The organism is Actinomyces sp. oral taxon 180 str. F0310 (genome assembly GCF_000185285.1).
Lineage (GTDB): Bacteria > Actinomycetota > Actinomycetes > Actinomycetales > Actinomycetaceae > Pauljensenia.
The window spans coordinates 1518572-1576242 of sequence record NZ_GL622194.1 but is presented as its reverse complement, the minus strand read 5'-3'; the positions used below and the strand labels follow the sequence as shown (position 1 = coordinate 1576242).

At 66.0% G+C, this 57671-nt stretch carries 48 protein-coding genes, 2 tRNA genes and 2 pseudogenes (1 of these 52 cut by a window edge); 20 read left to right on the top strand and 32 right to left on the bottom strand.

Annotated features, from left to right (window positions below):
- The 6 genes from rsmG to rpmH form a co-directional block, all read right to left on the bottom strand.
- On the bottom strand, positions 1 to 526 hold the 5' portion of the coding sequence (rsmG, locus tag HMPREF9006_RS06740) for a 16S rRNA (guanine(527)-N(7))-methyltransferase RsmG (protein ID WP_009212826.1). It extends 137 nt beyond the left edge of the window; the window shows 526 of its 663 coding nt (coding positions 1-526); it begins with the start codon at positions 524 to 526; its stop codon lies beyond the left edge, outside the window.
- Positions 527 to 539: 13 nt separating this feature from the next.
- Positions 540 to 1043: a Jag family protein gene (locus HMPREF9006_RS06735; protein ID WP_009212825.1), complete on the bottom strand. Its 504-nt coding sequence runs from the start codon at positions 1041 to 1043 to the stop codon at positions 540 to 542.
- Positions 1044 to 1125: 82 nt separating this feature from the next.
- The gene (yidC, locus tag HMPREF9006_RS06730) at positions 1126 to 2469 is read right to left on the bottom strand and encodes a membrane protein insertase YidC (RefSeq protein ID WP_009212824.1); all 1344 of its coding nucleotides are present in this window, start codon (positions 2467 to 2469) and stop codon (positions 1126 to 1128) included.
- A gap of 50 nt (positions 2470 to 2519) precedes the next feature.
- Positions 2520 to 2885: a membrane protein insertion efficiency factor YidD gene (yidD, locus tag HMPREF9006_RS06725; RefSeq protein ID WP_034232241.1), complete on the bottom strand. Its 366-nt coding sequence runs from the start codon at positions 2883 to 2885 to the stop codon at positions 2520 to 2522.
- Entirely contained in the window at positions 2882 to 3235 is a 354-nt protein-coding gene (gene rnpA / locus HMPREF9006_RS06720) for a ribonuclease P protein component (protein WP_009212822.1), read from the bottom strand. The genes yidD and rnpA overlap by 4 nt, the downstream gene beginning before the upstream one ends.
- 9 nt (positions 3236 to 3244) lie before the next feature.
- Positions 3245 to 3385 (bottom strand): 50S ribosomal protein L34, encoded by a 141-nt coding sequence (rpmH, locus tag HMPREF9006_RS06715; protein ID WP_009212821.1) that lies wholly within the window; start codon positions 3383 to 3385, stop codon positions 3245 to 3247.
- 447 nt (positions 3386 to 3832) lie between these two features.
- Between rpmH and dnaA the strand changes: the two genes are divergently transcribed.
- The 8 genes from dnaA to HMPREF9006_RS06675 all read left to right on the top strand — a co-directional run bounded on the left by dnaA (position 3833) and on the right by HMPREF9006_RS06675 (position 15264).
- Positions 3833 to 5263, top strand: coding sequence for a chromosomal replication initiator protein DnaA (gene dnaA, locus HMPREF9006_RS06710; protein WP_009212820.1), 1431 nt, complete (start codon positions 3833 to 3835; stop codon positions 5261 to 5263).
- A gap of 412 nt (positions 5264 to 5675) precedes the next feature.
- Complete coding sequence (gene dnaN, locus HMPREF9006_RS06705) at positions 5676 to 6812, top strand: DNA polymerase III subunit beta (protein ID WP_009212818.1); 1137 nt, start codon at positions 5676 to 5678, stop codon at positions 6810 to 6812.
- A 1-nt stretch (position 6813) separates the two neighbouring features.
- Positions 6814 to 8010: a DNA replication/repair protein RecF gene (recF, locus tag HMPREF9006_RS06700; protein ID WP_009212817.1), complete on the top strand. Its 1197-nt coding sequence runs from the start codon at positions 6814 to 6816 to the stop codon at positions 8008 to 8010.
- The gene (locus HMPREF9006_RS06695) at positions 8003 to 8770 is read left to right on the top strand and encodes a DUF721 domain-containing protein (RefSeq protein WP_009212816.1); all 768 of its coding nucleotides are present in this window, start codon (positions 8003 to 8005) and stop codon (positions 8768 to 8770) included. The genes recF and HMPREF9006_RS06695 overlap by 8 nt, the downstream gene beginning before the upstream one ends.
- 100 nt (positions 8771 to 8870) lie before the next feature.
- Positions 8871 to 9746, top strand: a complete 876-nt coding sequence (locus tag HMPREF9006_RS06690; protein ID WP_009212815.1) for a DUF5067 domain-containing protein — start codon at positions 8871 to 8873, stop codon at positions 9744 to 9746.
- 296 nt (positions 9747 to 10042) lie between these two features.
- Positions 10043 to 12067, top strand: a complete 2025-nt coding sequence (gyrB, locus tag HMPREF9006_RS06685; protein WP_034231347.1) for a DNA topoisomerase (ATP-hydrolyzing) subunit B — start codon at positions 10043 to 10045, stop codon at positions 12065 to 12067.
- A 75-nt stretch (positions 12068 to 12142) separates the two neighbouring features.
- On the top strand, positions 12143 to 14746 hold the full coding sequence (gene gyrA / locus HMPREF9006_RS06680) for a DNA gyrase subunit A (RefSeq protein WP_009212813.1): 2604 nt from the start codon (positions 12143 to 12145) through the stop codon (positions 14744 to 14746).
- 125 nt (positions 14747 to 14871) lie between these two features.
- On the top strand, positions 14872 to 15264 hold the full coding sequence (locus HMPREF9006_RS06675; protein WP_009212812.1) for a DUF3566 domain-containing protein: 393 nt from the start codon (positions 14872 to 14874) through the stop codon (positions 15262 to 15264).
- Positions 15265 to 15965: 701 nt separating this feature from the next.
- Here the strand turns inward: HMPREF9006_RS06675 and HMPREF9006_RS06670 are convergent.
- Positions 15966 to 16844: an Mbeg1-like protein gene (locus tag HMPREF9006_RS06670; RefSeq protein ID WP_009212811.1), complete on the bottom strand. Its 879-nt coding sequence runs from the start codon at positions 16842 to 16844 to the stop codon at positions 15966 to 15968.
- A gap of 123 nt (positions 16845 to 16967) precedes the next feature.
- Between HMPREF9006_RS06670 and HMPREF9006_RS06665 the strand changes: the two genes are divergently transcribed.
- The 3 genes from HMPREF9006_RS06665 to HMPREF9006_RS06660 all read left to right on the top strand — a co-directional run bounded on the left by HMPREF9006_RS06665 (position 16968) and on the right by HMPREF9006_RS06660 (position 17291).
- A tRNA-Ile gene (locus HMPREF9006_RS06665) sits at positions 16968 to 17044 on the top strand.
- Positions 17045 to 17074: 30 nt separating this feature from the next.
- Positions 17075 to 17209, top strand: a complete 135-nt coding sequence (locus HMPREF9006_RS10880; RefSeq protein WP_009212810.1) for a DLW-39 family protein — start codon at positions 17075 to 17077, stop codon at positions 17207 to 17209.
- A 9-nt stretch (positions 17210 to 17218) separates the two neighbouring features.
- A tRNA-Ala gene (locus HMPREF9006_RS06660) sits at positions 17219 to 17291 on the top strand.
- 245 nt (positions 17292 to 17536) lie between these two features.
- Here HMPREF9006_RS06660 and HMPREF9006_RS06655 read toward each other — a convergent pair.
- A complete protein-coding gene (locus HMPREF9006_RS06655; RefSeq protein ID WP_009212809.1) occupies positions 17537 to 18964 on the bottom strand; it encodes a cryptochrome/photolyase family protein in 1428 nt (475 codons plus the stop codon).
- 185 nt (positions 18965 to 19149) lie between these two features.
- On the opposite strand from HMPREF9006_RS06655, the pseudogene HMPREF9006_RS06650 reads away from it, so the two are divergent.
- Positions 19150 to 19404, top strand: a pseudogene (locus tag HMPREF9006_RS06650) (NAD(P)H-binding protein); the annotation flags it as partial.
- A 114-nt stretch (positions 19405 to 19518) separates the two neighbouring features.
- Positions 19519 to 20052 (top strand): annotated as a pseudogene (locus HMPREF9006_RS11095) (SDR family NAD(P)-dependent oxidoreductase); the annotation flags it as partial.
- Positions 20053 to 20086: 34 nt separating this feature from the next.
- On the opposite strand, the gene HMPREF9006_RS10730 reads toward HMPREF9006_RS11095, so the two are convergent.
- The 7 genes from HMPREF9006_RS10730 to HMPREF9006_RS06610 all read right to left on the bottom strand — a co-directional run bounded on the left by HMPREF9006_RS10730 (position 20087) and on the right by HMPREF9006_RS06610 (position 28892).
- On the bottom strand, positions 20087 to 20590 hold the full coding sequence (locus tag HMPREF9006_RS10730; protein ID WP_232209847.1) for an EXLDI protein: 504 nt from the start codon (positions 20588 to 20590) through the stop codon (positions 20087 to 20089).
- A 353-nt stretch (positions 20591 to 20943) separates the two neighbouring features.
- Positions 20944 to 21585 (bottom strand): phosphatase PAP2 family protein, encoded by a 642-nt coding sequence (locus HMPREF9006_RS06635; protein WP_009212806.1) that lies wholly within the window; start codon positions 21583 to 21585, stop codon positions 20944 to 20946.
- A 21-nt stretch (positions 21586 to 21606) separates the two neighbouring features.
- Entirely contained in the window at positions 21607 to 22038 is a 432-nt protein-coding gene (locus HMPREF9006_RS06630) for a YchJ family protein (protein ID WP_034231338.1), read from the bottom strand.
- Positions 22035 to 23072, bottom strand: coding sequence for a thioredoxin-disulfide reductase (gene trxB, locus HMPREF9006_RS06625; RefSeq protein WP_009212804.1), 1038 nt, complete (start codon positions 23070 to 23072; stop codon positions 22035 to 22037). Before trxB ends, HMPREF9006_RS06630 begins: the two co-directional genes overlap by 4 nt.
- Before the next feature lie 18 nt (positions 23073 to 23090).
- Complete coding sequence (locus tag HMPREF9006_RS06620) at positions 23091 to 26036, bottom strand: lipid II flippase MurJ (protein WP_009212803.1); 2946 nt, start codon at positions 26034 to 26036, stop codon at positions 23091 to 23093.
- Positions 26033 to 28435 (bottom strand): DUF6049 family protein, encoded by a 2403-nt coding sequence (locus tag HMPREF9006_RS06615; protein WP_009212802.1) that lies wholly within the window; start codon positions 28433 to 28435, stop codon positions 26033 to 26035. Before HMPREF9006_RS06615 ends, HMPREF9006_RS06620 begins: the two co-directional genes overlap by 4 nt.
- On the bottom strand, positions 28422 to 28892 hold the full coding sequence (locus HMPREF9006_RS06610) for an NUDIX hydrolase (protein ID WP_009212801.1): 471 nt from the start codon (positions 28890 to 28892) through the stop codon (positions 28422 to 28424). Before HMPREF9006_RS06610 ends, HMPREF9006_RS06615 begins: the two co-directional genes overlap by 14 nt.
- A gap of 210 nt (positions 28893 to 29102) precedes the next feature.
- Here HMPREF9006_RS06610 and HMPREF9006_RS06605 point away from each other — a divergent pair, with 210 nt between their 5' ends.
- The 3 genes from HMPREF9006_RS06605 (at position 29103) to HMPREF9006_RS06595 (ending at position 34700) form a co-directional block, all read left to right on the top strand.
- Entirely contained in the window at positions 29103 to 30626 is a 1524-nt protein-coding gene (locus HMPREF9006_RS06605; RefSeq protein WP_034232237.1) for a CCA tRNA nucleotidyltransferase, read from the top strand.
- Between the two features lie 112 nt (positions 30627 to 30738).
- Positions 30739 to 32205: an NADP-dependent phosphogluconate dehydrogenase gene (gene gndA, locus HMPREF9006_RS06600; protein ID WP_009212799.1), complete on the top strand. Its 1467-nt coding sequence runs from the start codon at positions 30739 to 30741 to the stop codon at positions 32203 to 32205.
- Between the two features lie 143 nt (positions 32206 to 32348).
- Complete coding sequence (locus HMPREF9006_RS06595; RefSeq protein ID WP_009212798.1) at positions 32349 to 34700, top strand: transglycosylase domain-containing protein; 2352 nt, start codon at positions 32349 to 32351, stop codon at positions 34698 to 34700.
- Between the two features lie 167 nt (positions 34701 to 34867).
- Here the strand turns inward: HMPREF9006_RS06595 and HMPREF9006_RS10150 are convergent, their stop codons facing one another.
- From HMPREF9006_RS10150 to HMPREF9006_RS06555, 8 genes are all read right to left on the bottom strand, one after another.
- A complete protein-coding gene (locus HMPREF9006_RS10150) occupies positions 34868 to 38833 on the bottom strand; it encodes an NACHT and WD40 repeat domain-containing protein (protein WP_083806950.1) in 3966 nt (1321 codons plus the stop codon).
- Positions 38833 to 39318 carry a toll/interleukin-1 receptor domain-containing protein gene (locus HMPREF9006_RS06585; protein WP_009212796.1) on the bottom strand — a complete coding sequence of 162 codons (486 nt, stop codon included), beginning with the start codon at positions 39316 to 39318 and terminating at the stop codon, positions 38833 to 38835. Before HMPREF9006_RS06585 ends, HMPREF9006_RS10150 begins: the two co-directional genes overlap by 1 nt.
- Positions 39319 to 39522: 204 nt before the next feature.
- The gene (locus HMPREF9006_RS06580) at positions 39523 to 40008 is read right to left on the bottom strand and encodes a hypothetical protein (protein WP_009212795.1); all 486 of its coding nucleotides are present in this window, start codon (positions 40006 to 40008) and stop codon (positions 39523 to 39525) included.
- 374 nt (positions 40009 to 40382) lie between these two features.
- On the bottom strand, positions 40383 to 40844 hold the full coding sequence (gene rplI / locus HMPREF9006_RS06575; protein WP_009212794.1) for a 50S ribosomal protein L9: 462 nt from the start codon (positions 40842 to 40844) through the stop codon (positions 40383 to 40385).
- Between the two features lie 21 nt (positions 40845 to 40865).
- Positions 40866 to 41108 carry a 30S ribosomal protein S18 gene (gene rpsR / locus HMPREF9006_RS06570; protein ID WP_009212793.1) on the bottom strand — a complete coding sequence of 81 codons (243 nt, stop codon included), beginning with the start codon at positions 41106 to 41108 and terminating at the stop codon, positions 40866 to 40868.
- A 94-nt stretch (positions 41109 to 41202) separates the two neighbouring features.
- On the bottom strand, positions 41203 to 41769 hold the full coding sequence (locus tag HMPREF9006_RS06565; protein WP_009212792.1) for a single-stranded DNA-binding protein: 567 nt from the start codon (positions 41767 to 41769) through the stop codon (positions 41203 to 41205).
- Positions 41770 to 41804: 35 nt separating this feature from the next.
- Positions 41805 to 42095, bottom strand: coding sequence for a 30S ribosomal protein S6 (gene rpsF / locus HMPREF9006_RS06560; protein WP_009212791.1), 291 nt, complete (start codon positions 42093 to 42095; stop codon positions 41805 to 41807).
- Positions 42096 to 42337: 242 nt separating this feature from the next.
- Positions 42338 to 43711, bottom strand: coding sequence for an MATE family efflux transporter (locus HMPREF9006_RS06555; protein ID WP_009212790.1), 1374 nt, complete (start codon positions 43709 to 43711; stop codon positions 42338 to 42340).
- Positions 43712 to 44040: 329 nt separating this feature from the next.
- Here HMPREF9006_RS06555 and dnaB point away from each other — a divergent pair, with 329 nt between their 5' ends.
- A complete protein-coding gene (dnaB, locus tag HMPREF9006_RS06550; protein WP_009212789.1) occupies positions 44041 to 45390 on the top strand; it encodes a replicative DNA helicase in 1350 nt (449 codons plus the stop codon).
- Between the two features lie 6 nt (positions 45391 to 45396).
- On the opposite strand, the gene rarD is transcribed toward dnaB, so the two are convergent.
- The 9 genes from rarD to HMPREF9006_RS06505 form a co-directional block, all read right to left on the bottom strand.
- Entirely contained in the window at positions 45397 to 46347 is a 951-nt protein-coding gene (gene rarD, locus HMPREF9006_RS06545) for an EamA family transporter RarD (RefSeq protein WP_009212788.1), read from the bottom strand.
- A gap of 113 nt (positions 46348 to 46460) precedes the next feature.
- A complete protein-coding gene (locus HMPREF9006_RS06540; RefSeq protein ID WP_009212787.1) occupies positions 46461 to 46940 on the bottom strand; it encodes a hypothetical protein in 480 nt (159 codons plus the stop codon).
- Entirely contained in the window at positions 46937 to 48247 is a 1311-nt protein-coding gene (locus HMPREF9006_RS06535; RefSeq protein ID WP_009212786.1) for a C2 family cysteine protease, read from the bottom strand. Before HMPREF9006_RS06535 ends, HMPREF9006_RS06540 begins: the two co-directional genes overlap by 4 nt.
- Before the next feature lie 13 nt (positions 48248 to 48260).
- Positions 48261 to 48557: a hypothetical protein gene (locus tag HMPREF9006_RS06530; RefSeq protein ID WP_009212785.1), complete on the bottom strand. Its 297-nt coding sequence runs from the start codon at positions 48555 to 48557 to the stop codon at positions 48261 to 48263.
- 200 nt (positions 48558 to 48757) lie between these two features.
- A complete protein-coding gene (locus tag HMPREF9006_RS06525; protein ID WP_009212784.1) occupies positions 48758 to 48976 on the bottom strand; it encodes a hypothetical protein in 219 nt (72 codons plus the stop codon).
- Positions 48977 to 49307: 331 nt separating this feature from the next.
- Positions 49308 to 49517: a cold-shock protein gene (locus HMPREF9006_RS06520; protein ID WP_009212783.1), complete on the bottom strand. Its 210-nt coding sequence runs from the start codon at positions 49515 to 49517 to the stop codon at positions 49308 to 49310.
- A 176-nt stretch (positions 49518 to 49693) separates the two neighbouring features.
- A complete protein-coding gene (locus HMPREF9006_RS06515; protein WP_009212782.1) occupies positions 49694 to 50521 on the bottom strand; it encodes an ABC transporter ATP-binding protein in 828 nt (275 codons plus the stop codon).
- On the bottom strand, positions 50518 to 51546 hold the full coding sequence (locus tag HMPREF9006_RS06510; protein WP_009212781.1) for a FecCD family ABC transporter permease: 1029 nt from the start codon (positions 51544 to 51546) through the stop codon (positions 50518 to 50520). The genes HMPREF9006_RS06515 and HMPREF9006_RS06510 overlap by 4 nt, the downstream gene beginning before the upstream one ends.
- 82 nt (positions 51547 to 51628) lie before the next feature.
- Entirely contained in the window at positions 51629 to 52756 is a 1128-nt protein-coding gene (locus HMPREF9006_RS06505) for an ABC transporter substrate-binding protein (protein ID WP_034231329.1), read from the bottom strand.
- Between the two features lie 177 nt (positions 52757 to 52933).
- On the opposite strand from HMPREF9006_RS06505, the gene HMPREF9006_RS06500 reads away from it, so the two are divergent.
- The 3 genes from HMPREF9006_RS06500 (at position 52934) to HMPREF9006_RS06490 (ending at position 57505) form a co-directional block, all read left to right on the top strand.
- The gene (locus HMPREF9006_RS06500) at positions 52934 to 54220 is read left to right on the top strand and encodes an MFS transporter (RefSeq protein ID WP_083806949.1); all 1287 of its coding nucleotides are present in this window, start codon (positions 52934 to 52936) and stop codon (positions 54218 to 54220) included.
- A 104-nt stretch (positions 54221 to 54324) separates the two neighbouring features.
- On the top strand, positions 54325 to 55257 hold the full coding sequence (locus tag HMPREF9006_RS06495) for a 5'-nucleotidase (protein ID WP_009212778.1): 933 nt from the start codon (positions 54325 to 54327) through the stop codon (positions 55255 to 55257).
- Between the two features lie 121 nt (positions 55258 to 55378).
- Entirely contained in the window at positions 55379 to 57505 is a 2127-nt protein-coding gene (locus HMPREF9006_RS06490; RefSeq protein WP_034232229.1) for an ABC transporter ATP-binding protein, read from the top strand.
- The last annotated feature ends 166 nt before the right edge of the window (positions 57506 to 57671 follow it).

The window sequence follows — 57671 nt, the reverse complement described above, 5'->3', positions numbered from 1 at the left end:
CCTTGAGCGCGACGAGCGCCCCGCCCGGCGCGATCAGCTTGGAGGTCATGCGCACAAGCTTGCTCATGTTGGCCACCGCGCGGGCGGTCACCACGTCGGCCTTACCCTTGCCGCGCAGCTCTTCGGCCCTCGCCTGATGAATCGTGACATTGTCGAGTCCCAGGTCGTCAACCACATCCATGAGCCATTCGACCCGGCGCGCCATCGGCTCGGCCAGGTGCACGTCGAGATCGGGTCGACAGGCGGCGATCACGATGCCCGGCAGTCCCGAACCGGAACCAACGTCGAGCACCTGTCGGCCGCGCTTGCTGGGCATAAACTCCAGGACGGCCGCCGAGTTGACGATATGCCGCGACCAGATGCGTTCCATGTCCCGCGGGCCAAGCAGGCCGCGGATCTCCCCCTCTTCCTCAAGCATCCGCGCATACTCTGCGACGTCGGAGAAGGAGGGGCCAAAGAACGAGCGAACCTCGTCGGTGGGTTCTTCTGGGACGAAGGGGTCGCCCACCTGGCGACCCCTTCCCATCCCGCTTGGCTTCTCACTCACCGTCAGAATCCTCGGGGAGGATGACGACTCGGCGGTGCGGCTCCACGCCTTCGGACTCCGAAGTCAGGCCCTCCGCGGCGACCACGTCGTGGCACACCTTGCGTTCGAAGGGATTCATCACCTCGAGCTTGACGGCATCCCCGCTGGCTCGCACGCGAGCGATAGCCTCGCGCGTGATGTCCTGCAGCTCCTCCTTGCGCTCGGCGCGGAATCCCGCGATGTCCAGCATCAGGCGCGACCGCTCGCCTGTCTCGGTCTGAACGGCCAGGCGGGTCAGCTCCTGGAGCGCGTCGAGCACCTCCCCGTCCTCGCCGACGAGCCGATCGAGCGCGTCGGGATCGTCGGCGACGATCTCGACAGACGCGCGGCCGTTCTCCACGTCGATCTCGATATCTCCGTCGAGGTCGGCGATGTCAAGCAGCTCTTCCAGGTAGTCTGCGGCGAGTTCACCCTCTTCCTCGAGGCGGGTGAGCTTGTCTGCATTGTCGTCACTCATGACGTCTCCTCCGTGGTGGGGAATGGGTCTGTATGGTCTTCAGGTTACCCTCGGGTGCCCGAAGCGGAAAACTGTCTCTGGATCAGCGCTTGTTGCCCGAGCGGCGCCGTGCCTTGCGGCGCTCGACGCGGCGCCGCTCGATCTCCTGGGCGCTGAGCGAGCCGCGGGTTCCGCTGCGCTCGGAATCGGCCTCGGGTGCCTCCCCCGTTGCCGTGGCGGCCTCGCGCTCGGCAACGCGGCGGCCTCGCGCCTTCTTCTGCAGCTCGGCCCTCTGGGCGGAGGCCTCCTTCCTGGCCCGACGCTTCTCGACGGCCAGGCTCAGCCCGCGCATCCACTGCTCGTCGGGCAGGGTCGTCCACGCCTGAGAGGCGAGGTTGCGGTACACCGTCACGATCTCGCCGACCGACATGGAGGCGGGGAAGTCCGAGGCGACGTGCTGTTTCTTGGCCCTGGATCGCAACGTCGCGAGCGTGCGCTCGTTGAGCTCGTCAACGCGCGGGTCGGAGGCGGGTGTGCCGAGCGCGGCCCTCTCCCGGTCGTAGTCCTGGAAAAAGGGCTTGGCCCACGCCTGGTAGGCGGCTTCGCGCGAGGCCAGCAGGTCGGCGTAGGCGGGTGAACCCGGTGTCGGCATGACCTTGATGGTCCAGTACGCCTGCGCGAGCGCCCACACGGACGCGGTGACCGTGTAGATGACGACGCCCATCTGGAAGAAGACACCGGAGAAGATGAACATCAGCGGCATGACGTACATCATGGAGCGCTGCGACTGGGCCATGGGGTTGTCGCCCATGTCGGGCATGTTGCGCGAGAAGGACATGCGCATGGAGACGAACTGGAGAACGACCATCATGACGATTGCGGCCACGAACACCGCGACGGCCATCGGCTGGTCGAAGGAATCGCGCAGCGTGTGCGACAGGGGAACCCCAAAGACGGTCGAGTTGACGATCTCCGATGAAACGGATGCGTTCAGCGGGCCGAGGTGGTCGGTGGATTCGCCCCGGTAGGTGTATGTGCCGTTGGCGATCGACGATACGGCGATGATGGCGCGGTACATGCCGAAGAGGACGGGCATTTGGACCAGCATCGGCAGGCAGGAGGCAAACGGCGAGACCTTGTGCTTGCGCTGGAGGGCCTGGGTCTCCTCCATCATCTTCTGCCGGCTCGCCTGGTCCTTCTTGCCCTTGTACTTCTCCTGGATCTTGCGCATCTCGGGCTGGATGGCCTGCATGGCGCGCGAGGATCGGATCTGCTTGAGGAACAGCGGGATGATGGCGATGCGCACCAGGACGGTGAGCAGGACGATGGACAGGACCCACGCCACACCGGATCCGGAGGAGAATCCCAGGAGCACGAGGAGATCGTGGATCCACACCCACAGGTAGGAGATGGCCCACGCGAAGGGGTGGAGGATTGCGTCGAACATGGACTATTCGCTTTCGCCGTGGCGCGTTGGCGCCGCTGTTTCGTTGTTCCTTAGTGGCCCGAGGCCGTCGTTGAGTCTCCGGAGAGGTCGGTGGGGTCCAGTCCCATCGGTTCGGGACGAACCCAGTTGTCGTGCCCCGCCCAATCATCGGGCGGGACCCAGGGGTCCGGCTTCCACCTGCCACGCTCGGGCACGTGGTCCACCCCGCCGAGGCTCCAGGGGTTGCACCGCAGGAGGCGCCAGGCGCCAAGGACGAATCCCTTGATGGGTCCGTGGACACGAATCGCTTGGAGCGCGTATGTGGAGCAGCTGGGAGCGTATCGGCATCGGGGTCCGAGGGCCGGAGAAATGAAGCGCTGGTAGGCGACGATGGGCGCCGACGCGATCTGGCCGACGAGGCGTCCCAGCCGAGTCATCGTGCGTCCCACTTGCGCCACGCTTTGCTCATGACACGGTCGAGGTGCGCTCCCAGTTCCTTGGAAGAAACCCCCAGGGAGCGGCCGGAGGCACGCACGACGACCCGGCTTCCCTCGGGAAGGTTGTCGATACGCTCGCGCATGAGGTGACGAAGCTGCCGTTTGACTCGGTTGCGACCGTTGGCGCGCTTGATCTCCCGCTTGGGTACGACGAAACCGACGAGGCGGCTGTTGCGTTCCTCGTCGGCTCGGACGTGGACGACGACCAGCGGGTCGCCTGCGCGCGCTCCGTGTCGGATCGCGGCGGTGAAGTCCGCTGGGTCAACCATGCGGTGCGCGCGCGGCAGCACCGGGGTGTCTCAGGCGGACAGCTTGGCGCGGCCCTTGCGGCGGCGGGCAGCCAGAATGGCGCGGCCGGCGCGGGTCGACATGCGCAGGCGGAAGCCGTGCGTCTTGGAACGACGACGGTTGTTGGGCTGGTAGGTCCGCTTGGTGGTCACGGCGATTCTCCTCGGCGGTGAGTGGTCTCCCACTCGTTATCGGTTGGGCTATCGGCCCATCGGGGCGCGATAGCGGGGACGCGCGCCCGAAATGGGCGCAAACAAAAGTCAAGACTAAGCGGATCCGCGCGGCTAGTCAACGGGGCGGAGTTACCCACCTCGTCACACACAGCATCCACAGCTGTGCAAATCACTGTGGAACAGTATCGTCCACAGTTCGTGGATGGGGCGCGTTATCCACAGGCGGGTCGCTCTTTTGGTTTCCGCACGCTGGCGCGGACCCACAGTTGTAACTACAACTCTGTGATTCTGTGATGGTTCTCCACAGCTTCATCCCCAGTCTGTGCATAACATGTGCGCGGGCTACACTGCTCAGGTGCACAGGAGTCACGCGCATGACCACGATGCCGTGATTGAACTCACCGTCTGATCTGTCCGGAGGTTGCCGTGGAGTCGGATTCCCTCACACGTGCCTGGGCTGCGGCCCTCGGCGCTGTCCCCACCGATGAGCTGGGGCCCGTCGCCACGTCCATGCTGCGATCCGCCCGCCCCCTCGGCGATATCGAAGGCACGATCCTGCTGGCCGTCCCCAACGGATTCACCAAACAGTGGATCGAGGACAAGGCTCAGTCCAAGCTCACGGCCGCGCTGTCGGTCAACCTGGGCCGAACCGTGCGAATCGCCATCACCGTTGATCCCTCCCTGGAGGTCGTCGCCGAGGACGAGGAACCCGCCCCCGTCCAGCAGAGGCCCAAGGAGAAGGCGCCTCAACCAGCCAGGAAGGAGGCACACTCCCCCGCCCTGGTGAGTGCGCCCACCGATTCCGGTCCGACCCACCTCAATCCGAAGTTCACCTTCGACACCTTCGTCATCGGCCCCTCCAACCGTTTCGCTCACGCGGCCGCGCTGGCTGCCTCGGAGACACCCGGTACCGCGTTCAACCCGCTGTTCATCTACGGCGACTCGGGGCTGGGCAAGACTCACCTCCTGCAGGCGATCGGCCACAACGCGCTGTCGATGATGCCCCACCTGAAGGTCCGATACGTCAACTCCGAGGAGTTCACGAACGAGTTCATCAACGCGATCCGCCTGAACAAGACGGATAACTCCCAGGTCGAGGCCTTCCACCGCCGCTACCGCGAACTCGACATCCTCCTTATTGACGATATCCAGTTCATCGGCGACAAGGAACAGACCGTCGAGGGCTTCTTCCACACCTTCAATGCCCTGCACAGCGCGAACAAGCAGATCGTCCTGACCTCAGATCTGCCGCCCGCGCAGCTCAAGGGCTTCGAAGACCGCATGCGGTCGCGCTTCTCCTCGGGGCTACTCGTCGACGTTCAGCCGCCGGACCTGGAGACTCGCATCGCCATTCTCCATAAGAAGGCCGACGCGGAGGGCCTCGAGGTCACGCCCGAGGTCTTTGAGTACGTGGCCTCGCGCATCTCCTCGAACATCCGGGAGCTGGAGGGCGCGCTCGTGCGCATCGGCGCGTGGGCTTCCCTCTACCAGGAGCGCATCGACCTGAACCTGGCCCAGATGATGCTCAAGGACTTCGTGTCCAATCCCGACGACAACGAGATCACGGTGAGCCTCATCATGAGCCAGTGCGCCGTCTACTTCGGCGTCACGATTGAGCAGATGGGCTCGTCCGAACGCAGTCACAACGTCGTCGAGGCCCGCCAGATCGCCATGTACCTGTGCCGCGAGCTGACGGACCTATCGCTGCCGAAGATCGGGCAAGCCTTCGGTCGCGACCACACGACGGTCATGCACGCGAACAAGAAGATCTCGAAGCTCATGAAGGAGAAGCGCGAGACCTTCAACCACGTGTCGGAGCTTACAAATCGGATCAAGCAGAAGGCCAGGGAGTCGTAGTAAACGGCGTGGGCGCGCACTTTCGTGCGCTCCCACGCCCCCATTCACAGCGGCTGTTCATAGTCGCGTGGATCAAGGCCTCGGGCCTGTGGAGAAAGGGATGGGTGCTGTGGATCTCCAAGACTTGTAGTTTCTTTCATCCACAGCCCCGCGTGAGGAGTCCACAGAAGCGTCCAGGAATGACATCACAGTAGTTTCCTTGACGTTGCGCGGATAGGGGCGTTTTTCCACAGAACTCACAGCCCTTATGATGGATGGAGAGATCAATGATCGTGGTTTTTTCACAGGCCGCCGCACATCGGCGCCAAGTGCCCTGGTCTTTCCGCCTGCCGACGAGGCCAGTATCGCGCCCCGTGTGGGCACACATGTGGGTAAAGTAGTCTTCGATCCGTTTTGTGTTTTGGAGGCAGCTATGAAGTTCACCGTCGCCCGCGATGTTCTGGCCGAAGCCGTTTCGTGGACCGCCCGCGCGCTCCCCGTGCGTCCAGCCTCGCCGATCCTGGCTGGCGTGCGCATCAAGGCCGACGGCGACGAACTGACACTCTCCTCCTTCGACTACGAGGTCTCTGCTAACTCCCACATTCCCGCAACCGTCGACGAGGCCGGTGAGGTGCTCGTCTCCGGTCGTCTCCTCGCGGACATCTCTAAGTCTCTGCCCTCCAAGCCCGTCTCCGTTGAGCTGGACGGACAGAAGGTCAACCTCGTGTGCGGGTCCTCGCACTTCACGCTGGCGGTCATGCCCCTCGACGAGTATCCCCTGCTCCCGGCCCAGCCCACCGGCATCGGGGCGATCGACTCCTCGACCCTGTCGCAGGCCGTCTCCCAGGTGTCGATCGCTGCCTCCCGCGACGACACGCTCCCCCTCCTGACCGGTGTTCGCATCGAGATCAACGGGCCCTCGATCACGCTCCTGGCGACCGACCGCTACCGCCTGGCGATGCGCGAGCTCGACTGGGAGCCGACGGACACCTCGATCGAGGAGATCGCCCTGGTCAAGGCGCGCATCCTCCAGGATGTCGCCAAGTCGATGACCTCGGGCGCCAAGGTCGAGGTCGGTCTCTCCGGCGAGACCCAGCCGGGCGCGTCCTCGCTCATCGGTTTCACCGCCTCCGGTCGTCGCACGACGTCGACCCTCATGGACGGCGACTACCCCGCCGTGCGACGGCTCTTCCCCGAGTCCACGCCGATCCAGGCGGTCGTTGACCGTCATGCCCTCCTGGAGGCCGTCAAGCGCATGTCCCTGGTTGCCGAGCGCAAGACCTCGGTGCGACTGGCGTTCACCGAGGGCCAGCTGGTCCTCGAAGCCGGCCAGGGAGACAACGCGCAGGCATCGGAGGCCATCGAAGCCTCGCTGCACGGCGACGACATCTCGACCGCGTTCAACCCGCAGTTCCTCATTGATGGCCTGCAGGTTCTGGACACCGACTTCGTCCGTTTCGGCTTTACGCACTCCACCAAGCCGGCCGTCATCACGGGCCAGAGGAAGGTCGACGAGGGCGAGGTCACCCAGTTTCGCTACCTGCTGATGCCCATCCGCTTCGGCATCTGACGTGCGCGTCTCTCACCTGGCCCTCGACGACTTCCGTTCCTGGAAACACGGAGTCGTCGAGCTGCCCGCCGGAACCACGGTCCTGGTGGGCGCGAACGGCCAGGGTAAAACCAACCTCGTTGAGGCGCTGGCCTACCTGTCGGCCTTCTCCTCGCACAGGGTCGGTGCGGAGGGCGCTCTCGTTCGTATCCCCTCGGACGAGGCCGAGAATCCCCCGGGCGGAGCCGTCATCCGCGCACGGATCGTCTCCTCGGGACGCGAACAGGTCGTCGAGCTGGAAATCGTGCGCGGCAAGGCCAATCGCGCGCGCATCAACAGGGCGCAGGTCAGGCCCCGCGACATCCTCGGGCTCGTGCGCACCGTTGTTTTCGCCCCCGAGGACCTCTCGCTCGTGCGCGCCGATCCCTCCGTGAGGCGATCCTTCCTGGACGACCTGGCGACCCAGCTCTCTCCCCTGCACGCTTCGGTGCGTGCCGACTTCGATCGCGTCGCCCGACAGAGGGCGGCCCTCATGAAGGCCGCGCAGGCCTCGTCGCGCAGGGGAAGAACCCCGGATCTGTCCACCCTTCACGTGTGGGATTGCCAGTTCGCCGAGCTCTCGGCACGCATCAGTGCCACCCGCGCCGCCGTCGCGGCAGCCCTCGTGGAGCCGACGAGGCGAGCCTACGACGACGTGGCGGACTCCCCGCGCCGCCTCACGCTCGCCTTCGATGCCTCCGTCGACCGGGTGATCGGCACCGACCCGGAGGATCCGGCCAGCGCCGACCTGACGGACGCGCAGGCCCAGGCAGAGCGGATGCTTGCCGCGCTGGCGCACGTGCGGGACAAGGAAATCGAACGCGGAGTCAACCTGGTGGGCGCACACCGCGACGACCTGTCCCTGAGCCTGGGCTCCATGCCCGTCAAGGGATATGCGTCCCACGGAGAATCCTGGTCGGTCGCTCTCGCCCTGCGCCTGGGGGCCTTCGAGCTGCTCAGCGACGGCGAGGACACCCCCATTCTCATCCTCGACGATGTCTTTGCCGAGCTCGACTCCTCGCGCCGGCAGGGCCTGGCGTCCCTCGCCTCGAGGGCGGAGCAGGTCATCGTGACCTGCGCGGTCGCCGAGGACCTGCCCTCCTCCCTCCCCCACCACGCGCTGCACGTGCGCCTCGACGCCGAGAGGGGAACGGTCATTGACGGGGACGACCATGACTGACCGAGAAGAACGACCCGAGGCTGTGGAACGGGCCGACGACACGGACGAGTTCATTGTGCGAGCCCTGGAACGCGCCCAACGAGTGGCCCGCAACCACGGCTACACGCGATCGACCCTGCCCTCGTGGGGCCTCGATGAAACTCGCCCGCGTCGCTCCCTCGACGGATCCAGCGAGTACGCCGCGATCGAGACAGACGGGCTGGGAAGAATCGGGGACGAGGAGAGGGCTCAGGCACGCGCGGCCGCCCGAGCCGCCGCGTACCGGCACGCCAACGGGGTCGAGGCACCGGCCTCGTTCCCCGAAGAGGACCCGGGCGGTGATCTCGCGGCACTGCGCCGGGCCCTGGAGGGAACCGGCGCCTCGTGGAGCCGCTCGCCCGGCATGGCGGCCATGCGCCCGCGCTACAGGCGAGCAAACTCTCTGGGTGCCATCCTGGCCAGAACGATCAGTTCCCGAGCCTGGGATACCCCCACCAAGATGGGATCCATCATGGCCAAGTGGAGGAAGATCGTCGGTCCCCAGGTCGCCGACCACGCTCGAATCGAGACCTTCGAGGGGCACCGGCTGGTGGTTCGAACCGACTCCACCGCGTGGGCCAAGCAGCTCCAGCTTCTCCTGCCGACGATCGAGAGGCGAATCGTCGAGGAAGTCGGCTCGGGCGTGGTCGAGCAGGTCATCATCCGAGGCCCCGTTGCACCCTCGTGGAGGAAGGGCCCGTACGTGGTGCGGGGTCGAGGACCGCGTGCGGACTACGGGTAGAACAAACGCGTTGAGAAGGCGTGGAAGATCACCGTGTCGACACCGAGAATTTGCTACGCTGGCGCCTGTCGGCCCGCAGTGGGCCCATCGAGGAGACGACATGAGTAATCCGTACGTGCCCCAAGGCGGCAACGCCTGGGGTGGCTATCCGCAGGGTCAATCGGGCGATCCCTATGCTGGTCAGGGTCAGCAGGGTGGCTATGGTGGCTATCCGCAGGGTGCGCCCCAGCAGGGCGGCTACCCGGGTCAGCCTCAGACGGGTTACGGTCAGGGTCAGCCTCAGGCCTTCTACGGTGTGCCGGTCGAGCAGGGTGGCTATGGCGGTTACCCGCAGGGTGCGCCCCAGCAGGGCGGAAAGTCGAAGACTCCGCTCATCATTGGCATCGTCGCCAGCGTCGTCGTTGTCGTCCTTGTCGCCGGCGCAGCCGTGTGGATGTTGTCCAGATCGGGCACATCCGATCCCTCTGCGGGTGCGTCCCCGAGTGGCAATTCTTCCCCGAGCGACAATTCTTCTCCCGCCGCGGGTGCGTCCCCGAGCGCTGGCTCCTCGGCCCCCTCGAATGGAAACAACGGATCGTCCGGCGGCATGTACAAGGCGACGCCGGAGGGTTCCAACTCGACCTATGAGATCACCGACATCTCCCTGGGTCCGACGGACGACCAGAACGGGCAGACGATGAGGGTCGTCTTCCGCGTGACCAACAACGGGACCACCGAGGAGTTCGGGGGCATGTACCCGCACCCCTATCAGAACAATGAGCAGCTGACGGTCCCCAACTTCTTCACCACCAAGAAGCCCTCCGACTTCGAGTACACCCCGGGAAACGTTCAGGTCAAGCCCGGAGAGACGGTCGAATACGTTGGCTACTGGGTCATCAAGGACAAGAAGACCGCCGTCGAATTCAGGGACCCCAACTGGATGATCAACGAGTCCAAGGGAAAGAAGCAGCAGTACTGGACCTGGCAGCCGAAGTGATCCCGTGAGGAATCCGCCGCTTGAATGAGCGCGACACGTTCTCACAGCCGAACCAGACCGGTCGGCTCGCGCCTCACGTTGTCACGCCGAAGGGTGGCCCTCCTAACCGGGAGGGCCACCCTCGTTCGTCGGCGTCCACGCACCGGCGCACATGCGACTGATCACAGTCGACTTTTCGTTGCGATCAAGCAGTTTGTAGAGTAACCCTACGGGCCTGTCGTTCCCCGATGCAACCAGCATTTTTGGTAGAATCTACAAGGTTAAACATCTATTTCGCGCAATGCGAGGGGAGCCACGTGGCTGACAACGAGAACACCGCCGGAGGCGAGCAGTCGTACGGCGCATCGGACATCACCGTCCTCGAGGGCCTGGAAGCCGTGCGCAAGCGCCCGGGCATGTACATCGGATCCACCGGCGAACGTGGCCTGCACCACCTGGTGTACGAGGTTGTCGACAACTCCGTTGACGAGGCGCTGGCCGGCTACGCCGACCACATTGAGGTCACGATTCAGGCCGACGGCGGCATCAAGGTCGTCGACAACGGTCGTGGCATCCCCGTTGACGAACACCCCACGGAGCACAAGCCGACGGTCGAGGTCGTCATGACGATCCTGCACGCCGGTGGCAAGTTCGGTGGCGGCGGATACGCCGTGTCGGGCGGCCTGCACGGCGTCGGCATCTCCGTCGTCAACGCCCTGTCCACCCGCGTGGACACGGAGATCCGCCGACAGGGCTACGTGTGGCGCATGTCGTTTGCCAATGGCGGCAGTCCCATCACCGAACTCGTTCGGGGCGAAGAAACCAACGAAACGGGCACCACGCAGGTCTTCTACCCCGACCCCACGATCTTCGAAACCGTCGAATTCGACTTCGAGACCCTGCGCCAGCGCTTCCAGCAGATGGCCTTCCTCAACAAGGGCCTGCGCATTACCTTGACCGACGAGCGCGAGTTCGCCACCGACGAGGGCGACGAGATCGCCGGGGAAGACAAGGCCTCGGGCAAGGAGGCCGCGACCCACCGCACCGTGTCCTACTGCTACGAGTACGGCCTGCGCGACTACGTCGAGTACCTCGATTCGGCAAAGAAGACCGACACGATCAACAACGAGATCATCGACTTCGAAGCCGAAAACGACGAGGGCACCATGAGCGTCGAGATCGCCATGCAGTGGACCAGCGCCTACTCGTCCTCGGTCCACACCTTCGCCAACACGATCAACACGACCGAGGGAGGCATGCACGAGGAGGGCTTCCGCACAGCGCTGACCTCCCTCGTCAACCGCTACGGCCGCGACAAGGGACTGATCCGCGACAAGGACGACAACCTCACCGGCGACGACGTGCGTGAGGGACTGACCGCCGTCATCTCGATCAAGCTCACCGAACCTCAGTTCGAGGGCCAGACGAAGACCAAGCTCGGCAACACCGAGGCGCGCACCTTCGTGGCCCAGCAGGTCTACTCCAAGCTCACCGACTGGTTCGACGCCCACCCCGCCGACGCCAAGGCCATCATCGCCAAGGGACAGGCCGCGCAGGCGGCCCGCGTCGCCGCCCGCAAGGCGCGCGAAGCGACCCGGCGCAAGGGTGTCCTCGAGTCCGCGTCCATGCCCGGCAAGCTGCGCGACTGCTCCTCCCGCACCCCTTCCGAGTGCGAGATTTTCATCGTCGAGGGAGACTCCGCCGGCGGCTCCGCCGTGGGCGGACGCGACCCCGAACGCCAGGCGATTTTGCCCATCCGCGGCAAGATCCTCAACGTCGAAAAGGCCCGCCTGGATCGCGCCCTGTCCTCCGACACGATCCGCTCCCTCATCACGGCCTTCGGGACGGGCATCGGTGAGGACTTCGACATCTCCAAGCTCCGATACGGCAAGATCGTCATCATGGCCGACGCCGACGTGGACGGCCAGCACATTGCGACACTGCTGCTCACCCTCCTCTTCCGCTACATGCGGCCCCTCATCGAGGGTGGCCACACCTTCATCGCGATGCCTCCGCTCTACCGCATCAAGTGGACCAACGCCGAGCACGAGTTCGCGTACTCCGACAAGGAACGCGATCAGCTGCTCGAGGCGGGCGCCACCGCCGGTCGGCGCCTGCCCAAGGAAGGCGGCATTCAGCGATACAAGGGCCTGGGCGAAATGAACGACCACGAGCTGTGGGAGACCACCATGGATCCGGAGAACAGGATCCTCAAGCAGGTCACCCTGGACGAGGCCGCGGACGCGGACGAGACCTTCACGATCCTCATGGGCGACGACGTCGACCGGCGCCGCACCTTCATCCAGCGCAACGCCACCGACGTGCGCTTCCTCGACATCTGAGACAACCCACCAACCGTCGGCGGCCGCCCGCGCGCCGCTGGCCGTGATTGAGCACAAACAACGTAAGGAACTTTCGTGAGCGACGAGCAGATGACGGACGTGCGGCACATCTCGGACACCGAGCGAATCCGCCAGGTCGACCTGCAGAAAGAGATGCAGCGCTCCTACCTCGACTACGCCATGAGCGTCATCGTCGGACGAGCGCTGCCGGACGTGCGCGACGGCCTCAAGCCCGTCCACCGCCGCGTCCTGTACGCCATGTACGACGGCGGCTACAGGCCCAGCTCCTCCTTCTCCAAGTCCTCCCGCGTCGTCGGTGAGGTCATGGGTAACTACCACCCGCACGGAGACGCGGCGATCTACGACGCCCTGGCTCGCCTCGTTCAGCCCTGGTCTCTGCGCTACCCGCTCGTGGCCGGGCAAGGCAACTTCGGTACCCCGGGTAACCTGGGACCGGCCGCCCCCCGTTACACGGAATGCAAGATGGCCCCGCTGGCCATGGAGATGGTCCGCGACATCGACGAAGAGTGCGTCGACTTCCAGGACAACTACGACGGGCGCAACCAGGAACCCACCATCCTTCCCGCCCGCTTCCCCAACCTCCTGGCCAACGGCTCCGAGGGCATCGCCGTCGGTATGGCCACGCGCATCCCCCCGCACAACCTGCGTGAGCTCGCGCGCGGCGTCGAGTGGGCGCTCGCCCACCCTGAAGCCACCCGCGAGGAACTCCTCGAAGCGCTGCTGACGATCATCCCCGGCCCCGACTTCCCCACGGGAGCCACGATCCTGGGCCGCAAGGGCATCGAAGACGCCTACCGCACGGGACGCGGCTCCATCACGCAGCGCGCCGTCGTGAGCGTCGAGGAGATCCAGGGCCGCCAGTGCCTCGTCGTCACCGAGCTTCCCTACCAGGTCAACCCCGACAACCTCGCCGATAAGATCGCGCAGCTGGTGCGCGACGGAGCGATCGGCGGGATCGCCGACATTCGCGACGAGACCTCGGGCCGCACCGGCCAGCGCCTCGTCATCGTCCTCAAGCGCGACGCAGTGGCCAAGGTGGTCCTCAACAACCTCTACAAGCGCACCAGCCTGCAGGAGAACTTCTCGGCGAACATGCTCGCGCTCGTCGACGGCGTTCCCCGCACCCTGTCCATCGACGGGTTCATCCGCCACTGGATCACCCACCAGATCGACGTCATCGTGCGCCGCACGCGCTTCCGCCTGCGCAAGGCCCTCGAGCGCCTGCACATCCTCGAAGGATACCTGAAGGCCCTCGACGCCCTCGACGAGGTCATCGCCCTCATCCGCCGCTCCCCCACCGTGGACGAGGCGCGCGTCGGCTTGATCGATCTTCTCGACGTGGACGCCGTCCAGGCCGACGCGATCCTGGCCCTCCAGCTGCGCCGCCTGGCCGCCCTCGAGCGCCAGAAGATCATGGACGAGCACGCCGAGCTCAAGGCCCGCGTCGACGACCTCAACGACATCCTGGCCACCCCCGAGCGCCAGCGCGCCATCATCTCCGCCGAGCTGTCCGAAATCGTCGACAAGTTTGGGGACGAGCGCCGCACGCGCATCCTGCCCTTCGATGGGGAGATGTCGATGGAGGACCTGATTCCCGAGGAAGACGTCGTCGTGACGATCACGCGCGACGGCTTCGCCAAGCGGACTCGCACCGACAACTACCGCTCGCAAAAGCGCGGCGGTAAGGGCGTGCGCGGCACTCAGCTGCGCGACGACGACGTGGTCGAACACTTCTTCGTCACGACCACGCACCACTGGCTCCTCTTCTTCACCAACCTTGGACGCGTCTACCGCGCGAAGGCCTACGAGATTCCCGAGGGCGGCCGCGACGCGAAGGGCCAGCACGTCGCCAACCTGCTCGCCTTCCAGCCCGACGAGCACATCGCCCAGGTCCTCGCGATCCGCACCTACGAGGACGCCGACTACCTGGTCCTGGCCACCAAGCGCGGCCTCGTCAAGAAGACCCCGCTGAGCCTGTACAACTCGCCTCGTTCGGGCGGCATCATCGCCATCAACCTTCGGGAGGACGAAGACGGAAAGGCCGACGAGCTCGTCTCCGCGCAGATCATCATGGCGGACGAGGACCTGATCCTGGTCTCTCGCGACGGCCAGGCGGTCCGCTTCACGGCAACCGACGAGCAGCTGCGCTCGATGGGACGCTCGACCTCCGGCGTACGCGGCATGAAGTTCCGCGGCGACGATGAGCTGCTGTCCATGGAGGTCCCCCACGAGGGAACGGACCTCCTGATCGTCACGGAGTCCGGCTATGCCAAGCGCACCCCCGTCGAGGAGTACCCGACGAAGTCGCGCGGCACTCTCGGCGTGCGCGTCGGCAAGCTCGTCGACGAGCGCGGAGGCCTGGTCGGCGCGCTCGTCGTGCGACCCGACGAGGACGTCATGGTGATCACGGAGTCCGGCAAGCTCGTCCAGGTCAATGCCTCCGACGTGCGCCCCACGGCCCGCAACACCATGGGCGTCATCTTCGCTCGCCCGGACGATGGGGATCGCATCATCGCGATCACCCGAAACTCCGACTCCGCGGGCGAGGAGGACGAGGATGATGCATCCGCAGCGGAGCCGCCCGAGGCGGTGGGCGCGCCCGGCGGCGAGGAGACGAGCGGCGCCGCCTCCGACGGCGCCGAAGACTCCGAGGAGTGAGGATTGATCACGGGACGAGACCGGTGTCGTCCCGTGATCAAGCTTCCAATGCTGCCCGGACTGAGCACCGGGGCCGGGCGATGCGGTAGCCTGGCAGATAGGAAGTGCGACCTGGAAGGAACCCCATGAGCGACCACGTCTCGAGCGCCCGCAGCGACGCTCCCCGCCGAGTTGACCTGGCGATTGCGCGCATTGACGCGTGGACCGTCATGAAGGTCTCCTTCCTGCTGTCGGTCGCCCTGGGCATCGCGATGGTTGTCGCAACGATCGTGCTGTGGCTCATGGTGGACGCCATGCACGTCTTCAGCCAGCTCGAAGAGTTCTTGCAGACCGTCGGTGCGGGGCGCTACGCCGCATTCCTCGACTACGCGCGACTCCCGCGAGTCATCTCCTACGCGACCATCGTCGCGGTCATCAACGTCGTGCTCCTCACCGCTCTCTCGACGCTCGGTGCGATGCTCTACAACGTCGTCGCCTCCCTGGTGGGTGGCGTCAAGGTCTCCCTCATGGACGAGTGAGGGAGGGGTCCGCGAGGGGTCGGCTCATGCCGACCCCTCTTGCTATGCCTGGCGACGGTTTTCGCGTTGCTTGTGGTCCCGCCGGTGTTCCGGGCGCCGTTGGGTCCGGCTGCCCGCGAGAGATCGCCACACGCGAGCCTAAAGGCTCAAAGTGGTTGATCTCGAAGCCTGCCCATGCCATCCGGACCCTCCGGCGCCCTCCACACCGGCGGCACCTGGTGTGCTGAAGGGCTTGGCTCATCGTCTTCATGCTCGGCCAGGTACCCCGGTTCCTCAGGTGGTTGCTTTGTCGTTGGTAGTGGGGGTTGTGCAGCATGAGGAGCTGACTGTCGGCGTGTCGCCGGCGTGTCGCACGCCTAATGGCGCACTTCCCCCCGAGCGGTGCTGGTGAGAGCGGGGCATGGGGCGTCGTGGCGGCCAGACTGCGGACCCATTGGGTGAATAACGCTGAAAATGGGCTGTTGTGGGCGAGGTGGTCTGCGTTGTGGGCAAAACTGTGTCGGTGATGGTGTGCGTTCTCGCCTCACTCCTGGCAGCTGGGCCCATATGCTGGCGGCTTTAGCCCACTGATGCGCAGCTAAACCCACCTAGTGGAAGCTGGGCGCAGCCGCCCACGCTCCACGAGGTGGGTTAACGTGCGCGGAGGTGGGTTAACGTGCGCGGAGGTGGGTTTTAGGGAGCCACCAGCGGGGCCGGTTTCGTTAGTTGCTACCAATCCGCGGTGGGCGCACGCGCAAGATGGCGGCGAGCAGGCGTGCGAGCGCCGTACCCGACCGGGAAGGCCTGCGCCGATCGCGCCGCAGGGCCGTGCCCTCCGTGGCCCATGCGTAAGGGTTGTGGCTGAGTGGGCCCGGCCACGAGGAGTCCACGAGCGTCGCGGGAGCGGGTAGGGGGAGGAGAGGACTGACCCACGAACCCGCGGTGACGTAGGTGCTCACACGCCCCTCGAGGCTGGTGAAGAACCCTGAGTGAGCGACACGGGCGGGAAAGCCCACCGGATCAAAGGCGTAAACGCGCTCGAGCGCATCGGGTGCGGCGACGGCTGCGGCGTAGAGCGCGAAGTTGCCGCCCTTCGAGTGCCCCATGACGGCGACGGGGCCCTCGGCGCGCTTTGACGCGTACGCGAGGTAGCGCGCCGCCCACCGCTGGGACTCCGTGGGAAAGTCGAGCCCGAAGCGCGCGTCCTCGGCAACGCCGATGGAGGTCGCATCCGTTCCGCGGAACGCGATGAAACAGCACCCGGAGGAGTCAACGAACGTCGCCGCCCCGAACTGGGCAAGCGGCCGAGGCACGAGCCGCGTGACGGCGTCGCGCACCCGCACCTCGCGAAAACGAGGGCTGGTGCCCGCGGCCTCCAAGAGTGGCCGGTCGGCGTGGGTGGGCAGGGCGTGGCGGTAGAGCGCCGGAATCGACGAGGCGCGGGCAACCTCGCCAAGAACGCATCCCGTGGCAGATCTGGGACCGGCGAGCGCGTGAAAGTCCGTGTAGATCAGCGAGCACAGGGCGAGCGCGTCAGCGGGCGTCAGGTCGCCGGCAAGCGGGGTTCTCGCGCCTCGAACATAGTCGATGATCGTTGCCACGCCGCTCCTTCGCCTCGTCCGTGAACCGCCCCGATGTCCTCGTGTTGGACGTCACCAGCGCTCGATTTTGCCGGATGCCTCTGTGCTGTGTACTATATCCGAGTGCCCGCAAGGGTGCCGGTTGGGCCTATAGCTCAGTAGGTTAGAGCGCAGTCCTGATAAGACTGAGGTCGGTGGTTCGAGCCCACCTAGGCCCACCATCCGCAGGCGAGTGAAAGCGGAGGATCATCATGAAGAAATGGGTCACCTGTTGCGTGGCTGTTGGATCCGTCGTGGCCGTTGGCATCGTCGTCCGACAGATTCTTGTCGATCTCTCCGATAACGCCGACCTGTGGACGTCCGTGACGGACGCCGTGGAGGACTAGGACTCCCACGGGGCTATGGCGCAATTGGTAGCGCACCTGCTTTGCAAGCAGGGGGTTACGGGTTCGAGTCCCGTTAGCTCCACTCTACTAATAAGGCTCGAACCCTTGCCATCTTGGATGGTTTCGGTTCGGGCCTTTTTGCTGTCGTCGGCCCAGGCAAGGGTGTCGGTGAGGTGGGCTCTGGCATCGGCATAGTCGCTGTGTTGGCCGCTTCGGTCAGGGATTCTGCTGATGCGACGAGGCGCTGGACATTCTCAAAGCACATCAGACGGCTGATCTCTGTGGGTGGCCGGGCCTGTTCGAACTCCACAACGAACCGTGTAGACCTCAACCACGTTGAGGCCTGGCATGGGCTGCGGAAGCCGCACGTACTTGCTCGTAAGCGGCGAGAGCCTCGCGTCGCGACTCGGCCAGGTCGACGACGGGCACGACAGGCCGAGCGAGTCCCTCCGGGATCCAGCGCTTGACATAGCTGCTGTGCGGGTCGAAGCGGGTGCGCTGGAGTTCAGGGTTGAAGATGCGGAAGTAGGGCGCAGCGTCCGCTCCGCTGCCGGCCACCCACTGCCAAGAGATAGGATTGTTGGCCTCGTCTGCGTCCACGAGAGTCTCCCAGAACCACTGCTCGCCGTCCTGCCATGGCTGGAGCATGTTCTTGGTGAACAGCGATGCAGCGACCATGCGCACCCGGTTATGCATCCAGCCTGTCTGCCACAGTTGCCACATTCCGCCGTCGACGAGGTCGATGCCGGTGCGGCCCTGACGCCAGGCCCGCACCAGGTGGTCGTCGGGATGATAGGGGAACTCCTCGAAGGCTGGACGCATGGGGGTGTCCTCTAGATGTTCGCGGTGGTGGAGCAGGTGCCAGCAGAACTCGCGCCAGTAGAGTTGCCTGGTCCAAGCGGCGATATCCTCGCCCGCGGCCGTGCTGCTACGGGCTGCGGCCAAGGCTTGGCGCGGCGATAATTCCCCGCACCGCAGCCTCGGAGAGATTCTGCTGGTGGATGTTTCCTCCCCGGGCAGGTCACGGCGTTTGGCATAGCCGGGCAACCAGCCGTCGATGGCGTCCAGTTGCTGCCGGGCTGCCAATTCACCGGGCTCCCAGTGCTGTGCGAGGGTGTCTTCCCACCAGTCGGGGCCATCGTCGAGCAACCCAATATCCTCTAAGTTGTGCAGGACACCGTCCTCCCGCAGCGTGGCGAGGTCTGTGGCCGCACCGTCTGGCTCGTCGACAGGTGAGGGCTCGGGCAGGAGGGGAGTGAGGGGCAGGTCGGCTACGGCGTGGCTGAAGGGTGTGAAGACTTGGTAGTGGGAGCCGCTGGCCGTCCTCATCAGCCAGGGTTCGGCGAGCAGGCTGCCGGGATGGCTGTGTACTTCGGTGCGGGATTTCAACTCTTGCTTGATGGCGGCGTCCAATCGGCAGGCTGCCGGGGCGTAGCGTCGTGTCCAGTGCACGAAGGTAGGTTGTAAGGTGTCCACGACTCGGCGCATGATCCTTGCGGCATCACCGCGGGCGAAGATGAGTGGAATGCCCAGGTCGGCAAGCCGCGGTGCCAGCTGTTGCAGGCTGCGGTGGTACCACCACCGGGTGGCCGCACCGAGCGGGCGCGGGCCGTGCCGATTGTTGTCTTCATCGGTCCTGCGGGTTTCGTGGATCCACAGTGCGACCACGGGTCCATGTGCTCCCGTGCAGGCGGCCGTCAGGGCGGGGTGGTCAGCCAGACGGAGGTCGTCGCGAAGCCAGATCAGTGTGGTCATCGATGGTCCTTGAGAGGGTTCAGTGTAAGAGTTGGCCGGCGATCTTGTTGGCGAGGGGTGGGAGGGTCATCGGCTGCTGCTCACGATCAAGGAAGAGGTCCACCCAAACCCGGGCGCACAGTGTTGTGTTCATGCACTTTATCGTCGTTGGTAATCGTACTTGACAGGCGACTGGTGTCACAAGATCCGTTGGCCCTCTGGTGATGGGGCGCCTGCTGGACGAGGGCTGGTCAATGCGGGTGCTGGTCCGCGACGCGTCGAAGCTGGAGGACTCTGTACGGCAGCGCGTTGAGGTGGTCGAGGGCGGCGCTGAGTCGGACGAGGATCGCACTCGCGCCATGGCGGGGGCCGAGGTGGTCTGGTTTCTGATGCACTCAATGGGCGGCGGAGTTTCGACCGCGGCCATCCAGGCCGTCGCAGCAATCGTGCGGCGAGGTTGAGTCAGAAGGTGCACGCGTGGAACGCAGGTGTGGTACTTTGAACAGATTAGGTCGTGATGATGGCCACATGAGGACCGTCCTGAAAGTCATGGCAAAACAGCGAAGGAACCCCTAATGACCGTCGTGCCCGTTGCGCTTGTTGCTGGCGGTTCGCGTGGCCTCGGACTGGAGATTGCTCGGCAGCTTCATCGACGTGGCCATCACGTCGCCTTGTGCGCTCGTGACGAGGCTGCTCTACAGCGTGCAGCGTCCGAGTTCAAGGAACGTGTATCCATCCATGTCATGGACGTCACTGACCGCGAGGGCGTGCAGGGCGTGGTCAACGAGATTTCGAATGGCTATGGCCCCATCGAGGTGGCGATTCACGTGGCCGGCATCATTCAGGTGGGGCCTGCCGCAGACGTAGAACTGGAGCACTTCGATCAAGCGCTCGACATCATGGCCAAGGGGCCCATCAACGTGGCGTGGAGCGTTCTTCCGTCGATGCGGGAGCGGCGTCGTGGACACATCGGCGTGGTCGCCTCCGTGGGCGGCGTCGTGAGCCCGCCTCATCTCCTGCCATACTCCACAGCTAAGTTCGCAGCTCTGGGTTTCACTGACGGGCTGGCCGCTGAGTTGGTGGGCACCGGCGTGACGGCGACCAGGATCGCGGTGCGCCCACGGGACGGCCGCGCCCGAGCGGTCAGATGTCCAGCACCTCAACGGCAGAGGTTGTCAGGGCGGCTTCCACTCGCTGGGCGAGGACGGAATCCGCCTGCGAGAGGTCCTCAACGTCGGGATAGACGCTCAGGGTCCTGTCTCCGACAACCCAGAAGTCGCGACTCCACGTCTTGGGGTCGGACCACATATCCTCCTGGTTGGACCATTCCGGCAGCGTTCTGTGAACCTTCGTCGCCACCGCCAGCTGGCCTTTCGCTGTGAGGTAGACGGTGTCGATGCGCGTCCCCTCGGGATCGGGTCGCCTCAGGCGCACCACGCGTCGACCAGCGAACGTGACGCGGCGATCCACGCCATCCGTCGACAGCTTGAGTTCAATCTCCTGAAAGCCATCGGTGAGGCGGCGATGCTTGTTCACATAGTCGCGAAGAGCCTCAACGATTGCAGCCGAGAGGCTTCCCGCGATTGTTCCCGCCTCAGAAAAGAGGCTCACGTCGCTGTCTGATACGTACACGTTACGAGTAGGCATGTACATAACTATACGCATATCGACGTGAGTGTCAAGAGCCGACGAATGACCAACCGACCGGTCACTGTGGGTCACCCGTGCGCGATGCTGGGCGCGCGTACAGGATCGAGGGAGAAGAGCCTACACCGCGGCATTTGTACACAATCTTGTCCACAGTTGTGAATAAACTGTGTCGGCTGCCATCCAGAAGGTCGGTCAGAGAAACGGAAACTGACCCGACAGTGCGGCACAGAGCCACCGACACTCGAGGGTGCGACGACCGCAGCGCGGCGCCCCCTGCCGCCCGCGCGGGGACAGAGAGAGGCGCCCGGAGCCAACCGGCTCCGGGCGCCCTCACACCGATGCACGGGGCGCTAACGGGCCGTTCTCAAGGCCTGCCGCCCCAGCATGAAGGGAGCAAGGATCATGGAGGAACCCAGGCCCACTCCGAAGCCTCCGAGCACGTCTGTCACCCAGTGCACGCCCAAGTAGAGGCGCGTCACCGCAATGAACGCGATGATAGCGATCGCGGCGACCCACAGCAGGTGGCGGATACGGCGCCCGAAGCGCGTCATCGTCAAAACCAGGACCAGCGAGATGACAAGCGCGGTGACGGCGGTTGCGTGACCCGACGGAAACGAGTAGGAGTCTTCCGAAATGAGCCAGAACGACTGATCGGGGCGCGCACGCCCGTCAATGTGCTTGATAATGTAGCCATTCACGCCCGACAGGGCCACCGAGCACAGGATGTACAGGGCGTGCATGACCTTCTTCACGAGCCACCACACGACTAACGCAATCACGAGCGCCAGCACAACCGCGCGCTTGGGATCAAACGCCCACGACACGCCCGCCATGATCGAGTTCATCGCGGGGGTGCGGGCATCGATGAAGTCCGACCACACGGCCGTATCGACGGGAAGGGGACCGCGCAAAAACCCGCCGAAGACGGCAACCGCCACGACGATGACGGCCCCTGCAATGGCGGAGGGTGACAAGAAACGACGAGCAATCATAAGGAAAAGCCTACCGTAGTGTCAGTCGTTCGCGCCGTGCTCGTACATCCACCTGCCCGCGCGACGGCTAAACCGTGATCGCTCCCGCATGCTCCCGGTTTCGCCCGTACGCTGGTCCCTCCAGGAGGCCACGAACGTGACGGTTCCCTCCTCGTCGTCGATCCCTCCGGCCTCGGCCCCGAGGATGCGCAATCCCGTCCACTGCGTGCCCTCCACCCAATAGGGCGGGGCGGGCCGAGTGCGCGGATGCCACGTGCGAAACAGGTAGTCTTCGTCCCGCAGGGCAAACGCCGTGTAGCGCGAACGCATGAGTGCCTCGGCGGTAGGGGCGGCCTCGCCGTCCAGATAGGGTCCGCAGCACTGCGACAGGTGCAGGCCGGAGCCGCACGGGCAGGTACGAGGCCGGGGCGCGCCAGCGCTCGCAGCGCCGGGGGCAGCGGGGGAGGAGCTCACGCCCGGTCGCCCACGGAGGCGAGCCAGCGTTCGGCGTCCAGAGCCGCGCGACACCCCGAGCCGGCCGCCGTGATGGCCTGACGATACGTGTGGTCCACGGCGTCACCGCAGGCGAAGACACCCTCAACCGACGTGCGTGTCGACGGCTCGTCGACCGTGATGTAGCCGGCCTCGTCGAGGGCCACCTGGCCGCCCAGGAAGGCCGTGCGCGGCAGATGGCCGATAGCCACAAACACGCCATCCACGTCGATCTCGCGCGTCGAACCGTCTACGGTCGAAGCCAGCCGCAGGCCCGTCACGGACTCCTCGCCCAGCACCTCGGCCACGGTTGCGTTCCATTCGAAGGAGATCTTCGGGTTATTCAGCGCGCGTTCGGCCATGACGCGGGAGGCACGCAGCTCATCGCGGCGGTGCACCACGACGACCTCGGAGGCGAAGTTCGTGAGGAACGTGGCCTCCTCCATCGCCGAGTCTCCGCCTCCGATGACGGCCAGTCGCCGGTCCTTGAAGAAGAAACCGTCGCAGGTCGCGCAGTACGAAACCCCGCGCCCGGAGAACTCCTCCTCGCCGGGGACGTTCATGTGGCGGTACTCCGAGCCGGTCGCCAGGATGACCGCACGAGCGTAGAAGACCTCGTCCTCGGTGGCCACCGCCTTGACGGGGCCCTCCAGATTGACGGCGAGAACGTCCTCGTACCGAATGTCGGCCCCGAACCTCTCCGCCTGCGCACGCATGTTGTCCATGAGCTCCGGTCCCTGAATGCCCTCGGGGAAGCCCGGGAAGTTCTCGACCTCCGTGGTGTTCATCAGGGCGCCACCGGCTGCCAGCTGACCGGCCAAGACGAGAGGGGCCAGGCCCGCGCGCGCCGTGTAGACGGCCGCCGTGTAACCGGCGGGACCCGACCCGACGATGACGACCTCGTGGACGGTCGCGCCCTCGGGAACCTCGGTAGACGGGACCTCAACCGCGGCGGCCTCGGCGGTGGAATCGGCGCTCTCGGCCGTCACCAGGCCGGGAATCGTCACAAAAGACATGCGTACCCTCCTTCAGGGTTACTCAACTGTAAGCTCGGAGATCCACGCCCAGTTGCGCCCGTCCTGGCCCTTGGGCATCGAACGGAACTGCAGGGCGATCGAGTCAGTCTCGATCGGCGTGGGCAGCTTGATCGTCGTCGTTGGGGACAACGCGGACGTCGCCACTTCTGTTCCGCCGCGAGGGTTGGACGGGTCCGTGACGTTGCGCACCACGATCTCGCCGCCGGACGTGGCCGGGTCCATGGTGAGGGTCACCGACGACACGGTCGCCTTCTTCTGTAGCTTCACGACAATCGTCACCGCGGTCTCGTCACGGAACTGATTCATGTCGAACCAGCGCGAACTCCACGACGTCGACGGGTTGGCGTCGATCATGTTGATGGCCCGATCCGGGTGATCGCCGTCGTCGTTGTTCCACGACAGGACCTGAACCGAGGAGATCACCGGCGTGACGGTCGCCTCCGGCGGAGGGGTCGTCGTCAGGTTGGGAGCCGGTTCGTCGTCGGACTGCTGCGTGGAGGTGCCCGCGAGAAGCGACTGGGTGAGATCCAGGTCGGTGACCGGGCGCGTGGCCATCCACGGACCCCAGATCGCGCCGATCAGGAACAGGACGACACCGAAAATGAGTGCGGGTCGCGTCGGGTCAATGAGCTGTGACGCACCGGTCGAGGGAGCCTGGTGTGGCTCCGGAGAGGTGGCCGCCGCGGCGCTGGCAGCGGGGGCGACGGGAGCCATGACCTCGGTCGGCCCATCGCTGGGCGGGGCGGGAATGGGAGCCTCGCGCAGCGGACGCACGCGCGGGATCTGGTGGGTCGAGGGGGCGTCCTCCCGGGGAGTCGGGTGAGGATAGTCCTCGGGATTGACCTCGCCGCCGCGCTCGTATCCGCTGGCCGCGGGCTGCGTCGGAGGGGGAGCGATGGGGAAGGCCGTCGCGTGAACGAGCGCTTCGTCCGACGAGGCCTCGATGGGCTCGATGCCGTACTCGGCGAGCGAGGCGGGGATCTGCGCGCCCGCGCCTTCCTCGCGCGCGTCGGAAGCGAATGGCTCGTCGGGAGCCGGGATCGGGGGAGTATGCGCAGATGCCCCACCCGTCGAGGCCTCCGACGGTGACGGCTGCGGAATGGGTTGAGCGGAGAGCACCTCGTCGAAGGAGGGCAGGTCCTTCTCCTCGCCGGTACGTTCGGGCGCGGGGGCCATTGTTTCCTCCGTCTCCTTGGGTGTGTGTGCCGCCATTATCGCAGTTGCGTCCTGGGCTGGCGCGCAAGAGGCTGTCAGGATGTTCACCACAGCGGCTGGCACGCGCAGGCGCGCCAGGAGGGGACGCATCATCGTCGCGGACTCGCGCGGGGCGGCGAAACGCAGGACGAGCAGGTACACGAGGCCGGTGACGAGCGAAACAACGGCGAGCTTGATTGCTGCGAGAATCATGCGTGCCAGTGTCGAGTCCACACCGGTGTGAACCCCGAGAAGCCACAGCGCAGCGAAGCCGACGATCCCGGCGGCCACGGCCGCACCCACATAGGAAGCGTAGGAGCGCAGGAGTCCCGCGCGGTCAACAAAGCGGTTCTCGCGCGAGACCCACACGACGGCGATGACGCCCTGGGTGAGTCGGCAGGCGGTCTCGCCGAGCGCGGCGGCAACGACCCACCAGCGCTCACCGGTCAGGGCGAAGAGCGACCAGCCGACGATGACCTGGATGATCGTTGGCCCGATGCCCATGAGGAACACGGGCTTGACGTCCTCGTAGGCGAAGAAGACGCGCTGGCTCATGAGAACCATGCCGGTCGACGCGACGCCCGGCATGAGGGAGGCGAGGACGAGGGCGTAGGCCGTGACCGCCTGGGGATCGCCGCCCTTGGCGGCCATTGCGATCTCCATCATCGGCACCGAACCGGCCATCAAAATGGCGGCCGCCACGAGCGTCAGGGAGGTGATCGTGCGCACGCCCAGGTGGTAGCTGTCGGCCACCGCGCGGTCGTCCCCGTCGGCGACGGCACCGGCCATGCGGGTGAAGATCGCCGTCGTCAGCGAGACCGTGATGAGGGACTGGGGAACCATGAAGATCATGAACGCGGTCGAGTAGGCGAGGATGCCCACGACTCCCCCCTGGGCACCGTTGCGGCCGATGAAGCCGTCCGCCATGGCGGCCAGGTTGTTCGTGGACAGGACGCCGACCTGAGAGACGCCGAGCGTGGCGAACGTCCAGCCCGCGACCTTCGGCATTGACCCGAAGGAGGTGCCGCGGAAGTGGAAGTCCGGCGTGAAAGACACGCCCGCGCGCCTCATCGGCCACAGCAGGCACAGCGCCTGACAGATGACGCCCAGCGTCGCCGAACCGGCGAGGACCCAGAACTGCGCGCCCGTCACGTCGGCGGCGGGGATGCCACCCGCCGGGGCTCCTCCCCAGATCGCGAGAAACACCCCGAGTCCGGCGATGCCCACGACGTTGTTGACGACCGGTGCCCACATGTAGGGACCAAAGATCTCCCGGGCGTTGAGAAGCTCGCCCAGCAGGTTGTACAACCCGTAGAAGAAGAGCTGAGGCAGGCACAGGAGGGCGAAGAGGATCGCCAGATGACGGATGTCGTCGGTGTATCCCGCCGCTGTGATCATGATCAGAACGGGTGCGAGCACCATCGTCACGAAGGTCACGAGGAACAGGACCGTTCCGGCCAGCGTCAGCAGGCGATTGACGTAGGTGTCGCCATCATTGCGACGCTTGATGGCCCCCACAATCTGGGGGACCAGGACCGCGTCGAAGATCCCCGAGGCGAGGAGATTGAAGACGGTGTTGGGCAGGGTGTTGGCGGTCTGGAAGGCGGCGCCCACGCCGCCGGCGGTGGCTCCCACCGCCGCGATGAGCATGGCGTTGCGCACGAAGCCGAGGATGCGTGACACCATGGTGCCCGATGCCATGAGCGCCGACGCCCTCAGGATCGATCGACGAGGCGTGTTCGAGCTCATGGTGTCTCCTTGTCCGTGGCGGTCGCTGATTCGTTGGCCGTGGCCGTTGGTGCGCTCTCGGCGCTCCGCGCCTGCGCCCTCCTAGCCGCCCTGTTGCGCAGAGAACGCGTGATTCCCGCGAGGAAGAGAAGGCCGAAGAGCGAGGCGATGACCGCTGTGATCGCATCCTCCCAGCCGGCTCGCATGCGAACGGTGACGGTTTGGGAGTCGTCAAGGACGACGTTGTCGGGTGTGGTGACCTTGTAGGTCACCTTGATGTCGCCACTGCCGATCGCTCCGACGGGAACTTCGACCGTGGTGGCGCCTCGGGCGGCGAGAACCTGGGAGAGGGCCGGCGTCGCGCGAAGCCTCGGGTCGTCGGGGATCAACGTGACGTCGACGCGGATCGGCCAGGGAAGCTTGTTACGCACGAGCACGGGGAAGTTGGCCGACTTGTTGATGAGGTTGACGGCCGAGGAGGGTTCGACGGTGACAGAAGACAGCAGATTCGTGACCTGGGAGGTCAAGGCCGTAGCCGCTTCCAGCTGCTTGGAGGCGGAGAGCTCGGCCGACAGGGACGGCAGGAGCTGCGGCGTGACGGAGTCGTAGACGGCATCGGGGTCGTCGGTTGCGCGTGCAAGGGGGGCGAGCCGCTCGAGAGAGGAGGCCATCGCGTCGATGGCGGTGGACGTGTCGGCTTCGAGGGTGCCCGCCGTGACGGTCACGCGCTCAACGTCGGTGGGTTCGCTCGATGCCATGTCGGTGAAGGACAGAGCGCTCACCCAGCGCGGGGAGAAGAGCGCGTTGACGCGGTGGGTCAGTCGCTCGTTGACGGCGGTGCCCCGGGCGGCGGCCGCGAAGACAGTGCGCGAGGAGGAGGGCCGCTCGCGTGCGATGATCGCCGTGATGGCGGTGAGGGCCTGCTCGGCGTCCAGTTCGTCGCCTCCCGTGGCGTTCCAGGACAGGATAGACGCGATGTCCCCCTGCTGGGCGAGGACCCGTGCCCCCGTGCCGTCCGTCGTTGTTTCGCCACTTGACGGATCGACATTGACGCGCGCGAAGGAGGTGAAGGGAACTTCGTCGGCCGGAGCGAGGGCCGAGGCGGGGGCGATCGTCAGCTGGTCGGGGGAGGCGAAGTTGGCCAGCAGCGCGGTGCCGAAGGTGGCGTCCGCCGGCCAGGCAACGTCGCGCAGAATCGTCGGCCCTTCGTCGGGTGTCGTCGTCGTTGCTCCGCTCTGACCGCTCCCCGCAGGGGCGGGGCTCGCACTCGGCGACGGCGAGTCGGGCGATGGGGTGGCGGAAGCGGAGGGAGCCGGCGTGGGGGTGGAAGCGGAGGGCGTGGGGGCGGAAGGGGAGGGAGCCGGCGTGGGGGCCACCCAGCCGGCCTCGCGAGGCGTCGCGGGGAAGCTTCCGATCGAGTGAGTTGCGCGCGCCCAGAAGTCGGAGTTGCTCGACAGGGCGAGGGCGCCGAGGTCGGCGTCGCCCTCGGGCAAGGCGACGACCTCCGTCGCGGCCGACATGAAGGCCGACACGAAGGCCTCCGACTGGAGGTCGCGTGAGCGTACCGCTGGATCCGTCGCGGTGGGCGCGGGCGTCGGCGTGGGGGAGGGCGTGGCGCTCGGCGAGGCCGTCGGCGAGTCGGACTGCGTGTCGTCCCCCGATTGGCCAGACTGGCCCGGCTCGGGCGCGGGAGACGGGCTCGGCGAGGCCGTGGGCTGCGGGCCGCGCGGAATCAGGAGCGGATCGACGGCAAGAGTCACGCCCGCGGTTGCGGCAAGAGTGAGCACCGCCGAGCGCTCGGCTTGGTCCTGAGAGGCGCTGGCCGACGTCCACGGGACGAGCGTGGTGATGCGTGACGCGGAGACTTGCGTCCCCGAATCCCACACGATGATGGAACGGTCCTTGCCCGAGTACTCGCCGGAGGTGGCGGTCACGGTGGTCACTCGAGGCCCCCACTCCTCGGTGTCGGTCAGCGGCAGCGCGGAGGTGGGTATGCGGATCTCGAAGGCGACGGTGGCGCCCCTGGCCACGTTGGACAGCGATGTCGAGGCCGCGTGCGTGGCGTCGGGTTCATCCTCGGTCAGCGCGGTCGTCAGCGCGGCGACGGAGATGGGCGTCTCGTTGGTCACAAAGACCTCGAGGGACACGGACGCGAGCGTCGTTGGGGACGCGTTTCGTACGGTGCCGGAGACGACTAGCTCGCTCTCGTTCGTGATGATTCTCGGAGAGAGAGAGTCGATCGAAACGGATAGTCCCGACTCCGTGGACGCCGGGCCCATGACGGCCGGACGTGACTCGCTCGACCCCGACGCCGAAGCGGGCACCGGGGCGGCCCCGGCCTCGTCGATACCGAGACCGAAGGGAAGGGCAACGACCGCGCACAGGGCGGCAAGCCATGCCGCCCGCCTAGTCACGGCCATCCCGATACAGCAGGTCCAAGGCGATGCGCACGATGCGGCGCTCGTTGGGGTAGGCCAGCTGGCGTGACACGTCCCTCAGGGGGACCCACGCGGCCTCCTCGGCCTCGTGATCCGGATCGCCGTCGACGCAGATGGTCCCCGACTCATAGCCCATGAGGTAGTGGTGAACGACCTTGTGAACGCGGCGATCGTTGCCAGAAAACCAGTAGTCGATCGAGGCAAGGTGGCGGATGATGCGACCGTGAATGCCGGTCTCTTCGGCGACCTCGCGCAGCGCCGCCTGCTGCGGGGTCTCCGAACCCTCCAGGTGGCCCTTGGGCAGGCACCACTCGACGCGGCCCGCCCGGTTGCGCCGGGCGATCAACGCGGCATAGGGAATTCCGTCACGTACGTCAACGACAATGCCACCCGCGCTGGTTTCGGCGGAAATCGGCAGGTGGGAGCGACCTACGCGCACAGAAGCGGACCGACGCGGGGGTCTGGGCACCCCGGCTCGGCGGTCAACTGAACGTGCAGGCATGACTCCACTGTAGCCGTTGGGTGGCCCCCGGTAGTCGACCAGGGGGCTTTCCTGGCATGCTTAGGAGCGATGAGTACTCAGTCAGCCTCCCCCAGAAACGGCACCGTGAGCACGCAAAACGGCGAAACAACGGACATTCCTACCCTCATGGCGAACGCCACGAGGACCTTCGCCGCGCTCCCGCCCGCGATTATGGAACTCGGCACGATTTTTCGCGACGCCGGGGAGGAGCTGGCGCTCGTCGGGGGGCCTGTGCGCGACGCATTCCTGGGGGTGACGCCCCACGACTTCGACATGGCGACCTCCGCGCGCCCGGAGCGCACCGAGGAGCTGCTGTCCCGGTGGGGCAACGCCACCTGGGACATCGGCAAGGAGTTCGGCACGATCGGCGGGCGGCGAGGGGACGTTGTCGTCGAGGTGACGACCTACCGCACCGACGAGTATGAGATTGGCTCGCGTAAGCCCGAGGTCACCTTCGGCGACACGCTCGAGGGCGACCTGACGCGCCGAGACTTTACGGTCAACGCCATGGCGATGCGCCTGCCGCAGATGGCGCTCGTCGACCCCTGCGCCGGCCTGACCGACCTGGCCGCCGGAAACCTGCGTACCCCCGTGTCCGCCGAGCAGTCCTTCGACGACGACCCCCTGCGCATCATGCGGGCGGCCAGGTTCAGCGCACAGCTGGGCCTCGACGTCGACGAAGACGTCATGAACGCCATGGAGACCATGGCCTCGCGCCTGGAGATCGTCTCGGCGGAGCGCATCCGCGCCGAGCTCGAACGCCTCATCATCTCGCCCTACCCGCGTCGCGGCATCGAGCTAATGGTCCACACGGGCGTCGCAGACATCGTCCTGCCCGAGGTTGCCGCCCTCGTGTCCACGGTTGACGAACACAAGCGCCACAAGGACGTCTACGAGCACACGCTCACCGTCGTCGAACAGGCCATCGACTTAGAGACCGGACCCGACGGGCCTGTCCCCGCCCCGGACTTCGTTCTGCGTTTCGCGGCCCTCATGCACGACGTCGGCAAGCCCGCCACCCGTCGCTTCGAAGCCAACGGGTCGGTGTCCTTCCACCACCACGAGATCGTCGGCGCGAAGATGACCCGCAAGCGGATGAAGGCCCTGCACTTCGACAAGGCGACCATCGAGGCCGTCTCGACGTTGGTCGCCCTTCACCTGCGCTTCCACGGCTACGGGGAGGCCGCCTGGTCGGACTCCGCCGTGCGGCGCTACGTCGCGGACGCTGGAGACCTTTTGGAGAGGCTGCATCGCCTCACGCGCGCCGACTGCACGACGCGTAACCGCCGCAAGGCCGCCTACCTGTCCGCGGCCTACGACGACCTCGAGCAGCGCATCGCTGCCCTGCGCGAGCAGGAGGAGCTGGACGCGATCCGCCCCGACCTCGACGGTGACCAGATCATGGAGATCCTGGGCCTGCGGCCCTCCCGCGCCGTCAAGATCGCCCGCGACTACCTGCTGGAGCTACGCATGGAGCGCGGCCCCCTCGGCGAGGAGGATGCGCGCGAGGCCCTGCTCCACTGGTGGGCGTCGGAGGACGTGCGCGCGCTGGCCGAGGAGTACCAGGCGCAGCAGGCTCGCTGGGAGGAGAAGGTCGCGCAGAAGAAGGCGCGCAAGGCGGCGGCGAAGGCCGCGCGCGAGGCCCAGTAGGGGCCGCTCGCGGCGCATTCGCGCGACCATCCTCACGCCTGCGCGCGGTGCACCCCTCGGTGCCCCGCCGTAGGCTGGTGACAACCGAACGAATCCTAAGGAGGCTCTCCCGATGAGCACGTTTACCCCCGAGAAGGCGTCGGCCGACATCGGCGTGTACGGACTGGGCGTGATGGGAGCGAACCTGGCGCGCAACCTGGCCCGCAACGGCTACGCGACAGCCGTCTTCAACCGCACCCCCGCCCGCACCGACAAGCTCATGGCCGAGCACGGCGAGGAGGCGACCTTCGTTCCCTCCTCGACCCTGGAGGACTTCGTCGCATCCCTGCGCGCACCCCGCGTGGCCATCATCATGGTGCAGGCGGGTCCCGCGACGGATGCCGTCACGGAACAGCTCGCCGCGCTCATGGACGAGGGCGACATCATCGTCGACTGCGGCAACTCGCTGTTCGCCGACACGATCCGCCGCGAGAAGTGGGCGGCCGAGCGCGGCCTGCACTTCGTGGGCGCAGGCGTCTCCGGCGGCGAGGAGGGCGCCCTGTGGGGGCCGTCCATCATGCCGGGAGGGACCCGGGCCTCCTACGAACGCCTCGGCCCCATGTTCGAGGCGATCTCCGCCACCTACGACGGCGTCCCCTGCTGCACGTACATCGGGGCCAACGGCGCGGGCCACTTCGTCAAGATGGTCCACAACGGCATCGAGTACGCCGACATGCAGGTGATCGCCGAGGCGTACACCCTCCTGCGCGAGGGCCTGGGGGCCACTCCCGCCCAGATCGCGGATATTTTCGCGGCCTGGAACGAGGGCGAGCTCAACTCCTACCTCATCGAGATCACGGCCGAGGTCCTACGCCAGGTGGACGCGTCCACGGGGGTGCCCCTCGTCGATCTCATCGTCGACGCGGCCTCGCAGAAGGGGACCGGCAAGTGGACGGTTCAGACCGCCCTGGATCTGGCAGTCCCCGTGACCGCGATCGGCGAGGCGACGTTCGCGCGCGGCGCCTCCTGTGAACCCGCTCAGCGTGCGGCCGGGCAGAAGCTCGCCGGCAACGCCACGCCCCTCGTCATCGAGACGGACGAGGCCCGGGCCGCGTTCGTGGAGGACGTGCGACGCGCCCTCTTCGCCTCCAAGATCGTCGCCTACTCGCAGGGCTTCGACGAGATCGAGGCGGGGGCGGCCGAGTACGGCTGGGACATCGACAAGGGGGCCTTGGCCCGCATCTGGCGCGCCGGCTGCATCATCCGCGCGGCCTTCCTTGATGACATCACGCGCGCCTACGAGGCCGATCCCTCCCTGCCGCTCCTGCTGGCCGCCGAGCCTTTCGCGACCCGCTTCCAGGAGTGCACGCCCGCGCTGCGTCGCATCGTCTCCCAGGCAGCGCTGGCCGGAGTCCCGATTCCGGTGTTCGCGTCCTCGCTGGCGTACTTCGATCAGATTCGCGCGACGCGCCTTCCGGCGGCCCTCATCCAGGGTCAGCGGGACTTCTTCGGCTCCCACACGTACCGCCGCATCGACAGGGAAGGTGTCTTCCACACGCGATGGGCCGAGCCTGGCCGCCCCGAGGAGCAGTGGTCCTGAGCGTCGGGACGCGCGGGACATCGCACGGGGGGTGGGCGAGCGGCTGCGCACCCATTCCCTGTGTCGCAGCACATACTTTGGGGATCTTCCCGCAAACACGGTTACGCTAGGGGTACAACCTTATCCGCTGAAAGGGCGAACACGTGGCGACTCACAACGGACATACGGACTGGAACGACATCGTCGGGTCGGAGGGATCGGGCGCGTCGGGGCAGGGCCACCTGCCCAAGCGGCGTTCGGTGCGCTCCGCTCCGGGGTCGCGCGCATCCAGGAAGGCCGCGGCCGCCTCGTCCGATGCCAAGAAGGGGCCCGCAAAGAAGAAGAGGCGCTGGCCCAAGCGCATTGGCTTCACGATCCTCACCCTCATTCTGGGTGCCTTCATCGCCGGTATGGGTGTCTTCCTGTACCTCTACAACACCCTGGCCGTGCCGGCCCCCGACGACCTGGCTCTGGCTCAGAAGACCACGGTGTACTACGCGGACGGCACGACGGAGATCGGGACCCTGGGCGACATCAACCGCCAGATCATCGACACGTCGACGCTGCCCGACTACGTCTCCAAGGCGATCGTCGCTTCCGAGGACCGCACGTTCTACACGAATTCGGGCGTGGACCTGAAGGGTATCGCCCGCGCCCTCGTCAACAACCTGCGGGGCGGCGCGCGCCAGGGTGGCTCAACGCTCACCCAGCAGTATGTCGAGCGCTATTACATCGGTGAAACCACGTCGTATAGCGGCAAGCTCAAGGAAGCCGTCCTGGCGATCAAGATCAACCGAGAGAAGTCCAAGGACGAGGTCATCGGCGCCTACATGAACACCATTTACTTCGGGCGCGGCGCCTATGGAATCGACGCGGCCGCCCAGGCGTATTTCGGGCATGGCGCCAGCGAGCTGACCCTGCCCGAGGCGGCGCTCCTGGCCTCGGTCATTCCCGCGCCCTCCGCGTGGGATCCGGCGGTGAATCCGGAGAAGGCGAAGGAGCGGTGGGACCGCGATCTGGGCCTGATGGTCGAGGACGGCTGGATCTCGCAGGCCGAGGCGAATGCGGCGGTGTTCCCCGAGACGATCGACCCGGAGACCCTCAACAGGGAATCCATGACCGGCACGAACGGCTACCTGATGGCCCAGGTGAGGTCGGAGCTGATCAAGTCCGGCCAGTTCGATGAGGATAAGATCAGCCAGGGTGGCCTGCGCATCACCTCCACGATCGTCAAGGAGCACCAGGAGCAGGCCGTTGCCGCCGCCGAGGGCATGAACGAGGTGCGCGGATGGGATCCGACCCACCAGCACGTCGCCCTGTCGTCCCTGGATCCGGCCACCGGCGAGATCCTTGCGGAGTACGCGGGCGCCGACTACCTGGCGCGCCAGCAGAACGCCGTCACTCAGGACATCGCGATGGCCGGATCGGCGTTCAAGCCCTTTGCGCTGCTGGCCAACGCTCGCCTGGATGGATCGGTCTACGACACGTACTCGGGTAAGTCTCCGCAGTACTTCCCGGGCATGAGCGTGCCGGTCTCCAACGACGGCGGCTACTCGTTTGGGAACGTGACGCTCGTGCGTGCCACCGAGTACTCGATGAACACGGCGTACGTCGCGCTGAACCTGGATGTGGGTCCGCAGAGGACCCTCGAGGCCGCCATCGATGCCGGTATTCCCGAGGACACCCTGGGCCTGAACGACGAGCTTCTCAATGTCCTGGGGTCGGCCTCTCCGCACAACATCGACCTGGCGACCGCGTATTCGACGATTGCCAACGGCGGAGAGCGCGTGAATGCGCACATCGTGAAGAAGGTGGAGGATTCGCGCGGCAAGCTTCTGTACAGCGGGGACGTGACGCCCAAGCGCGTGTTCGACGTGGAGGAGGTCTCCTCGATCATGCCGGCACTCGAGGCGGTGACCGGCGGCGACGGGACGGCCAGCAACGTCGATCGCTCCATTCCGCGCCTGACGACCGCGGGCAAGACCGGGACCTCGTCGGATCAGCTGTCGGCGCAGTTCATCGGCTTCGTTCCCGGCATGGTGACCGCCGTGTCGATGTACCAGTCGGACGACGACGGCAACTCCGTTCCGCTCGACAACGTCGGTGGCGTCAACCAGTTCCACGGCGGCGACTGGCCGGTCGACGTCTGGATCGACTACATGAAGCCCGCGACTGCGAACCTGAAGGACACGGATTTCACGTGGAAGGTGAGCTCCAGCCGCCGGGCGCAGAACAACGGGCCGACGTCGGCTCCGACCGCGACGAGTGAGGCCCCGCAGTCCTCGGCCGAGCCCAAGCCCGAACCCACGCCCACCGAGACTCCCTCCGCGACGCCCACCGAGGAGCCGGGCAACGGCAACAACGGCAACGGCAACGGCAACAACGGCAACGGCAACGGAAATAACGGCAACGGGAACGGCAACAACGGCAACGGCAACGGGAATGGGAACCCGCCGGGCAACGGCAACGGCCCCAATAACGGGGGGAACAACAACGGCAACAACCGAAGAGGTTAGTGCCGCGTAGGCCCCCGTCTGTCGTTGAGCGGCACCGTGCCCCGAGGTCCTCCTCGGGGCACGGTGCATCCGCCGAGCGTGGCGGGCGGTGGGTTGTTTGGCGCGGTGCTACGCGTCTTCGCCCCGAGGCATCCCTCGGGGCCAGCGGTGCGCCTCACCCGCGTCGGCTACCCCGTCGCCGCCCCCGGGCCGAGCGGGGGTAGGGAACCGTCGATTTCGACGGGGATGCGCTCGAGTGCGCCACCCGGGTGGACGGCGTAGCGTCCGAGCCACCGCCATGCTCCCGGGCTGGCACCGATGACCCTGGTCTGGTCGGGGGTGAGGACGGCACACTTGCCTTCGGGTAGGACAGCGATGAAGAAGCGCACCTGCTCTCCCGTGGTGGCGTCCCAGATGCGTGCCGTGCTGTCCTGGGATCCTGTGAGGATCTGGGTGCCGTCGGGTGACCACGCCACCGCTCTAACCCAGTCGGCGTGTGGGAGAGTGAGTTTGGGTTTGGGTGTGTCCTCCCTCGTGGTGGCGTCCCAGATGCGGGCGGTGCCGTCCCTGGATGCTGTGAGGATGTGGTGGCCGTCGGGTGACCATGCCACCGCTGTCACCCAGTCGGTGTGTGTGAGTGTGAGTGTGTTCTCTCCTGTGGTGGTGTTCCAGATGCGGGCGGTGCCGTCGCCGGATCCGGTGAGGATGTGGTGGCCGTCGGGTGACCATGCCACTGCTCTGACCCATGTGTTGTGTGTGAGTGTGAGTGTGTTCTCTCCTGTGGTGGTGTTCCAGATGCGGGCGGTGCCGTCGCCGGATCCGGTGAGGATGTGGTGGCCGTCGGGTGACCACGCCACCGCTCTAACCCAGTCGGCGTGTGGGAGAGTGAGTTTGGGTTTGGGTGTGTCCTCCCTCGTGGTGGCGTCCCAGATGCGTGCCGTGGCGTCCTGGGATCCGGTGAGGATGTGGTGGCCGTCGGGTGACCATGCCACCGCTCTGACCCATGTGTTGTGTGTGAGTGTGAGTGTGTTCTCTCCTGTGGTGGCGTCCCACACTCGCGTCGTGTGATCCTCGGATGCTGTGAGGATGTGGTGGCCGTCGGGTGACCATGCCACCGCTGTCACCCAGTCGGCGTGTGGGAGAGTGAGTGTGTTCTCTCCTGTGGTGGTGTTCCAGATGCGGGCGGTGCCGTCGCCGGATCCGGTGAGGATGTGGTGGCCGTCGGGTGACCACGCCACTGCTCTGACCCATGTGTTGTGTGTGAGTGTGTGTGTGTTCTCTCCTGTGGTGGCGTCCCATACGCGCGCCACCTTGCCCGATGCTGTAAGGATGACTGTGCCGTCGGGCGACCACTTCATCGCACGCACGTGGCCAGAGTGGCCGCCGAGGATCTGTGCTTCGGGGAGCACGCGAAGCGGGGTGTCTTCCGTTAGGGGTGCGGTGAGGATATCGGGGAGTTCCCGCTGGTAGCCCTTCGTGTGGAGGAGTTGTGTGCGGTAGCGCGTGGCTTTGTCGAGGGAAGCCCCGTCCAGGTCGCAGTGGCGGAAGACTGTTCCGGCCAGGTCGGCGTCCTCGAGGTTGGCGTGGGTGAGGGTGCAGTGCTCGAAGAGGGTGCGCCGCATGGACACTCCGGTGGCGTCGATGCCCTCAAGGCGGGCGTGGCGGATGCGGGCATCATTCAACCGGGCACTCTGGAGCGAGACTCCAGCCAGGTTGAGGGGTGCCTGCTCGGATCCTACTGTCCAGCCGCGCAGGTCCGCGTCCGAGAGGTTTAGGGTGTTGGGGCGCGGGTGGAGCGCTCCCTTGTCGAGCGCGCGCAGGGTGTAGGCGAAGACGTTTGTCCGCGCGGTCGCGCTTGCGTGTGCGCCGACGTGTTCGAGGCGGGCGAGAGCCCGGCGTCGCGTGGTTGGGGAGAGGCGGTCGATGAGCTCAGCGAAGAACGCGAAGGTCTCGTCGCTGGGGCGGGTGATGTCCCACGCCTCCAGAGCTTCATCCTCTGATTCGGCCGCAAGGCAGTCGGCGAGGCGCTTGGCCAGGAAGTACTCCAGGAGTGAGGAGTGGGCGAAGCTGAAGTCATCCCCGCGACGCGATAGGAAGGTCGCGGTGCGGAAGTCCTGCTTCCATTGGTCGGGCATGCGTCCCTGGTAGTGCAGTTCCATGTCGGGGTGGGTGTGCAGGAACTCAATCAGCCAATCCTCCATCTGATCTGCGGTCCATGTTCTGGATCCTGAGCGCCAGATCTGCCAGGCCAGGTGGGTCATGAGCTGGATCTTGTGCCTGGGAATGAGGCTGTGCTTGCCGTTGTCGCGGCTGAGCCACTTGTTCACGAAGCGTTCGTACAGGTCGACCGACCGAACCCGGTGGCCCATGCTTAGATCCTCCTCGATGGTGAGGAGAACTTGGCGGATCATGTCGAGCAGGACCGGTTGGGAGGCGAGCTCGCGCAGGTTGTGCACCGAGCGGATCGTCTCGAGGAGCCGGTCGGTGTCGGCCTCGGGCACGTTGCGGCGCAGGTACTCGCGGATCTGATTCTCGTTGAAGGGCAGCAGCGTCAGGACCAGGTAGTCTTTGCCTCGCTTGTTTTCGCGCCCCTGGCCGTCGAAGAAAGAGAATTCCTCCTCGACGCTCCGGAAGAACTGAGTCCTGCAGGACAGGAGCAGGCGAGTGCGAGGATTCTCCTCTTGTGAGCCCCGTTCGCCGAGGTTGAGTACTTCGAGAAGGGATCGAGTCAGACGCTGGCCGTCATGGGGAGAGAGGTGGACGAGGACCTCGTCGAGACCGTCGAAGATGACCAGGGTCTGCTCATCTTGAACCGTCGCCAGGACGTCGTCAACAGTGATGGTGGAGAGCGAGGAGTTGGCAAGGAGCTGGGTCAGGAGTGTGCGCAGCCCGTAGTCCTTGAGGGTGGTGGGGGAGAGGTCTCGCAGGTCGAAGTAGATGGGCAGGGGGACCTGCTCGCCGGCCATCCTGAGTTCCAGAAGTCTGCGGGTCAGCAGGATTGTTGAGGTCGTCTTTCCTGTCCCCAGGTTCCCGAGGAGCGCGCACAGGGTCGAGCGCTCATCGTCCAATCCTCGAACCCATGACACGAGGCGCTCGACAGCGTGCGGGGTATCTGCCGCCCTGTTGACGAGCGAAGGCGCATCGTCTCCTCGCAGCGCCTCGAACGCCCCGACAACGGCGCGCGCGGGCACCGCTTCTGCCGCGAGTTCAAGCCGTCCGTGATTTGATAATGCCACGGCCATCTCATCGAAACGCAGGTTACATGTGCGAGGTGAGGGTTCCTGATCCCTGGTGAGTTCGCGTGTGATGACATCGAAAACACGGTTTGCAAACTCCTGCTCAGCTTTGCGTCCCGCATCCTGTGCCTCGACGAAGGAGTCTCCGGAAACGATGTCAAGGCGGTTCAATGGCTCGACAGACACACCACGGCCGATGTCTTCGAGTGTGACGATGATCGGGTGAGGGTGCGCGGCGCTGACCCGCTTCACCTCTGTTTCCTCTGTGAGGTAACTGTTACTAATGAGGACGATCGCCAGATCTGACTCCTCGATACGTTTGTCGAGGTTTTGATCTATGATCTCGCCTACGGGAACACGGTCAGTGCGGAAAAACACGGCTCGGTAGCGGTCGCGCAGTCCGGCCTTGATGGTGCGCTCAAGCAGGTCAGCACATGTGATCGCCGGCTGCCCATCCTCGGGAACGAAGCTGATGTAGATGCGTAGGTCGTCTGGTTGTTCGGATCGAGTGGTGGAGCGCGGATCCTTCTCCTCGACCGCGTATGCGTCGATCTTTTCTTCGTCGGTGTCGTGGCGCCGTGTTTGCTGCTCCGAGTACTTGGCGATGTCCTCGGTGACGGGGTCGGAGCCCGTGAAATAGAACTCGGACCCCCTCCTGCGATCGAAGACGACGGTGAGCGCGCCGCCCGCGTCCCGGTTGAAGCGTGTCTTGAACTTGCGCAGGTACTCGTCCTTGTTGCCGCTAGTGATTGTCGCCAGGACTGCGTCGATGGTTGTCTTGCCGTCGTCGTCGAGAAGATCGCAGATCGCGCGAGCCATCTTCGCGTTTCCCTGCGTCAGATCCTCAAGGCTGTCGAGGATTCGGCGGACTGTGCTTGCGGAAAGGGGACGTTGAGACGTGGGTGAGAGAGTGGACATCAGCGGTACCCGCCCTTGCCTTCGACGCGATCGATGATTCGGCTGAAGAAGCCATCGACGAACTGGTTGCGCTGGTAGTCGGTCTCGCGGCTCACGTAGGAGTGGGGCTCGATGGAGTTGCCGCAATAGATCTGGCGGCGGTCGATTTGGTGGAACTCTACCGTTCCATCAAGGGGCACGTCGACGAGCATGACGGGCAGCGTCTTCTTCAGAGGGGCCTCGCCCACTCCGGGAATCTCGTAGTCACGAATGAAGTCGGAGGCCAGGAAGGAGGGGCTGATGAGCTGAACGATGTAGTCGGCTTTCTCCAGCTGCGCCCGAATCTCCTCTTTCCATTCCTCGCCAGGGAGAATGAACGAGTCCACCCACCAGGTGAAGACGTGGTTCTGTGCAATCCCCAAGCGGGGCTTGAGCAGCTTGAGGAAGGAATCCTTAGCCTCGGCGTCATTGTGGGCCCAAGAGAGGAACAATCGGATGTCGGACATGTTAGCCTCCAGAGTGAGTGGACTAATTCCAGTGGGAATGCTGTGTCCCGGCAGTGTGTCGCACAGCGTGTGGGAATACGGTTCAAGGTGATGCGCTCGCCGGTGCTCTAGTCTCCGGGTGCAGTCTGTGAGTCGCTTGCCGAGGCGTGAGTGTGACGACAAGCTACATGCCCGAGGCGCTGAGAAGTCACTCAAAGCCGCCGGTTACCGCCATCCGCCCCCTCCCTCAATGCGGCGGATCATCTGGCTCACGAAGCCGTCGACGAAACAGTTGCGCTGGTAGACGCTGTCAAGGCTGTTGTAGGAGCGAGGCTCGGGCTGGTCTCCGCGGTAGATCTTGCGAGCGTCAATCCCGAAGCACTCCACCGTGCCATCGAGCAGCACATCCACGAGCATGACGGGGAGAAGCTTGTCCTGAATCTTGGCAATGTTGGGGACCTCCCGATCCTTCTCATCCTTCATGGCGGCGAGAAGACTGGGGCTGAGAAGTGGGATGACATAGCTGGCCTCCGACAGATGCTTGTTGATCTCAGCCTCCCGATCATCACCCGGCAGGAGAAGTGAGAGGGCCCACCAGGCGAATTTATGGCTTTTGATCGTCTTTAGCCGCTGCTTGGTGAGCGTGAGGAAGCTATCGGCGTCCTTGTGGTCCTCAAGTGCCTTGAGAATATACAGCCGGTAAGTGGACATTTCGCCCTCCAAGTGTCTAACGTTCCTGCCTACAGGACTAGTATGTCCCGATAGTGTCCCGGTGTCAAGCGATTGTGACTGCGTCTTCTCTAAGGGAACAATACCGTGCGTCAACATATGGAATTCCAACCAAAAAGCTGCCTGACTAGAATACTACAGAGAGGGGTAGGTGGCCGCCGACCTAGACGATATCTCCCTCGAATGTCCCGATCAGTGTGCGCAATATCGTCCGCCTCGATGCCTCCCGCCCGGACACCGCGATCCCAGGAGCAGTCAGACCCCACACGCCAAACGGTGGCACCCGTACAAAAAGGGGTGGCCCCCGCCGTTTGGCGGGGGCCACCCTCTCAGCATTCAACCGATGCGCGGGGCCTTCACTTCGTGGCGGACACGCGGACCTTCAGGGTCGCGGACACCTCGGGGTGCAGGCCGACGGTCACCGTGTAGTCGCCGACGGCCTTGATGGGCGAGGCGATGATGACGCGACGACGGTCGATGGTCTGGCCCAGCTGCTCCTTGACCGCGTCAGCGATCTGAGCGGCGGAAACGGCGCCGAAGAGGCGTCCGGCCTTGCCAACCTTGCCGGTGATCTCGACGACGGCGCCACCCTGCAGGGCGTCGCGCACCGCGCGAGCGTCGTCGATCGTGGCGATCTCGTGGCGGCGACGGGCCGCGGCGATCTGGTCGATCTGCTTCTGGGCGCCAGCGGTCCACTTCGCGGCAAAGCCGCGCGGAACCAGGTAGTTGCGGGCGTAGCCAGCCTTGACCTCAACGACCTCGCCGGCGTGGCCGAGGCCCGGGACGTCGTGGGTGAGGATCAGTTTCGTGGTAGCCATATCAGCTGTGTCCTTCCCTAATCAGCGGCCGGTCGAGGAGTAGGGCAGCAGGGCCATCTCACGCGCGTTCTTGACGGCGCGAGCGATCTTGCGCTGCTCCTGCGTGGAAACACCGGTCACGCGGCGAGCGCGGATCTTGCCGCGGTCCGAGATGAACTTACGCAGCAGCGCGGTGTCCTTGTAGTCGATCTTGTCGATCTTGGCCGACTTCAGCGGGTTGGCCTTCTTCTTGATGGGCTTGTTGCGAAGTTGGGGCTTCGCCATGATGGTCTCCTAGTGAATCCGGGCGGACGATGCCGCCCCAAGCGTGTTGTCTTCGACGTGGCGCAGTCCGGCGCTGGCGCCGGAGCTCGCGACCTTAGAACGGGGGCTCGTCGCCGAAGGAGGTGGCGCCGCCGGAAGGGGCAGAGCGCCACGGGTCCTCGGGGGAGCCGCCGGTTGGGGCGCCGTAATTTGCGCCACCCTGCTGGCCGTATCCACCCTGGCCGCCGCCGTATCCGCCGCCCTGAGGGCCTGCCTGGGGGCCGCGGTTATCGGACTGGTAGCCGCCACCGCCGGCGGGGGCGGTGCGGGTGACCTGCGCGCGTGCGCGGCGCAGGGAGGGGCCGACCTCGTCGACCTGCAGTTCGACGACCGTGCGGCGTTCTCCCTGCTGGGTCTCGTACGAGCGCTGGGTGAGGCGCCCCTGAACAATGACGCGCATGCCCTTGCGCAGCGACTCGGCGACGTTCTCAGCGGTGTCGCGCCACACGGAGCAGCGCATGAAGAGGGTGTCGCCATCGCGCCACTCGCCGGCGTTGCGATCGTAGGTTCGGGGGGTGGAGGCCACCGTGAAGTCGGCGACCGCTGCACCGGACTGCGTCCAACGCAGCTCGGGATCGGCGGTCAGGTTGCCGATGATTGTGATGACGGTATCTCCGGCCATGTCGGCTCCTCGGGCTTAGAGGGGTTGGTGTCGGCTCAGTGAGCGTCGGGGCGCAGGAGCTTCGTACGGAGAATGGTCTCGTCGATGCCCATGCGGCGGTTGATCTCGAGAGCGACCTCGGGGGTCGTGGTCATGTCGATGACGACGTAGATGCCCTCGGAACGCTTGAGGATGTCGTAGGCAAGACGGCGCTTGCCCCAGATGTCAACGTTCTCAACGGATCCGCCTGCCGCACCCACGGGTGCCAGGTACTTCTCCATCGTGGGGGCGACGGTGCGCTCGTCGATCGAAGGATCGAGGATCACCATCAGTTCGTAGTTACGCACGTTGGTTCCCACCTCCTATGGTCTTCGCGGTCACGGACGGTCCGTGACAGGAGGGCGTTGCGTGTGGCCCGTGAGGGCCCGGTGGACTCTTCGCGGATGCGGACAGTCCAGCTGCTCATTTTACATGCCCGATGCCCTCGCCGCCAGGGCGGGATCGCTCACGATCTGGCCGCTCGCCCACGGACATGCATGCCTCGGGCCGATGGGTGTGGCGAGCGGTCCCCCGGCGGGGTGGCCGGGCCTCAGAGGGAGCGGGCCCCGAGGCCGTTGGTCAGGGCGCGCATGCCCGTGTAGACGGCGGCATAGGACAGCCAGACGAGCGAGAGTGCCAGGGACGGGCGAGCGGTGAGCGCGGGGGAGTGGGCGACCAACCACAGGACGGGCGCGTAGACCAGGAGGTTTGCGACGGAGGCGGCCGCCAGGTATCGTCCCCGGCCCGCGCCGATGAGAATGCCGTCGAGGAGGAACACGTACCCCGCGACCGGCTGGAAGAAAGCGCCGACGATGAGGGCGACGGTCGCGTAGTCGACGACGGTCGTGTCGGTTGTGAAGATGCGGGTGATCCACGGTGAGGCCATCGCCAGGACGAGGCCGACGACGATGCCGAAGCCGACCCCCCAGCGGGAGAGGAGACGCACGAGGGGGCCCATCGCCCCCCGCTCGCCGCTGCCCTGAGTGAACCCGGCGAGCGCCTGCGCCGCTATGGCCAGAGCATCCAGGACGTAGGCGGCGAAAGTCCACAGGGTCCACACGATCTGGTGGGCGGCGAGCGCCTGCGTCGAGATCGCCGTCACCGCGCTCAGGGTCGCCAGGAGTGCCACGCGCAGGGCGAGCGTGCGCACCAGGAGGGGGGCGCCTTCCGCGGCCGCGGAGAAGATCCCGGCGACGGAGGGGCTCAGCTCAACGCCCTCGCGTCGCGCGCCGCGCACGATCACCCAGGCCAGGAAGAGCGCCATGAGGCTCTGCGTGATGGCGGTCCCCAGGCCCGATCCGGCCACCCCCAGGCCGAGGGGGTACATGAGCGTCCAGTTCGCGGCGGCGTTGAACGCGGCGCCCACGGACGCCGCCACCAGGGGGGTGCGAGTGTCCTGCAGGCCGCGCAGGGTTCCCGTCGCCGCCAGGACCACGAACATGCCGACCAGGCCGGGGGCCGAGGAACGCAGGTAGGCCAGCGCGTGGGGCATGGTCTCCGCGTCAGCCCCCAGCCAGGACAGCAGCGGCGAGGCACAGACGGCCAGGAGGAGTGCGGCGAGCACCCCGAGGGCGCCGGCGAGCCACATGGCCTCGACCCCGGAGCGGATGGCACGATCGCGCCTGCCAGCGCCCAGATGCCGCCCCGCCAGGGAGGTCGTGGAGTACGCGAGAAAGACGAAGAGGCCGACGGCGGTGTTGAGCACGGTCGAGGCGATGCCCAGCCCCGCCAGTTCTGGCGTGCCCAGGTGGCCCACCATCGTCGAATCGATGACGGTGAAGAGCGGTTCGGCGATGAGGGCGCCCAGGGCGGGAAGAGCCAGGGAGAGAATCCTTCGCGTGGTGATGCGCGGGATCGACGAGGCCTCGGCCTGCCCGGGGTCCGACGGATGCTGCGGGTCGGGGGACTCGCGGGTGCTCGCCATTACATGCTCCGTTTCTTTTCCACAACATGTGCACAGGCCTGTGGAAAGCCGCGCACTCGGAAATTCTAGACGGCTCAATGAATGACAACGATGTGAGTGTGATGAGCATATCTGTGCTGGCAGATTCGTCATTTGGTGCTGTGCACAGGCCGCTTCGGTGTTGCGCACAGGTTATCCACAATCTGTGCACATGCCGGTGCACATCGGCGGTCGCGCAATCTCCTACAACGCGTTAGTCTTCGCCTGGAGGGTCTCTATCCACAGGACCGCGCTCGCGCTCGCGGCCCTTCCCCGGCCTCGTCCCCGGGAGCCGACACCGAGAGGATCACATGTCCGACGACCAGTTCGACCGCGTCCCCCCGCAGGACATCGACGCGGAAATGAGCGTCCTCGGCTCGATGATGCTGACGACCGAGGCCGCCAACGTGGTGTCCGAGATGCTGCGCGGACAGGACTTCTACCAGCCCAGCCACGAGACGATCTTCGACACGATCGTCGAACTGAACGGCCGCGCCGAACCCGCGGATGCGATCACGGTCGCCGGTGAACTCAAGCGCGCAGGCATGCTCTCCAAGGTCGGGGGAGCGGCCTACCTGCACAGCCTCATCGCCTCGGTCCCCACCGCGGCAAACGCCGCCTACTACGCCCGGATCGTGCGCGAGCGAGCGATCATGCGCCGCCTCGTCACCGCGGGCACGCGCGTCGTCCAGCTCGGGTACGCGGACGCTGGGGGCGACGTCGACGAGATCGTCGACCAGGCTCAGGCCGAGGTGTACGCGGTCTCCGACGGGCGCGAGAGAAGCGACTACGTGTCCATGACGCAGATGAGCTCGGACATCCTCAACGCCCTGGAGGACATCGAAAAGAACCAGGGCAAGCTCAACGGTGTTCCCACGGGCTTCACCGACCTCGACGAGCTCACCCAGGGCCTGCACGGCGGACAGATGATCATCGTCGCCGCCCGCCCCGCCATGGGCAAATCGACGCTCGCCCTGGACTTTTGCCGCTCGGCGTCCATGAAGCACGGGATCACCTCGCTCATCTTCTCCCTGGAGATGAGCAACCAGGAGATCGCGATGCGCATGCTCTCGGCCGAGTCCGGCGTGCGCCTGTCCAAAATGCAGGCCGGCAAGATGAGCGACGTGGACTGGCGCAAGGTGGCCGAGACCACCTCGCGCATGAGCGAGGCGCCCCTGTACGTTGACGATTCGGCGAACATCACGATCTCGGAGATCCGCTCCAAGTGCAGGCGCTTGAAGCAGCAGGAGAACCTCGGCCTTGTCGTCGTCGACTACCTGCAGCTGATGACGAGCGGACGCCAGGTGGAATCCCGCCAGCAGGAAGTCTCCGCCATGTCGCGAAACCTCAAGCTCCTGGCCAAGGACCTGGACATCCCGGTGATCGCGGTCGCCCAGCTGAACCGTAACTCCGAGGGCCGCACCGATCGCAAGCCCATGATGAGCGACCTGCGCGAATCCGGGTCGCTTGAGCAGGACGCCGACATCATCATCCTGCTGCACCGCCCCGACTACTACGACAAGGAAGACCGCCCCGGCGAGGCCGACATCATCGTCGCCAAGCACCGGGCGGGCGCGACGGCAACCGTGACGGCCCTCTTCCAGGGCGACATGGCGCGCTTCGTCAACTACACGGGACGCCCCGAGCCGGGCGGAGAATAGGGCGGCCTAGGCGTCGCGGACGGTGCGCGCCAGGCGCCTGGTCCGAATGGAGGTCAGCGCCCAGTCGGCGCTCAGGCACGCCAGCGCCACCCACACGATGCCCATCGCAATCCACCGAATCGTGGGCACAGACTCGTGGAAGATGAAGACGGCGACGAGGAGCTGCAGGGTCGGGCCCAGGTACTGCAGGAAGCCCATCGTCCCCAGGGTGAGGCCTCTCGCCGCCGACGCAAACATGATGAGCGGGATCATCGTCAGCGCCCCCGCGCCCACCAGGAGGGCCAGGTGAACCATCCAGGAGGTCCCAGCCTCGTCGGAGGAGGCGATCGTGTGGAAGGACGTGGAGGACGTGGCCGCGAGGTACGCGTAGTAGCCCAGCAGGAGGGGCGAAACGGCGGCGGTTTCGATCGCCATCCCGGCCAGCGGGTCGACGCGCGCGGCCACGTCCTTCTTCACCAGGGAGTACAGGCCGAAGGTGAGGGCGAGCGTGAGGGACGTGATCGGGACGGAGCGCTGGCCGACGACGAGGATGAGGACCGCTAGGGCGCCCAGGCCGAGCGCGATCTTCTGGATGGGGGTGATGCGCTCGCGCAGCACAATGAGGCCGAGCGCGATCGTCACGAGGGGGTTGATGAAGTAGCCGATCGCCGCGTCCGTCGTGTGGCCGGCGAGGACCGCGTACACGTACACCGACCAGTTGACGACGACGAGCGCGCCGGCGACCGCGAGGCGCCACAGGGCACCCCGGTCGGCAATCAGCGCGCGCACCTTCCCCAGGGACCCCGTGACGGCCAGGGCCGCCAGGCAGAAGACGAGGCCCCACACGGCCCGGTGGACGATCACCTCGACGGCGCCCGCGGGGGCGAGCCGAGAGAAGTAGAGGGGGAAGAAGCCCCAGATCACGTAGCAGGAAATGCCGAGGGCGAGCGCGCGTGGTTCGTTCTTCTGGGGGCTCATTCCACCAGTTTACGGATACTCCGTCCGTGGATGCCCAGCCGATACGCGCCGCGGTCTACACGTGAGAAAAAACGTATGCGCGCCGGGTGCGCGTCTGAGGTGTGTGGCTGCTGTTAGTGGCCTTGTTGCGCGTAGTCGTAGATGGTGAAGGTGGGGTCTGGGTCGAAGCAGAATGTTGCTTTTCCTGGGTTGGGGGTGAACCAGACGATGTCGGAGTGGGCTTCCTTGAGGGTGAAGGTTCCCACCCCTTCGACGGTGGTGCTGTCACCTCGATGCAGATTCTTGGCATGGGCGAGCGGATCGGTGCTGTCAGTGTCGGTGCTTACGGACAGCCCGAACGAAGCAACGTCGTGTCCCATGTAAACTTCTCCCCTGCTGCCCATGTAGATCGCACGGCCATCGGCGAGGGTTCCTAAGGAAAAGGATCGTTGCTTGTCGTATGGGGTGAGGTAGTACTTGCCGGTGCAGGCGTTGCCCGTGGAACGTTCTTTCCAGGGCCAGGCGTAGGCGATGTGGGCGTAGGTCCAGGCCACGGCGAAGACCAGCGCGAGGATGCCGGCGACGGCGCGCTTGCGCGGAGGGTTGACGGTCATGGGATCTGCCCCACCGTGACGTCGCCGAAGTTGGCGTAGAACTCATCCCAGCTCATCGTGAAGGTCGCTCCCGTTCTGCTGCCACTGTTACCGCTGCGATCGTTGTGTCCCCAAGGGTTGATGAGGGTCACGCCGTTCTCATCTGCTGCGGCCACCGTGTAGACGTGGCTGGAAGCGATCGTAATATCCTCTCGGCTGCCGTTAGCGGTGACCTGCGCGTCTCCGGCAAATGGGCTGGACTCGGCGACAACGGGCCTACCTGTCGTGACTGCGTCAATGGCTGCTGTCTTCAGGCTTTCTCGGTTGATACCAAGATTGACGGTCGGATACGTCGCTTTGCCGGAGATGTCCCCCATGGTCAAGGCCGACAGGCTCCCGGAGGCTCCCCAGGTGGGAATCTTCCCGCGCGTTCCACCCATGTGCGACTGGACGAAGGCCTTTTCGAAGATGGAACCGAGGTCAGCGTTGCGGCTCTTCCCGGCGGTGTCGCCATGCTCCAGTACGTCCTGGACGAACACGCGCTTGTGGTTTCTGTCGAATCCGGGGAAGTCCACGTAGAACCCGTCCACCTTACCGTCGGCACCGTAGTGCGGGGTGATGAGGCTCGCCAGATACCTGCGTCCCGCCTCGGTCTGGTTGTAGGCGTTGAGGGAGGCCAGCAGGTGGCAGTCGCCGATGCGACCCTGATCGATATCGAAGAGGGAAGACGATGGGTCGCTTAGTCGCGCGAGCATGTCTGCGAGCTCTTGCTGAGTCAGGGAACGTGTATCCCCGTAGTCGACGTACCTGGCTGCGCCATCTTCCTTGTGGATGTCCTCGGGCGTGAAGTACAGGGCCTCCCTGAGTGAGGCCCCGGTGTTCAGTGCCTCCTCCGACAAAGTCATCTTCGCCTCGTCGTAGCGTCCCTGCAGGTAGGACAGTTCCTCCTCGATGGCGGCCTCCTGCGTTGCCCGGTCGGCGGGGGTCATCGCCTGGTACTGCGCCCACAGCTCGTCTGCCCGGGCCCGAATGCCGTTGACCGAGCCGATGACCCACTCGAGCGTGAAGTAGTAGCTCTTCAGCGCGTTCGCCGCCTGAAGGGTCCCGTCCTCCCAGATGCCGATCTCGCGTTTCTCGGCGTCCGCGCTGGTGACGAAGGCGTCCCTGGCCAGCCCCGTCCACTCGTCGCACCTGCCGATGACTGTGTTGACGCCCGTGTACAGCTCCCCGATCTGGCGCGAGCGATTCCTGATCTCGTTCTGACACGACCAGATCGAGCCCAGATCCCCCGTCACAGCCGGAAAGCGCTGCGAAAACCCTACCGCCATGATTCCCTCGTTTCTACAGCTTGGAGCGAAGCGCCGCAAAGACCGTCGCCGCCTCGTCGTCGGTGTCCTCTGTCGCGTACGCGGTGATGTGCAGACCGCTGGCACTGCTGTTGAGCCACTCCCGTGTGGCCTGACCGCGCTTGTTGTACATGGTAGCGAAGTATGACAGCGCCTCCTCCACGGCGTGATCGCCGCAGTCGAAGGAGTCCTCGCACTTGGTGAGTCCCAGCTCCGATATTCCCTCGGCTAGCTGGCTCATGTCGCTCGACGCCTGCTCCAGCTTCTCCGTGTTCATTGTGAAGCCGCTCATCGCATCCTCCTTGATGTCGGGGTTAACAGACGAACTTTAGTGGGAGACGCCATATTGTGCAAATGTCCTTATGGGGGCGGTGGTGAGCGGTGCAGATATGAGGTCGCGAAGCCTCAAGAAGGCAAAGAAAAAGCGCGACACCTCGGCGGTGTCACGCTGGCGGGGGAGGGGCGCGCGATACTCACGCGCCCCGCGGCGTCTCAGGCGCGCGTGCGAGCGATCGAAATGATCGCGGGGGAGACGATCAGGGCGGTCAGGGCGACGACGACGGCCAGGACCATCGAGGACACGGAGGCGACCTGCAGGGCGGCGACCACGCCGAGGGCGGCGAGGAGGACGACGAGGGCGACGAAAACGGAAGCCGAGGTGGTGGCCTGGCTCATGGTGGGGGCGGTCTCGGCCTTGACGATGTGATCCATGGGGTTCTCCTTCAGAGTGTCTTCGCGCGGATGCGCGAAGCGCGCCCCGCACGCCAGCGTGTTGTGTGGGCCGGTCGGCCCGCGCCGCCCAGGGGACGGCATCAAAAAACGGGGCCGACCTGCGTCGCCCCCGTTGGTGCAGTACCTATTCTACGGCGTGTCGCCATCGCGGTCCATAGCCGCAAGGCGCCTTGTAAGACACTGCACAGTTGTTGAATAAAGAAAAGGTAAAAGACCGTTATCGCAAGGGAATACCGTGTCGCCCGATGGGGCGGATCGCCTCGCGTCATACAGGTGTGCCCGAGTGGATGAACCACCCGGGCACACGATGTCACTCAGCTCGTGCAACATCCGTGGCTTGGGGACCCTTCGGCCCCTCGATCGCCTCGTACTCGACCCTCTCGCCCTCCATGAGAGTGCGGCGCCCAGATTGGCCGACGATGTTCGAATAGTGCACGAAGACGTCAACGGAGCGGTCATCGGGGGTGATGAAGCCGAAACCTTTGGCGTCGTTGAACCATTTGACGGTCCCGGTAGTCATGGGACCTCCTTCGTGTTCGCCCCGCTGGCGGGGCACCGATCGGACCCGCCTGCGGGGCCGACGTGATCTCGCTACCAAGCGATCGGCGCCTCTCACGCGCCTTTCGCGCAGTGCGCGCAACCACCCCATTACGGTACCGCACTCGGAAGAATAATGTCGCTGACCTGCACAAATTGCTACCGGGGCGACTGGTCCGCGGGCCGCGCGCCCGCGTCGGATAGGCGCACCGGCACGATGGCCCGCACGTCCTCCCCCTCGAAGGGAAGGCTGCCGATCGCCACGTCCACGCCGAACACGGCGGCCAGGGTGTCCTCGTGCATCACGGAGTGAGCGGACCCAACCACGGCCTCGTGAGTGGACGAGAAAAGCGCCACCTGGTCCGCGACCCGCAGGGCGTGAGCGGGGTAGTGGGTGTTCATGATGACCGCCAGCCCCCGATCCTTCACGAGGCGCTCCAGGAGTCCCAGGACGATCAGCTGATTGCGGAAGTCCAGGCCGGTCTCGGGCTCGTCCAGCACGAGGACGCGCGGGTTAGCGACGAGCGCGCGGGCAATCAGGATCATCTGGAACTGCCCGCCCGACATGGTCGCGCACGGCATCCCCGCCAGGTGCGAGGCACCGACCTCCTCCAGAACATCCCGGGCCATCGCCTCCTCGCGGGGTCCCGGTTGGGCGAGCGTGCGCATGTGGGGAGCGCGCCCGACCATGACCATCTCGAGGCCGGTCAGGGCAACGTTGGACGCGTGACGCGCCTGGGGAACGTAGGACAGGATTCGCCCGAGCGCTCGCGTCGACATCGCGCAAATGTCCGTGCCGTCAACGAGGGTGCGCCCCCGATCCCACTTTTGCAGGCCGATCATCGTGCGCAGCAGCGTGGTCTTCCCCGCCCCGTTCGGCCCCAGGACCGCCAGCAGGGAGCTCTCCGGAACCGTGAAGCTGACGTCGCGCAGGATCGGGGCCGGCGCGCCCGGATAGGTGAAGGTCGCGCCCTCAACGCTGATCATCGCGCCCCTCCCGTCCGACGCAACAGCACGATAAAGAAGGGCGCCCCGATGATGGCCGTGAGGATCGAAATCGGAATCTCCGAGGCCGACAGGGAACGGGCCAGAGTGTCGATGACGATCATCAGGGCAGACCCCAGCAGAGCCGACACCGGAATGACCGCGCGGTTGTTCTGTCCGCACAGCATGCGCGCGCAGTGCGGCACCAGCAGGCCCACCCACCCGACCTGGCCGCACATCGATATCACCGAGGCGGTGATGACCGTCGACGCGACAATCAGGACCGCCCGCATCAGGGAGACGTTCACGCCGGCGGTGCGGGCCTCGTCCTCGGACAGGGAGAGAATGTTGAGCTGCCAGCGCAACGCCACGATGACGACGATGCCCCCGATGATGAAGGGTGCCCCGAGCGCGATCTGGCGGTAGGTGACCGCCGCCAGGGACCCCATGAGCCAGTAGGTGATCTCCGGGAGCTGGCTGGTCGGGTCGGCCGTCAGCTTGAGCAGCGACAGGACGGCGTTCGCGAGGGCAGAGACGATGACGCCGCCCAACACCAGCGTGATGACGTTGAACGACCCCGTCCGGGTGCGGGCGATCGCCGTCGTGAAGGTCATCGTCGCCAGGCCTGCCCCCAGGGCGGCGGCCTGCACGCCGATGAGGTTCCAGTCGAGCAGCAGCGCGATCACGGCTCCGACGCAGGTTCCGGCCGCAACCCCCAGCGTGTCCGGGGTCGCCAGGGGATTGGAGAAGAGCGACTGAAACGACGCCCCGGCCACCGACAGCCCCCCGCCGATGAGGATCGCCACGATGATGCGGGGGGCGCGCAGGTCGAAGACGACGGAGTTGACGCGCGGGGACACTGCGGGACCGCCCGCGAAGCGCGCCCGCAGGGCGGCGATCACGTCCTCCAGCGAGACGGAGAACCGTCCGATCAGCATCGCCGCGGCGGCGCAGGCCACGATCAGGGTGACCAGGGTGGGGATCACCCAGACGCGCAGCCTCCCGTTCCTGGTCAGCAGTGACTTCATGGTGTCCTCTCCCCGGCGAGCCGGGAGCTACACGCGTGACGGAGCCCCGGCCTCGTTGATTGAGCGAGGCCGGGGCCCAGCGTCAGGAGGCGTCGGGGTTGACGATTCGTCGGGCCTGCTCGTCCGTGAGCGTGAAGTTATACATCTTCTGGTAGTAGTCCTTCGTGATGGTCACGAGGTCCACGTCGGAGAACTGGTCGGGGTACAGCGAGGCTCCGATCCAGTTCGCGACGATCGGGGCATCCGGGTTGGGAGTGAACCAATTCCACATCCCCAGCCCGGTGGAGTAGACGCGGCCGCTCTTGACCGAGGACAGGGTGGAGAGGTCAACGCCTTCGACCGAGTTGGTCAGGACGGAGTTCGCCGTCATGTTCGACATGCCCTTTCCGGTGACGAGGAGGACCTGGGGATCCCACGTGAGGACCTGCTCGAAGGTGACGGGCGTGTGCGAGGTGTCGGTGTCGCGCGAGACGTTGACGTAGTTCAGCGAGTCGGCCCATTCGTTGGTGAACCAGCCGTCCTTGCCGCCGGCGACCGCGAGCTGCCCGTCGGCCGCGCCCATGAGAACCATCGTCGAGACCCTCTGGTCCTCGGGGACCTTGGCGGTGCGCGCGCGGGCGTCGGCAATTAGGTTCTGACCCAGAGCAATCTTGTCGGCCATGTGGCCGTCCTGGTTGAAGACGTCCTCGAGGAGCTCCATCCACTGCGTGTAGGTGTCGGAGGGGTTGCCCATCGTCGTGAAGCCGACGGCGGGAATCCCGGCCTTGCGGAACATCTCGCCGTGCTCCTTGTTGAACGCGTTGTACAACACGACGTCAACGTTGAGGTTGAGCAGGGCCTCGGCGTTGAGCTCGCCCTTGTCGTAGTAGCTGGTGTCCACCTGCATCATCTCGGGAGCCATCTCGGCGGCGATCGTCTGGCTCATGGCCTTGACTCGTGCGGCGCTCATACCCACCAGGTAGGGGGCCTTGCCGTCGAAGTAGGCCAGGTAGGTGGATTCGATGGGGATCTGGTCGATGGCGACGCGAGTGACCTTCTCGGGCAGGGTGACCTCGTTGCCTCCGTGGTCGGTGATCGTGCGGGTTGCCGAGGCTCCCGTCTCCTGGATGGTTGCGTTGGACTGAGCGCTTCCCCCGGCGCCCGCGCAGGCGGAGAGGGCCAGCGCGGCTGCGGCCAGGAGAGTTGTCAGTGTAGCGAGGCGTGTCTTCATTGTGCCCTCTCGTGTCTCGGGGAATACGAGGGAGATGCTACACAACATTAGGTGAACCTCACAAGAGTGATCGCGACATTATGACGCGGTGTGATATCCGGCCCCGGTCGTGTCGGCTCGGCGGTCGGATCGCTCGGCCCGTTGACTGATAGGAAACGCCCCGCTACCCTCGTGTGAGTGACTCCAGACACCTCGTCGCCCGCGCTCGTCAGCGCCTCCGGACGTAGCCTCGCACCGAACTGGTGGGCAGTGGTCGCTTTGATCTGGAGCGGCCAGGCGTTTTCCATCATCACCAGCGGCGCGTCGGGGTGGGCGATCATCTGGCACGTCACCACGACCGAGGGCTCGGCCCTCAAGCTCGCCATCGTCATGGCCCTCTCCCAGCTTCCCCTCGGGCTCCTGGCCCCGCTGGGCGGCGTCGCCGCCGACCGCTACAACCGGCGCACCGTCATGATCATCTCCGACCTGGGTGCGGGTGGAATGTCGCTCGCGCTGGGGGCGCTGGCATGGCTGGGACATGGGAGCTTCGCCCTCATATGCCTCTTCGCCGCGCTGCGCAGCTGCTTCCAGGCATTCCACTTCCCAGCGATGAGCGCGGCCATGCCGATGCTGGTCCCCGAGAAACACCTCATGCGCGTCAACACCCTCGACCAGGCCATCGGATCCATCGCCAACATCGGTTCCCCCGCCATCGGCATCGCCCTCTACACCGCCTTCGGGCTTCCCTACACCCTCGGCCTGGAGTTCGTGGGGGCGCTCCTGGCGGTCGCCGGACTGGCACTTGCGAGGATTCCCTCCGTCGAGGCCGAGATGCCCCCAACCATCATGGGGCAGATCCGCGAGGGCTGGCGCGCGCTGAGCGCCAACTCGGGCCTCGTCTACCTCATCGTCGCCCTCACGGCCGGCATGATGGTGTTCGAAGCGCTCGCGGCGGTCTACCCGCTGATGGCGCAGCAGTACTTCGGAGCCGACGGGGCAATGGTGTCCGTCGCCGAGGCGATCACGGGCACCTGCATGCTCCTCGGCGCACTCATCATGATGGCCTGGGGCGGGGGCAAGCGCCTCGCCCTGCTCATCAGCGCCACGACCGTCGTCGTCGGCCTTCCCTTCGCCGCCGTCGGTCTGCTCCCGCGCGGCGGCTTCTGGGCTTTCGTCGCCCTCATGGGCTTCGGATGCATCTTCCTGGCGTGGTTCCACGCCCCCCTCATGACCCTCATCCAGAGGCACGTCGGGGAGGACAAGGTCGGTCGCGCGCTCGGGTTCTTCCAGCTGATGCTCGGGTTCTCGATGCCCGTCGGCATCGTCTTGGGCGGCGCCTTCGCCGAGAAGATGGGAGGCCCCGTCCTCTTCACCGCCGCGGGAATCTTCTTCTGCGTCGTCGGTGTCGTCATGTACGCGATCCCCCACATCCGCGCCCTCGACACCCCCGTGCCTGCCGCTCTTCCTCTCGACGAGGAGGGTTAGAGCCTCGCGCGGCAGGACCCGGTTGCCGCGAAGCCCCAGGTGTGCGCGGGCGCCTATACCCTTATCTCAAGGACAAGAGGCCCGCGAGCGGAAGGAAGGACGCAATGCCCGGGAAACTGGATCTGGAGCGCGCCCTCGTCGTTGGTGTTGCCTCCAGCGCCCTCTTCGACCTGTCGAAGTCGGACGCCGTATTCCGTAATGAGGGCGAGGAGAAGTACCGCGCGTATCAGCGCGAGAACCTCGATGAGGTCCTAGAACCGGGGGTCGCCTTCCCCTTTATTCGGCGCCTCCTGGACCTCAATGACCTCTCCGAGGACGAGCGCCTGGTCGAGGTGGTCATCCTGTCGCGCAACGACCCCGAGACGGGAATGCGCGTCATGCGCTCGGTTCAGCACCACGGGCTGGACATCACGCGCGCGATCTTCATGCAGGGCCGCTCCCCCTACCGCTTCATGGAGCCGCTGCGCATGTCCCTGTTCCTCTCGGCCAACGAGGACGACGTCCGCGAGGCGATCGGCCTGGGCTTCGCGGCGGGACATGTCGTGGGCCCTGGAGTAGACGACGACGGGGGAAACGACCTGCGCATCGCCTTCGACTTCGATGGCGTCCTGGCCACCGACTCGGCCGAGCAGGTCTATCAGAAGGGCACCCTGGAGGAGTATCAAAGAACAGAGACGGCACTGGCCGATGAGGCACTCCCCAAGGGGCCGATGGCAGGTTTCCTCGGGAAGATCAACCGAATCCAGGGAATTGAGGACGTCAGAAGCGTCGACGACCCGGGTGGCTACCAGCGAAGGGTCCGCGTCGCGGTCGTGACGGCGCGCAGCGCCCCCGCCCACGAGCGCGCCATCAACTCGATCCACCAGTGGGGCTTGCGCGTCAACGACGCCTTCTTCCTTGGTGGTGTCGACAAGGGCCCGATTCTGGCCGTCTTGGAGCCGCACATCTTCTTCGACGACCAGCGCCGCAACATCGACACGACATCGCACCTAGCGCCCAGCGTCCATATTCCCTTCGGCGAACTGAACGGGGCGTGAAACCAGCGCCCCCTCGATTCTCTCCCCGACTCGAAAGGGAGAGGCACAGGCTCACCGAGTAACGCGAGGGATGCCCGGCACGGCGCTCGCAGATCGGGGCGGGGCCTGGGACACTAGGGGCATGAGCTTCACCGCGCGCGACGCCCGCCTCCTCACGCCCGTCGAGGTAGCGACCGCCGGCGCGCTCTCCGGACTCGCCGTCACCTTCGGCCTGATCGCCGCAGTGACCCCCGTCTTTCAGCTCTTGTTCCAGGTCGCTACCGCGGTCCCCCTCGCCATGGTGTCCCTCAAGCTGCGGCCACGCGCCTCAGCGGCCGCCTTCGCCTCCACGGTGCTCCTTGCCATCGCCGTCGGAGGATTCGCCACGGCCGGACGGTGCTTTCAGGCCGCGCTCGTCGGCCTCATCATCGGCTTCCTGCACCGGAAACGAGCCTCCTGGCTGAGCGTGGGCGCGGTCGCAGTCGGCCTCGGCCTCGTCTGGGGCATCGGAACAGGCGTGGCCTTCTGGCTCCTGGCCGACCTGCGTGCCCTCGGCCTCGAGAGCATCCAGAAGATGCTCGACGGACTCCTCTGGCTCATCGGCCACATCCCCCACTCCGGTGCAATCGTCGACGCCGGGCACACCCTCGGCCAGTGGATCGTCGACGCCTGGTGGGTGTGGATTCCCATCACCCGCTTCGTCGGCGTTGCCTTCCTGGTGCTCGCAGCCCGATGGCTCCTCGTGGCCATCCTGCGTCGCATCTCCCTCGACACCGGATGGGACCCCCTCGCCAATGCCCCCGCCGCCAACACCGTCGGCGACGACGCCCCCTCCTCCCCCCTTCCCCTCGCCCTGAACGACGTGAGCTTCACCTACCCGGGGGCCCAGCAACACGCCCTGCGCGGCGTCACCATCAGCTTCGAACGTCCCGAATACACGGTCATCGTCGGACACAACGGCTCGGGCAAGTCCACCCTCGCGCTGCTCCTCGCCGGGGCCGAACCGGGCGAGGGGACGCGCACGGGAGGCGGTGGCCTCGGAGCCGTCGGCGGGAGTGCGCTGGTCGGCCAACGCTCCGAGCTCCTCGTCCTGGGACAAAATGTCGCCGAAGACGTCACCTGGGGCATGAGCGACCAGGAGACGCGCGACCTCGACCTCGATGACCTCCTCGAACGGGTCGGGCTGGCCGGCCTGGCCGACGCCGACCCGCGCTCCCTCTCCGGTGGCCAGCTTCAAAGACTCGCACTCGCGGGGGCCCTCGCCCGCTCGCCCCGCCTGCTCATCTCCGACGAATCCACCGCCATGATCGACCGGGCGGGGCGCTCCGAGATGCTCAACCTCCTCTCATCCCTACCCCAGCAGGGAATCGCGGTCGTCCACATCACCCACGACCCCGCCGAGGCCGACCGGGCCGACCGCGTCATCACGATCGAGCGCGGGCGCATCCTCTCCGACGAGCGGCCCGCGTTACTGGGCCCGGCTCCGCGCGACGAGGCGGTGTCGGAGGAAGGCGCACCAGCGCCCCCCACGACCCCCCGACCGCCCCGAGAGACGCCCACTAGCACACCGGCGCTCATCAACGCCGAACACCTCTGGGCCGACCGCGTCGCCCACACCTACGACCTTGGAACCCCCTGGGAGAAACCCGTCCTCCACGACGTCACCCTCATCCTCGACCCCGGCCAGGCCATGCTCATCACCGGCGACAACGGCTCGGGGAAAACCACCCTCTCAAGGATCCTCGCGGGACTTCTTGTGCCCACCTGGGGAAACGTCACGCTCGGCTCCAAGCCCATGGAACGCAGGATCGGTGACGTCGCCCTCTCCATGCAATTCGCCCGCCTCCAGCTCCAGCGCCCCTCCGTGCGCTCCGACATTCTCGCGGCCGCCGGACACGGCCCCCGCGTCGGCGCGCTATCGGCGCGGCGCAAGGACACCCTCGCCCGGCAGGAGGCGGATCGCCTCGTTGCGCAGGCCATGGACCTGGTCGGGCTCGACCCCGCGCTGGCCTCACGAGGCATCGACGACCTCTCCGGAGGGCAAATGCGCCGCGTCGCCCTCGCGGGCCTGCTCGCCGCGCACCCCCGCGTCCTCATCCTCGACGAACCAATGGCCGGACTGGATAGGGAGTCCCGAGACCTGCTCGTCTCCGTCCTGAAGGAACGCAGGCGCGCCGGACTGTCCATCCTCGTCATTTCCCACGACCTCGAGGGCATGGACTCCCTGTGCGACACCCACCGTCACCTCTCCCAGGGGGTGCTCTCATGATCGAACCTCACTCCGCGTGCGGGGCGACCGGACCCGGCGGCGGCGCCACCGAAGGTCGCTTCTCCACCACCCCACCCGGCCCCGGCGAGACCGCCCCCCGCCCCAAGCCCCGCAGGCGCTCCGGCTTCCCCCTGCCCCGCCCCCTCCGTGGTCGACGCCGCTGTCG

Coding starts and splice junctions, on each gene's coding strand:
- HMPREF9006_RS06735 (WP_009212825.1), bottom strand. CDS start 1,043: ATGAGTGACGACAATGCAGACAAGCTCACCCGCCTCGAGGAAGAGGGT.
- yidC (WP_009212824.1), bottom strand. CDS start 2,469: ATGTTCGACGCAATCCTCCACCCCTTCGCGTGGGCCATCTCCTACCTG.
- yidD (WP_034232241.1), bottom strand. CDS start 2,885: ATGACTCGGCTGGGACGCCTCGTCGGCCAGATCGCGTCGGCGCCCATC.
- dnaN (WP_009212818.1), top strand. CDS start 5,676: ATGAAGTTCACCGTCGCCCGCGATGTTCTGGCCGAAGCCGTTTCGTGG.
- HMPREF9006_RS06695 (WP_009212816.1), top strand. CDS start 8,003: ATGACTGACCGAGAAGAACGACCCGAGGCTGTGGAACGGGCCGACGAC.
- HMPREF9006_RS06690 (WP_009212815.1), top strand. CDS start 8,871: ATGAGTAATCCGTACGTGCCCCAAGGCGGCAACGCCTGGGGTGGCTAT.
- HMPREF9006_RS06675 (WP_009212812.1), top strand. CDS start 14,872: ATGAGCGACCACGTCTCGAGCGCCCGCAGCGACGCTCCCCGCCGAGTT.
- HMPREF9006_RS10880 (WP_009212810.1), top strand. CDS start 17,075: ATGAAGAAATGGGTCACCTGTTGCGTGGCTGTTGGATCCGTCGTGGCC.
- HMPREF9006_RS06655 (WP_009212809.1), bottom strand. CDS start 18,964: ATGACCACACTGATCTGGCTTCGCGACGACCTCCGTCTGGCTGACCAC.
- HMPREF9006_RS10730 (WP_232209847.1), bottom strand. CDS start 20,590: ATGCCTACTCGTAACGTGTACGTATCAGACAGCGACGTGAGCCTCTTT.
- HMPREF9006_RS06635 (WP_009212806.1), bottom strand. CDS start 21,585: ATGATTGCTCGTCGTTTCTTGTCACCCTCCGCCATTGCAGGGGCCGTC.
- trxB (WP_009212804.1), bottom strand. CDS start 23,072: ATGTCTTTTGTGACGATTCCCGGCCTGGTGACGGCCGAGAGCGCCGAT.
- HMPREF9006_RS06620 (WP_009212803.1), bottom strand. CDS start 26,036: ATGAGCTCGAACACGCCTCGTCGATCGATCCTGAGGGCGTCGGCGCTC.
- HMPREF9006_RS06615 (WP_009212802.1), bottom strand. CDS start 28,435: ATGGCCGTGACTAGGCGGGCGGCATGGCTTGCCGCCCTGTGCGCGGTC.
- HMPREF9006_RS06605 (WP_034232237.1), top strand. CDS start 29,103: ATGGCGAACGCCACGAGGACCTTCGCCGCGCTCCCGCCCGCGATTATG.
- gndA (WP_009212799.1), top strand. CDS start 30,739: ATGAGCACGTTTACCCCCGAGAAGGCGTCGGCCGACATCGGCGTGTAC.
- HMPREF9006_RS10150 (WP_083806950.1), bottom strand. CDS start 38,833: ATGTCCACTCTCTCACCCACGTCTCAACGTCCCCTTTCCGCAAGCACA.
- HMPREF9006_RS06585 (WP_009212796.1), bottom strand. CDS start 39,318: ATGTCCGACATCCGATTGTTCCTCTCTTGGGCCCACAATGACGCCGAG.
- HMPREF9006_RS06580 (WP_009212795.1), bottom strand. CDS start 40,008: ATGTCCACTTACCGGCTGTATATTCTCAAGGCACTTGAGGACCACAAG.
- rplI (WP_009212794.1), bottom strand. CDS start 40,844: ATGGCTACCACGAAACTGATCCTCACCCACGACGTCCCGGGCCTCGGC.
- rpsR (WP_009212793.1), bottom strand. CDS start 41,108: ATGGCGAAGCCCCAACTTCGCAACAAGCCCATCAAGAAGAAGGCCAAC.
- HMPREF9006_RS06565 (WP_009212792.1), bottom strand. CDS start 41,769: ATGGCCGGAGATACCGTCATCACAATCATCGGCAACCTGACCGCCGAT.
- HMPREF9006_RS06555 (WP_009212790.1), bottom strand. CDS start 43,711: ATGGCGAGCACCCGCGAGTCCCCCGACCCGCAGCATCCGTCGGACCCC.
- dnaB (WP_009212789.1), top strand. CDS start 44,041: ATGTCCGACGACCAGTTCGACCGCGTCCCCCCGCAGGACATCGACGCG.
- rarD (WP_009212788.1), bottom strand. CDS start 46,347: ATGAGCCCCCAGAAGAACGAACCACGCGCGCTCGCCCTCGGCATTTCC.
- HMPREF9006_RS06540 (WP_009212787.1), bottom strand. CDS start 46,940: ATGACCGTCAACCCTCCGCGCAAGCGCGCCGTCGCCGGCATCCTCGCG.
- HMPREF9006_RS06535 (WP_009212786.1), bottom strand. CDS start 48,247: ATGGCGGTAGGGTTTTCGCAGCGCTTTCCGGCTGTGACGGGGGATCTG.
- HMPREF9006_RS06530 (WP_009212785.1), bottom strand. CDS start 48,557: ATGAGCGGCTTCACAATGAACACGGAGAAGCTGGAGCAGGCGTCGAGC.
- HMPREF9006_RS06525 (WP_009212784.1), bottom strand. CDS start 48,976: ATGGATCACATCGTCAAGGCCGAGACCGCCCCCACCATGAGCCAGGCC.
- HMPREF9006_RS06520 (WP_009212783.1), bottom strand. CDS start 49,517: ATGACTACCGGGACCGTCAAATGGTTCAACGACGCCAAAGGTTTCGGC.
- HMPREF9006_RS06515 (WP_009212782.1), bottom strand. CDS start 50,521: ATGATCAGCGTTGAGGGCGCGACCTTCACCTATCCGGGCGCGCCGGCC.
- HMPREF9006_RS06510 (WP_009212781.1), bottom strand. CDS start 51,546: ATGAAGTCACTGCTGACCAGGAACGGGAGGCTGCGCGTCTGGGTGATC.
- HMPREF9006_RS06505 (WP_034231329.1), bottom strand. CDS start 52,756: ATGAAGACACGCCTCGCTACACTGACAACTCTCCTGGCCGCAGCCGCG.
- HMPREF9006_RS06495 (WP_009212778.1), top strand. CDS start 54,325: ATGCCCGGGAAACTGGATCTGGAGCGCGCCCTCGTCGTTGGTGTTGCC.
- HMPREF9006_RS06490 (WP_034232229.1), top strand. CDS start 55,379: ATGAGCTTCACCGCGCGCGACGCCCGCCTCCTCACGCCCGTCGAGGTA.